Origin of the sequence: Desertimonas flava (assembly GCF_003426815.1) — a bacterium.
Classification (GTDB): Bacteria; Actinomycetota; Acidimicrobiia; order Acidimicrobiales; family Ilumatobacteraceae; genus Desertimonas; species Desertimonas flava.
Window position 1 is genome coordinate 1 of sequence record NZ_QKYK01000027.1, and the last position, 57,003, is coordinate 57,003.

Here is a 57,003-nt window from a genome sequence, read left to right on the forward strand (position 1 = left end):
CGCCGCTGGCTGCGTTGCTCGTCCTCGAAAGACTGGGTGTATTCCTTCGTCCTCGCGCCTTGCCAGCGACGAGCCCAGCGGCGCGATCCACCTCACCAACTCGACGACAGACCACTAGTGTGACTACATGCCGGGGCGATATCGCTACTCCCGTTGGGACGGTTCGCAGCGCGGGTTCGAGTTCGATGCCGACGATCTGCTCGGCGAGCTCACCGACGACCTGATCGAGCACGGCGACGTCTCCGCCGCGATGCGCCGTCTGATGAACGACGGGCTGCGCGATCGCAACGGCGAACAGCTCGCCGGACTCCGGGAGCTGCTCGATCGGCTCCGCAAGGCTCGTCAGGAGCGCCTCGACCGCTACGACCTCGGCGGCGTGTACGACGAGATCGCCCGGGAGCTCGACGACATCGTCGACGAGGAGCGCCACGCCATCGACAACTCGCTGAGCGAGGCGCGGGCAGCCGCCGAGCGCACCGGCGACTCGCGACGGGCCGACATCGCCGCCGACTCGGCCGCCGAGCGCATGCTGCGGCTCGATCTCCTGCCCGAGGACCTGGCCGGGAAGGTGAACGGTCTGCAGCAGTACGACTTCACGTCGCCCCAGGCCGAAGGCCGGTTCGAAGCCTTGATGGACCGGCTCCGCCAGCAGCTCGCCAACCAGATGTTCGAGCAGGTCGCCGGCTCGATGCAGCAGATGACGCCGGAGTCGATCGCCCGCATGAAGGACATGCTGGCCGATCTCAACGAGATGCTCGAGCGGCGCCAGCGCGGGGAGGACCCGGGCTTCGAGGAGTTCATGGCGAAGCACGGCGACTTCTTTCCGGAGAACCCCAAGGACCTCGACGAGCTGCTCGAGACGATGGCCCGGCGGATGGCGGCCATGCAGGCGATGCTCAACTCGATGACGCCCGAGCAACGGGCGCAGCTGCAGCAGCTGTCCGAGCAACTCCTCGGCGACATGGACCTGCAATGGCAGATGGAGCAGCTCGGCTCGAACCTGCGGTCGATGATGCCGCAGATGGGCTGGGGGTCGAGTTACGAGTTCGGCGGCGACGATCCGCTCGGCATGGGCGAGGCCGTCGAGACGATGGCCGAGCTCGGCGACCTCGCCCAGCTCGAGGGCCTGATGCGTGGCGTCACGTCGCCGACGGCGTTGGCCGAGGCCGACATGGACAAGGTGCGCAACCTGCTCGGCGACGACGCCGCCCGGTCGCTCGACAAGCTGTCCAAGCTCAGCCGCCAGCTCGCCGAGGCCGGCCTGATCGAGCAGACCGAGCAGGGCCTGCGGCTCACGCCGCACGGGATGCGGACCATCGGATCGAACGCGTTGCGTGACCTGTTCAGCAACCTCACCAAGGATCAGATCGGCCAGCACCAGGTGCCGCAGACGGGGATGGGGCACGAGCGCAGCGGCGAGTCGAAGCCCTACGAGTACGGCGACCCCTTCCGGCTCGACCTCCAACGCACGATCCGCAACGCGCTGGTCCGCCGGGGTCAGGAAGGCCGAGCGGCCGGGCTGCCGGTTCGCCTCCAGCCCGACGACTTCGAGATCGAGGAGACCGAGCACCTCTCGCGCGCCTCGACGGTGCTGATGCTCGACCTGTCCATGTCGATGCCGATGGAGGGGCGCTTCGTTCCGGCGAAGAAGGTGGCGATGGCGCTGCACTCGCTGATCTCCACGCAGTTCCCGCGCGACTACCTCGGCGTGGTGGTGTTCTCCGAGACGGCGCGGGTGATCCGTCCGCAGCAGATCCCCGAGGCGAGCTGGGACTACGTCTACGGCACCAACATGCACCACGGGTTCACGCTGGCCCGCAACCTGCTCGGGCGCCAGCACGGCACCAAGCAGATCATCATGGTCACCGACGGCGAGCCGACGGCTCACATCACGCCCGACGGCGACGTCTTCTTCCGGTATCCCCCGGTGGCCGAGACCGTCGAGGCAACGCTGCGCGAGGTCGTGCGGTGCACCCGCGCCGGGATCCGCATCAACACGTTCATGCTCGGCACGTCCCAGTCGCTGAAGGGATTCGTGGAGCGCATCACGGAGATCAACCGTGGCCGTGCCTTCTTCACGACCCCGGAGAACCTCGGCGACTACGTGTTGGTCGACTTCATCGCCAACCGCCGGCAGCAGTCGTCGCGGCGTCGCGCCAGCTGACGTCTCGTCCCGATCGGTCGGGACCTGAAACCCCTGCTCACCGCCTCGCGAAATGTCCCCTTGCGCGAACGTGATGTGGTATGCGACAATTACAAGCACGTAATTACGTCGTCGTGACATCGTAGGTGCCTGGTGGGACCTACGCATGTCGCGGGGATTGACACAAGAGGTGGGTTGTCGGTTGGGCTCGGATTCGCTCCGGTCAACAGGCACTCCGCCTCCAACGTTGACGACATCAGCGCCCGATAGCGACCAACAGCAGGACCACAAGCAGGGGGTCCGAATCATGTACGACTTTCTCGAATCCGCCGGAGACCCGGACGACCACGGCTGGCAGGACAGCGCCAACTGTCTCGGCGTCGACCCCGATCTCTTCTTTCCCGAGCGAGGAGCCTCCACCCGTGAGGCCAAGGAGGTATGCCGGGGCTGCGTCGTCCGCGGCGAGTGCCTCGAGTTCGCCTTGCAGAATGGGGAGAAGTTCGGCATCTGGGGCGGCCTGTCGGAGCGTGAGCGCCGACGCATTCGCCGCCAGCGCGCCCAGGCCGCCCGCAGCGTCGTCGGCGCCTGACGCCCGCTCCGACGTCCGACATCCGCGTGTCGGCGCGGTGAACTCACGGAGAATCCTCCGACTCCGGGCCCCCGCCCTGTCGTCGCGACCGCAGCGGGTGTAGCGTGACCACATGATCGGTTTCGACATCGGTGGCCCCGAGGGCATCATCATCCTCGTGGTGGTCCTCGTCCTGTTCGGCGGTTCCCAGATTCCCAAGCTGGCCCGCAACCTCGGACGGGCGCAGAAGGAGTTCAAGGACGGCATCGAGGAAGGCTCGCGATCCGCGGGCGAGTCCTCGTCGTCCGACTCCAGCTCGGATTCCAGCGTCTCCAAGAGCTGACCGAGCTCGGGGCGCCACGGGCGCACTGATCCGGAACGCGCCGAAGGCCGACCCGTGCGGGTCGGCCTTCGGCGCGTCGAGAGTTGGCCCAGCCAATGGCCGGCTCGTTGGGGGTCGACGCCGCTCAGGAGGTGACGGCGAGGCGGCGGCGCTTGAGGATGCGGCGGCGCTCACGCTCGCTGCACCCGCCCCACACACCGTGGTCGATGCGGTGTTCGAGGGCGTAGTCGAGGCAGGGCTCGGTGACGGGGCAGCCGACGCAGATCTTGCGGGCCTTGTCGACGCCGACGCCGTCGCTCGGGAAGAACGTCGCCGGGGGATAGAGGCGGCAGTTGCCCTGCATCATCCAGGCCGTCGCGCTCTCCGTGTCGATCGAGGCTGGGTCGATGGGGGCTGCGGTGTTGTCGTGCATGTCGTCCTCGATTCGTGCGATCGTCAGGTTGGGGCTGCGATGAGGTGGTCGATGTGGAGGTGTGCTCGGCGAGCTGGTCTGAGTTCGGTGCCGTCGTCTGGGTGGTTTGGACGATCCGGACCAGGGAACGGTTCCCGGAATCGGCGAGTCGTACTCACATTGATTCGCTCGCTGTGAAGATGCACGTGTCATGGGACCGTAACATGACCCGCACGATCTTGTCATGAACCGATGGCGGATCGATGGGAAATCGGCCGGAAGTACCAAGCCGGCCGCTTGCCTCCACCGAACGGCCGAGCGAAGCGAGGCCGGCCGGCGGCGCGAGCGCCAGCGAGCCCGGCGGCGATGGGGTGCGGGGGCGCAGCCCCCGTGCAGGGACGGCCGAGCTCCGCTCTCTGAGCGTCTCGAGCGGCCACGGCTCTCGGGAAGCTCTCAGCCGGCCCAGGTCGGCCGCTCAGCGTCGAGTCCTACCGTGGCTGCCACCACCGCACCGGAACCTGCCGGGCGGCCGCTCCCGAACGAACGGAGGATTTCGTGTCTCGCATCTCCCGCCGCCGCACCTACGAGGGACGCTCGCTCCCACGGCCAGACGAGCAGCTCGTCGACCAGGGCCTGGCGTTCGACCTCGGCACCGTCGCCAGCCGCCGGCGTGTCCTCGCCCTGTTCGGTGCCGGAGCCGGCGCCGCCGGCGTCGGCATCCTGATGCGGGGCGCCGGCGCGCTGGCGTCCACCACACCCGGCGACGGAACATCCACCCCCACGGTCGAGATCCCCGAGGAGACGGCGGGGCCGTATCCCGGTGACGGCTCGAACGGGCCAGACATCCTCGAGCAGAGCGGCATCGTTCGCCCCGACATCACGAGGAGCTTCGGGGGAGCGACCGGTGTAGCCGGGGGCGTGCCGTTGACGCTCGAGTTCACCGTCTACGACCTGGCCAACGGCGGCATCCCGTTCGAGGGTGTGGCGGTCTACGCCTGGCACTGCACCCGTGACGGTCTCTACTCGATGTATTCGCAGGGCGCGGAGGACGAGAACTTCCTGCGCGGCGTGCAGATCGCCGACGTCGACGGCAAGGTGCAGTTCGCGACCATCTTCCCGGGGTGCTACGCCGGCCGCTGGCCACACGTGCACTTCGAGGTGTACCCCGACGAGGCGAGCATCGTCGACTCCACCAACGCCATCGCCACGTCGCAGCTGGCGTTCCCCGAGGACGTCTGCCACGTCGTCTACTCCGAGCCCGGCTACGAGACCTCGGTGGCGAACCTGGCCGGCGTCTCCCTCGAGAGCGACGGGATCTTCGCCGACGACTCGGCGCGGACCCAGCTCGCCACCGTGAGCGGCGACGTGGCCACCGGCTACCTCGTCACGCTCGCCGTCGGCGTCGACATCACCACCGCAACCGGCGGCGCTGGGTCGGGCGGCGGCATGCCGGGCGGCGGCAACGCCTGAGGGCAGCGGTAGCCTCGATTGCCATGTCTGACGTCGCCCCTGCCGACCTGCCGCCGCGGGCGCACGCCCGCATCGTCTACCTCGGCCCGGTGTCGCCGCACTGGGAGGTGTACGGCGACTGGGGTGACCGCACCGTGCTCGACGAGTTCCGCGCCCGCGTCCTGGCCCGCCTCGTCCTGCTGCCCCGCGACGATCCCCAGTTCCGCCGCAACCGCGAGCGCATCGTCCGCGACGCCGAGCGCGAGCTCATCTCCCTCGAATGGGACCTCGGCATCCCGGAGGACTGATTCGTCCTCGGCGAGCGTTTCGTCCTCGGCTCGCTTCGTCGCTGCGCTCCTCGCTCGCCTGCGGCGAGTTGAATTGAGCTCGCTGCGCTCGCACTGAAGAATGGAAAGATGCGGCGGCGCAGCAAGCTGCGCTGATCGCCGCATCGAAGGGGGAATCCCCCTTCGAGCATCCCCCTTCGGCGCCCGCGCGTTGGTCGTCCCGCGACCGTTCGGCGCCGGCCCGTTGAGCGGTTCGCACCGGCGCACTTGTCGAGTTGCGGGTCGGGGACATCGGGCATTCAGGGCGCGACATCGGGTGTTCGCCGAACTTGTGGACGCGATGGGAGGTGCGACGGGCGAGAATGGGGTGATGGATCCGCGGTTCATCAATCGGGAATTGAGCTGGATCGACTTCAACGACCGCGTGCTCGCCCTCGCCACGGAGCAAGGGATCCCGCTGCTCGAACGGGCCAAGTTCTGCGCCATCGCCTCGTCCAACCTGGACGAGTTCTTCCAGGTCCGCGTGGCCGCCCTCAAGGACCAGGTGGCGGCGCGGATCGAGGAGCCCACCCCCGACGGGCGGACGGCGGCGATGCAGCTCGGCGCGATCGCCGAGCGGGTCCGCCAGTTCACGTCCACGCAGGAGCGCATCTGGTCCGAGCAGCTCGCCCCCGCGCTCGCCGACGCCGGTCTCGCGATCGTCACGTGGGACGACCTGTCCGCCGTCGACCGCAAGGCTCTCACCGAGATCTACGAGGACCGCATCTTCCCGGTCCTCACGCCGCTCGCCGTCGATCCCAGCCACCCGTTTCCGTACATCTCCGATCTCGCCCTGTCGATCGCCGCGCTCGTCCGCGACCCCGAGACCGGTGACCAACGATTCGCCCGGGTGAAGGTTCCCGACCTGCTCCCGCGCCTGATCCCCATCGACGAGACACGGTTCCTGCCCGCCGAGGAGTTGGTGATCGCCCACCTCGGCTCGCTGTTCGCCGGCATGGTGATCGACGAGTCGGCGGCGTTCCGCGTCACCCGCAACGCCGACCTGACGGTGGAGGAGGAGCAGGCCGACGACCTCCTCGAGGCGGTCGAGATGGAGCTGCGGCGGCGCCGCTTCAACCGCGCCGTGCGGCTCGAGATCGCCGACTCGGTGGGCGACGAGATGCTCGATCTGCTCGTCCGTGAGCTCGACCTGCATCCCAACGACGTGTACCGCCTCCGCGGGCCCCTCGATTTCCGGTTCCTCTGGCAGCTCCACGGGCAGGAGCGTCCCGACCTCAAGGACCGTCTCTGGCCGCCCATCACGCCGGGCCGCATCGCCAGCGGCCTCGAGGCCGAGCGACCCATCGTGTCGGTCATGCGGGACCGGGCGATCATGGTCCATCACCCCTACGAGAGCTTCTCAACGTCGATCGAGGCCTTCATCGAGCAGGCCGCAACCGACCCGCGGGTGCAGTCGATCAAGATGACCCTCTACCGCGCCGGTGGCGACAGCCCGATCATGCGGGCCCTCATCCGCGCGTCCGAACGGGGCGTGCAGGTCGCGGTGCTCGTCGAGCTGAAGGCGCGCTTCGACGAAGCGAACAACGTCAACTGGGCCAAGCAACTGGAGCGCGTGGGTGTCCACGTGATCTACGGCATGGCCGGACTGAAGACCCACTCGAAGTGCGTTCTCGTCGTCCGCGACGACGGCGATCAGCTGCGCCGTTACTGCCACATCGGCACCGGCAACTACAACACCAAGACGGCTCGCATCTACGAGGACCTCGGCATCCTCACGTGTGACGACGACATCGGCGACGACATCGCCAAGCTGTTCAACCACCTCACCGGCTACAGCCGCGACGACACCTACCACACCCTGCTCGTCGCGCCGCGAGACCTGCGCCCGCGGTTGCTCGAGCTGATCGAGCGCGAGATCGCCTTCGGATCCGAGGGCCACATCACCGTCAAGGCCAATGCCATCGCCGACGCCGAGATGACCGAAGCGCTGTACCGGGCGAGCGCGGCCGGGGTACGGGTCGACCTCGTCATCCGCGGCATCTCCTGCCTGCGGGCCGGTGTCCCCGGCCTGTCCGACAACATTCACGTGCGGAGCGTGCTCGGTCGCTATCTCGAGCACAGCCGCATCTACCGCTTCGCCCACGGTGGCGTCGACGGTGAGCCGCACTACCTCATCGGTTCGGCCGATCTGATGCCGCGCAACCTCGACCGCCGCGTCGAGGTGCTGGTGCCGATCGAGCACCCGAAGCACCGCGAATGGCTCGACACGGTGTTCGAGTTCCTGCTCGCCGACGACATCGTGCGCTGGGAGCTGCAATCCGACGACTCGTGGCTGCGGTGCGGCGCGCCGGACGCTTTCGAACCGAACGCTCAGACCCGCCTGTACCAGTGGGTCGTCCACAGGCAGGGCATCAAGTCGTCGCAGTAGACCGACCGAGCGGCTGACACCGGTCCCGACGGCGTCCGTCCGGGGGACGCTGGGCTGCTCGGTTCACCCGGACGGCCTTCGCCGTTTGTCTGGCGTGCGTTCACCTCCTGTTCACCGACGTCGGCTCGGCGCGTCACCTGTGCTCCCTACCGTGCCCGACGAGCGCCTCCCCCGGTCGCGCCCACCAGATGCCCACACGTTCCACCAATCACGAAACGGAGCACCACGCGTGAACATTCTCCAGGCCCCCCGGGGTCGCAAGCTGATGGCAGCCATCGGCGGTTCCCTGGTCCTGGCCGCCGCCAGCAGTGCGGTGGCGTCGGCCACCGTTGCCCCCACCGAGCCCGCCGCCAGCGAGGCCCCGGCCGGGACCGAGGCGGGCGGCGAAGCCCCCGCGTTCGAAGGTGAGCTGGCTGCCGGCGACGTGTTCGTCACCGGATCGTCCACCGTCGAGCCGATCTCCATCCGCGTCGGCGAGCTCGCCCTCGAGCTCTCGGGGGGCGAGCTGGCCACCACGGTCGAAGGTCCGGGCACGGGCGACGGCTTCGCCACGTTCTGCGAGGGTGGCGCCGACATCAGCGACGCCTCCCGTCAGATCAAGGACGAAGAGATCCAGACCTGTGCCGACAACGGCATCAACTTCGTCGAGCTCGAGGTCGCAATCGACGGTCTCACCGTGGCCACCAGCCCGAACAACGACGCCATCACGTGTCTCGATGTTCCCGGTCTCTACGCCCTGCTCGGTCCGGAGTCGGAAGGCCTCGGCAACTGGAGCGATGCCGCCGAGCTGGCCACCGAGGTCGGCTCGGCCTTCGCCGGGGACTTCCCCGAGGCGCCGCTGACGATCGCCGGTCCCGGCGAGGAGAGCGGCACGTACGACACGTTCGTCGAGTTCGCCATCGCCGAGCTCGCCGAGGAGCGTGTCGGTGAGGATTCGGTCTTCACCCGGCCGGACTACGCCGCCAGCCCGAACGACAACCTGATCGTCGAGAGCATCGAGGGCAGCGACACGTCACTCGGTTGGGTCGGCTACGCCTACTACGCCGCCGAGTCCGAGCGCATGAAGGCCATCGAGATCGACGGCGGCGAGGGCTGTGTGGCCCCGACGCCCGAGACGATCGCCGATGGCTCGTACCCGTTCTCGCGGAGCCTGTACATCTACGTGAACGTGGACAAGGCCGAGGAGAACCCGGCGGTCGCCAGCTACGTCGACCTGTACGTGTCCGAGGCCGGCCTGGCGCTCGTCGGCGCCGCCGGCTACGTCGACCTCCCTGCCGAGCGCATCGCTGCCAGCCAGGAGGCATGGGCCGCCCGCGCCAACACGCCGGCCGGCACCGAGGCCGCCCCGGCCACGACGACGGCCTGATCGCCGGACCCCACCGTCCATGACGACGAGCCCTGCTGCTGCGAGACTTCGTGTCCGTGCAGCAGGGCTCGTCCGTCCGCTTCACCGCACCCGTCCCGCCCCGATGTCGCCGGGCCACCGACGAAGGAACCATTGCATCATGAGAACGTCGCACCACGGAGGCGCCGGCGGATGTTGACCGTCGCCGACCTCCAGGGGAGCAGATCGCGCCGGCGCAAGGAGAGCGCGATGCGGACGCTGTTCCGCGGCGCCGCCCTCGCCTCGGTCCTGGTCAGCCTGCTGATCGTGTTCGTCCTGGTCCGGGGCGCGCTCAACTTCCTGTCGGCCATCGACTGGGACTGGGGCATCCTCGTCGACACCGGCTGGTACCCGCGACGCAGCCGGTTCGACCTCCTCACGATCGTGCAGGGCACGTTGGTGATGAGCGTCGTGGCGATGGTCGTAGCCGTGCCGTTCGGCCTCGGCACCGCCGTCTACCTGTCCGAGTACGCGCCGCGCCGAGTCCGCCAGATCGTCAAGCCCGTCGTCGAGGTGCTGGCCGGGATCCCGTCGGTGGTGGTGGGATTCTTCGTCCTCAGCTTCGTCGCCCCGGACATCGTCAACCGCTTCCTCGACCCGACGTCGCCGAAGACGATGCTGGCCGCCGGCATCGGCATCGGCATCCTGGTCATCCCGATCATGGCGTCGGTCTCCGAGGACGCCATCTCGGCCGTTCCCGGCTCCCTCCGCGAAGCGAGCTATGCGGTCGGCGCCCGCAAGGTGACCACCGTCGTCAAGGTCGTGCTTCCCGCAGCGGTCTCCGGTCTCGTCGCCGCCTTCATCATCGCCGTGTCGAGAGCGATCGGTGAGACGCTCGTCGCCACGATGGCCGGCGGCTACGACGGCTCCGGGCCCCGTCCCGGATTCAGCCCGCTCGAGCCGGGGATGAGCATGACCGCGGCGATGACCAGCGCCGCCGGTGGCACCGACCAGGTGCTCGGCGATGCTCCGAAGGAAGTGCTGTTCTTCGTCGGCCTGCTGCTCTTCATGATCACGCTCGGTCTCAACCTGGTCGGTGACCGGTTCGTCCAGCGAGTCAGGCAGAAGTACTGATGTCGCCGACCCCGACCGGCCCCGTCCGCCGTCTCGCGAGGAGAGCAGCCTCATGGCGTTCGTGACAACGCCGGCATCGGCCGCCGCGGCCGCCCGAGAGCTCGTCGCCGCACGCCTGACGACGCGGGACCGCGACGTGAGAGGCCTCGCATTCCTCATCGTCCTCCTCCTCGCCGCCGGGATCACGATGCTGATCCTGTTGACGCTCATCGTCCAGCTCGTCACCGACGCGTGGCCCGTGGTCAGCGACCATCCGGGGGCCTTCATCACCGACACCATCGGCTCCCAGGCCGGCAAGGTCGGCATCTGGCCCGGGTTGTACGGATCTGTGTTCATCGGCCTCGGCGTGCTGATCATCGCGGTGCCGATGGGAGTCGCCGCCGCCATCTACCTCGAGGAGTACGCCAACGCCCGGAACCCGTTCACCCGGGTGATCATGGTCAACATCCGCAACCTCGCCGGCGTGCCGGCGGTCGTGTACGGCGTGCTCGGCTTGATCATCTTCGTCGAGTGGCTCGAACCCGTCACTCAGGGCGAGACGGTGCTCACCGCCGCCCTCACGATGTCGGTGCTGGTGCTGCCGACGGTGATCATCACCACGATGGAGGCGATCCGCTCGGTTCCCCAGGGGCTGCGAGACGCCGGCTTCGGCGTCGGAGCCGCGCGATGGGAGGTCACTCGCGACCACGTGCTGCCGTACGCGGCGCCGGGAATCCTCACGGGCGTCGTCTTGTCGATCGCCCGGGCCCTGGGCGAGGCCGCGCCGCTCATCATCATCGGTGCGATCACCGGCCTGCTGCCACGCACCAGCCTCGACGGCCCGTTCACGGCGATCCCGATGCTGATCTACAACTGGTCGGGCCGCCCCAACGACCCCAACGATCCCATCACCTGGGCCAACTCGGCCGCCGCAGCCGGGCTCTTCCTGCTGATCCTCGTGTTGATCTTCAACGCCGCGGCGATCATGCTGCGCAACAGATTCGAGCGCCGCCGGGTTGGGAACTGAGACGCAGGTACGCACGATGAACGAACACACGGCCAGCGAGACCACGATGGAAACAGGAAACGACCTGATCATGCCGGATTCCTCACCTATACAGCTGGGCCCCGAGGGCTCGACCGCGGTCGACCGGGCGGAGCCCGCCGAGGGCACGACCGTCTTCGACGTCGATGACCTCAGCGTGCTCTACGGCGACTTCCGAGCCGTTCGGGAGGTGACCATCGACATCCTCCAGCACGAGATCACGGCCTTCATCGGACCATCGGGCTGCGGCAAGACCACGGTGCTGCGCTGCTTCAACCGCATGAACGACTTCATCGACGGCGCCAAGGTCGAGGGCAAGCTCACCTACCACGGGGTCGACCTGTACGACCCGGGGGTCAATTCGACCGAGGTGCGTCGCCGCATCGGCATGGTCTTCCAGAAACCGAACCCGTTCCCCAAGAGCATCTACGACAACGTCGCCTACGGCCCCCGCCTCGCCGGGACCCGCAAGCGGTCCGAGCTCGACGACATCGTCGAGAAGTCGCTGAGGGGAGCGGCCCTGTGGGACGAGGTGAAGGATCGGCTGAAGTCGTCGGGTCTCGGACTGTCGGGCGGTCAGCAGCAGCGGCTCTGCATCGCCCGGGCGATCGCCGTCGAGCCCGAGGTGATCCTCATGGACGAGCCGTGCTCGGCGCTCGACCCGATCGCCACGGCCCGCATCGAGGAGCTGATGCAGGAGATCAAGGACGAGTACACGATCGTGATCGTGACCCACAACATGCAGCAGGCGGCCCGCGTCAGCGACCGCACGGCGTTCTTCACGACCGAGATCAACCCCGAGAGCGATCGGCGCACCGGTCGTCTCGTCGAGTTCGACCTGACGCCCAAGATGTTCTCCAACCCGGGCGACGAACGGACCGAGGCCTACGTCACGGGGCGGTTCGGGTGATGGCCGACCCACAGTTCGACAGCTCCGACCTGGGGCCGACCGTCGAGTCCGGTGAGCCGGTGACCAAGACGGAGTTGCGCACCTCCTTCCACAGCCAGCTCGACGACCTGCGCGACCGCATCGCCAGCCTCGCCGCCCTCGTCACCGAGAACATCCCCCGGGCCACCGAGATCCTCCTCAGCCAGGATCTCGAAGGGGCCGAATACGTGATCCGCGCCGACGACGAGATGGACTCGCGGGCCCTGCTGCTCGAGGAGGAGTGCTACGAGGTGCTCGCCCTGCAGTCGCCCGTCGCGTCCGACCTGCGACGGGTCGTCGCCGCCCTGCGGATCATCGCCGACGTCGAACGCTCGGCCGACCTGGCGGTGAACATCTGCAAGGCGGCCCGGCGCATCTACGGCCAGCGCCTCGACCCCCGGCTGCGGGGCATCATCCAGAAGATGGGCGACCAGGCCCAGCAGCTGTTCAAGGAGGCGACCGAGGCCTACCTCAACGACGACGCCATCCGCGCCGCCGCTCTCGCCGACATGGACGGCTATCTCGACCTGCTCCAACGTGAGTTCGTGCAGGCCATCTTCCAGAGCCATTCCGAAAGCACGATCGATCTCCAGGTCGCCGTCCAGCTCGCCGTCGTGGCCCGCTTCTACGAGCGCATCGGCGATCACGCGGTCAACATCGGCGAGCGTGTGCGCTACGTCGTCACGGGATGGGTGCCCGAGAAGGACGGTGCCGCTCGCTACGCCGAGCGCCAGGCCGCGAGTGACCTGGAATGAGGTCGTCGACGTGACGAGCGATCTGACGTGAACGGTCTGGCGGGACCGTGACTTTCGTTCTCGCCTCCCTGGCCGTGGGTGTGGGTGCGCTGGTGGGTGCCGGAGCAATGGCCATGTTCGTGGCGCGCCGCCGCCCTGCACCGGGCGTGGCGCCGGAGACGCAACCCCCGGCGGCTCCTGCGCCCACCCCGAGGGCCCGAGTGGAACGGGACGAGCAGGCATCGGTTCACGGGCCGCGGGCAGCGGTCGACCCGACGCCGGGTACCGGGATCAGCGCGGCGGTCGATGACGGCACGTCGCCGGCGGCCTCCCCGCCCGCGGGGGTTCCGGCTTGGTCCTCGGTGGTCGACAAGCTCGCCCTCGGTGTGGTGGTGATGACCCGCTCCGGTGAGATTCGCTACCGCAACCGGCGGGCCAACTCGATGGCCGGTACCCACACCGGCCTCCTCGTCGACAACGCTGTGAAAGAAGCGCTGCTGCGAGCGCTCCACGGCGAGGACTCCCGGCGCACCCTGGAGTTCTACGGTCCGCCCCAGGTGGCCGTGGTCGTGTCGGCCGAGCCCTTGCCCGAGGGTGCGGCCGTCGCGACGATCGAGGACGTCAGCGACCGGCGGCGCGTCGACGCGGTCCGCACCGACTTCGTCGCCAACATCAGCCACGAGCTCAAGACTCCAGTCGGGGCGCTCGCCGTGCTCGCCGAGGCGCTGGCCGACGAGAACGACGTCGGCGTGATCCACCGGGTCGCCGAGCGCATGGTGGGTGAGGCACATCGCGTCGCCCGCACCATCGACGACCTGCTCGAGCTCTCGCGGATCGAGCTCGGCGAGGAACCCGTGCGGGATCCGGTGTCCGTCCACGACCTCGTGGCCGGGGCGATCGAGCGGGCCAGGGGGCTCGCCGAGGCCAAGGGCACCAACGTGGCAGTCCTCGACGTGCCTGACGAGGTCCGCATCGTCGGCGACCGGCGCCAGCTCGTGTCGGCGCTCGGCAACCTCGTCGAGAACGCCGTGAAGTACTCCGAACCGGGCGCCAGCGTGCAGGTCAGGGTTCTCGTCGAGGGAGCGTTCGCCGAGCTGATGGTGGCCGACCAGGGCATCGGCATCCCGGCCGCCGACCACGGCCGGATCTTCGAACGCTTCTATCGCGTCGACAAGGCTCGGAGCCGGGACACGGGCGGCACCGGGCTCGGCCTGTCGATCGTCCGGCACGTGGCGCACAACCACGGTGGCGAGGTGCTGGTGTCCTCGCAGGAGGGCGAGGGGTCGACGTTCGTCCTCCGCATTCCGCTCCACATCCCGCCCGGTGACGGCGCCGAGGCGCCCGTTCGTGTCGAGGCCCAACGTCCCACGGAGCAGAATCCATGACCACCGCGATTCCTACTGTCCTCGTCGTCGAGGACGAGATCAGCTTCGTCGAGGCGCTGACGATCGGGCTCAAGCGCGAAGGCTTCCGCGTCGAGGTGGCGAGCGACGGGTTCGAGGCCCTCGACCGCTTCGACGCGGTCAAGCCCGATCTCGTGCTCCTCGACGTGATGTTGCCCCGGGTCAGCGGCATCGACGTCTGCCGCCAGCTGCGCAAGCGCAGCCAGGTGCCCATCATCATGGTCACCGCCAAGGGCGCCGAGATCGACACCGTCGTCGGCCTCGAGGTCGGCGCCGACGACTACGTCACCAAGCCGTACCGTCTCCGCGAGCTCGTCGCCCGCATGCGTGCCGTCCTGCGCCGGGCGGCCGGAGACGACGCCGGAGAGCTGGGTCCCGCCGCGATCCAGGTCGGCGACGTCGTACTCGATCCCGAGGAGCACACGGTCAGCGTGGCCGGAGACGCCGTGACGCTGCCGCTCAAGGAGTTCGAGTTGCTCCACGTGCTGCTCGCCAACGCCGGGCGCGTCCTCCCGCGCGAGACGCTGATCGACCGCGTGTGGGGCAACGACTACGTCGGTGACACCAAGACGCTCGACGTCCATGTGAAGCGGCTCCGCGGCAAGATCGAGCCCGATCCCTCCGCCCCGAGCCGCATCGTCACCATCCGCGGCCTCGGCTACAAATACGAACGCAGCTGAGTCGCGCGGCGCGCCGGGCGCGGTCGGCGGCATCCGCCGACGGCGACACGAACGCGGCCTCGAGCCCTAGGCTCCGAACTCGTGAGAGAGGCGCCGACGACGTTCGCGGGCCGCACCATTCCGCTCGAGGACTATTCGCCGTTCCGCCGCCTGGCCATCGTCCACGCGGCGATGATGGGGGCCGACGCGGCCATGGTGGTGGCCCTCGCCGACACCGTGTTCTTCTCCGTCGACCCGCAGGCCGCCCGCGACAAGGTGCTGCTGTTCCTCGTGATCAGCTTCGCACCGTTCCTCGTGCTCGCCCCGCTGATCGGCCCGCTTCTCGATCGCATCGCGGGCGGCCGGCGGGCGATGATCCAGTTCGTCGGCATCTCGCGCGTCGTCCTCTCGATCGTGATGGCGGTCTTCGTCGACGACGTCGTGCTGTTCCCGCTCGTCTTCATCGCCCTGGTCCTGCAGAAGACGTACATCGTGTCGAAGTCGGCGCTCGTCCCGTCGGTGGTCCGCAGCGAGAGCGACCTGATCGAGGCCAACTCGAAGCTCGGCCTGATCAGCGGCATCGTCGGCATGGTCGCCGTCCTGCCCGCCGGCATCATCCGTCTCACCCCACTCGGCAGCAGCGGGATCCTGGTGTACGCCGCGCTGATCTTCCTCGTCGCCCTGGTCGCCGCCACGTGGCTGTCGGCCGATGTCGTGGCCTCCAACGCCGCGGACGATCAGGAGCAACTCCAACTCCACTCCTCGGCCATCCAGCTCGGCTCGCTGGTCATGGTGCTGCTCCGTTCCGTCGTGGGCTTCGTGTTCTTCCTCATCGCCATGGTGCTCAAGGAACAGGGCGCCGATCTGGCCACGTACGGCACGGCCGTGAGTGCCGGAGCGATCGGCACCTTCCTCGGCAACGCGGTCGCTGTGCGGGTGCGCCGGCGACTGAGCGAGCGGCTGATGCTGCTCGGCTCGCTCGGCCTGTCCGGCGTGGCCGGCTTCGCGGCAGCGGTCGTGGGCGGGACCGGCGGCTTGGTCATCCTGTCGTTCTCGGCCAGCCTCGCGGCCGCGATCGGCCGGATGGGCTTCGAGGCGATCCTGCAGAAGGAGGCCCCCGCCGCCAACCGCGGGCGGGCGTTCGCCTCGTTCGAAACGCGATTCCAGTTCGGCTGGGCGATCGCCGGCCTCGTTCCGGTGGTCATCGTCATGTCCGGCTCGGTGGGCGCGCTGCTGGTGGGGCTGCTCTGCGCCGGCGGTCTGCTCTACGCGCTGGTGCTGCCGAAGGTGGCCCCGGGCGTCACGATCACGTCGCTGTCGGGCAAGGCCGCGGGGCGGCTGCGCACGCGTGTCCACGACCGTCGTACCGCCAAGGCCGAGGCCAAGGCCCACCGGGCCGATGCGTCCGATGCCGCCGGCGAGTCGGAACCAGGGGTCGCCCAAGGCGCCTCGATCGACGTGCCGCCGCCGCCGAGCGATCCGGCCTCGGCTCCGGCCCCGCCGCCCGGTACGTGGCCACCCCCGCCGTCGTCACGGTACTGAGCGGGCCTTCGGGATCGACGGTGAACATCGTGGTGTCGCGCGAACGCGCGCCACGACTCGACGCACTAAAGAATGACCGTTATTCTCCTTGTGATGAGCGCGACCACCACGAGCCCCGGGCACCACACCGGCGACCGGACCGCCGACGCGATGATCGACGCCGCCGTGCTCGACGAGGTGCTCCACGCCATCGATCTGCACAGCGACGTGCTGATGACCTGGGACTACGAGCGCAGCCGCCACGCCCTCGTGAAGCTCTACGAGAAGGCCAAGACGTCACAGTGGAACGGCAACGACCTGCCGTGGGACATCGAGGTCGACGCCGAGAAGCTCGCCGCCTCCGGAAGCGCCGCGCAACGCTTCGGCGTGCTGTCGGGTCACCCCGACTCCCCGCTGCGTTCGTGGGGAGCCGCCGACTGGCAGGTGTTCCAGGTCGAGCAGCAGAAGTTCACGCTCTCCCAGTTCCTCCACGGCGAGCAGGGCGCCCTCGTCTGTACCGGACTCATCACGTCCACCACGCCGTGGATCGACGCCAAGTACTACGCGGCGACGCAGGTGATGGATGAGGCCCGCCACGTCGAGGTGTTCGCCCGCTATCTCGACGAGAAGCTCGACGGGGCGTACCCGATCAACGACAACCTCGGGGGCCTGCTCGACACGATCGTCGAGGACGGGCGTTGGGACATCACCTACCTCGGCATGCAGATCATGGTCGAAGGCCTCGCCCTCGCCGCCTTCGGGTTCATGCACATGCTGTCGCAGGAGCCGTTGCTGAAGCAACTGCTCCGGTACGTGATGAGCGACGAAGCCCGTCACGTCGCGTTCGGCGTGCTCTCGTTGAAGGAGCTCTACGACGGGTTGGGCGCGGCCGAGATCCGTGAGCGCCAAGAGTTCGCCTACGAGGCAGCAGTGCGCTTGAAGCGCCGCTTCAGCGGCGGCGAGGTGTTCGCCCGGCTCGGGGCCGACCCGAAGGCGGTGCTGTCGTTCCTCGACGCCAACCAGGATCCCAACCAGCTCGTGTTCCAGCAGATGCTGTTCTCCAAGATCGTGCCCAACTGCAAGAAGCTCGGGCTGCTCGACGCCGGCGACGGCTGGTTGCGTGAGCAGTTCACCGGGCTCGGCATCATCGAGTTCGAGGACGGCATCAACGCCGTGGACGAGTACGAGCTCCTCGACGCCGTCGCCTCGGACGAGGCATCGTGAACGGGACGTCCTGATGGGTCGGCGCGCCGGGCTCGCCCCCGACGAGACCCGCGAGCGGTTGCTCGAGGCCGCCGCCGACGCGTTCTCGCGCCTCGGCTACGACGGCGCCGGCGTCGCCGCGATCGCCCGGGCCGCCGGCCTGAGCACGGGCGCGATCTACGCCAACTACGCGTCGAAGGCGGAGCTGTTCGCCGCCACGCTCGAGGCCTACGGGCGCATCCAGTACAAGGCGCTGATCGGCACCGGCGCGGTGCGGGACGTCACCGAGTTCCTCGAGGTGGCCGGCAGCACGATCGATCGGCGCGAGCGCCGGCAGGCCGAGCTGTTCGTCGAGGCGGTCGTCGCCGCGAAGCATCACCCGGAGGTGGCCGAGCTGGTCGGCCGCCACCTCCTCGAGAGCGAGTCGATGATGGGCGATGCCGTCAAGCGAGGCCTACACACCGGCGCCGTCGACGCCGGCGTTTCCGAGCAGGCGGTGAGCCGCTTCATCACGATGGTCGGCCTCGGCTCGGCCTTGACCGCCGCCCTCAACCTGCCGGCCCCCGACCACGACGACTGGCAGCGCCTGATCGAGCGCCTCACGGCAGCCCTGCGACCCACCGCCTGACGGGATGTGCGTGGCCCATCCCGTCAGGGTGAGCGGTCAGCCTTGGATGCGGGCCAGCCAGAGACCGGGAGCGTCCACCTCGGCCGGCGTCGGCAGGGCGTCGGCCCGCTCGAGCAGGGGGAGTAGACCGGCGTCACCCGCCCGGTCGACGACACCCTGGGCGAAGGCCTTGCCCCGAGCGACCTGCTGGTCGCCGAGGCGGATGCCGAGGAGCTGCTCGACGAACGAGTCGGCCGCCGACGTCTCGACGCGCTGGCGCCGCACGGCCTCGGCGATGCGCAGGGCATTGCCCCCGACGAGGCGCACGGCGACGGCGTCCACCACCCAGTCGGTGTAGCCCACCACCACCGAGACCAGGGCGTCGAGCTCGGGCCGCAGCGCCTGCTGCTCGGCTGAGCTGACCGCGCCGAGCAACAGCTCGGGGTCGTTGAGCGCCTGCTGCAGCGCCGCCATCGGGTTGTCCGCCTCGACGTCGAGGGACGTCAGCTTGTCGGTGATCGCCGACGCGTCGGGCCGGAACCCGCCCACGTGGCGGCGCACCAGCGACGACAGGGCGTCGGTGAGGTGCTGAGCCTGGAACAGCGTGAAGCCGGCGATCTCGTGGGCGAGGACCCACAAGCGCATCTCGTCGAGGGGGATCTCCCACGACGTGGCGAAGCCGTCGATGTTGGCCGGCACCAGCGTGACCTGCTCGGGCCGCCGGGGGATCGGCAGGTCGTGGGTGCCGAACGCCCTCGTGGCCAGGCGGCCGACCATCGAGCCGACCGACATGCCGACCATGGCGGGAGCCATCATGCGCGAGAGCCCGGCCATCATCGACATCATCGGGTCGGCCGCAGCGGTGGCGTCGACGTCGGTGCCCGGATCGTTGGCGGCACCGAGTGCCGTGGCCATCTCGGTGAACAGGTGCCGGTAGGCCTCGAGCGTCTCGGCCGCCCACTGCGTTCGCGTCACGGCCCGGATCTCGCCGATCTCGTGTTCGACGCCGATGACGTCGGCGACGTGCATGCGGGCGATCCGCGACAACGTCTCGTAGGCGATCCGCACGTCGGGACCGACGTTCGGCTCGGCTTCCCCGCCGCTCGCGCCGAGCTGGGCGAACTGCCGGGCGGCGTCCCAGTTCAGCGGTCCCTGGCCGGCCAGCGCCTTGGACAGATCACCGAACAGCGGGAGCCCGGCGAAGGGGTCGAACGGCTGGTCGGGGAGTTCGTCGCCGCTCATCGCGTTCCCCGACACGCGTCGCTGACGTTCGCGAGGCCATGCCGGCAGACGCGCCGCCCACCCGACAAGCCGGCTCGGTCGAAGCCTCGGCACCTCGCGCTCCGGTCGCCTACCCGCTCCAACTCCGGGACGCTCGCTGCGCTCGCTGGAGTGCATCGATCAGCGATCATCACGTCAGGTTAGGGGGATCGCTGCAGCTAGCGTCGGCGGCGTGGCGACCGCGGCCGAACACCTTGCCCCCGAGCCGGTGACCCCCACCACCGTGCGGGTCACCGGCGGCGACGGGGACCTCGGGCGGCGGGTCCTCGCCCAGCTCGCCGCCGACCACGACGTCGTGCTCGCCGGCGCGGCGGGCGCGGAGGGGGCCGGCGACGACGCGGCGTCGGTCGATGTGGTCGTCCACGTCGGCGGCGGCGATCACGATGCCCGCGCCCGCCGGCGCGAGAACATCACCGAAGGGGTGGTCGAATCGCTGGCCGAGGCCATCGAGCGTGACGCCAACCACCTCGTCCTGGTGTCGTCGGCGATGGTGTACGGGGCCTGGCCGAACAACCCTGTCCCGCTCACCGAGGACGCGATCCTGCGGCCCGACGTCGACTTCGTGTTCGCCCGGCAGCTCGCCGCCGCCGAGGCGATGGCCGACCACTGGCGCCGTCAGCGGACCGGTCGAACAGTCACCGTGCTGCGTCCCGTGGTGGCCATGGCGGCCGACGGCTCGTCGCGACTCGCCAGGGCGTTGGCCGCCGGGCTCGGTCAACGGTTCGGCGAGGAGGATCCGCCGGCGCAGTTCCTCCACCTCGACGACCTGGCCGGCGCCGTCGGGATCGCCGTACGGCGACGCCTCGACGGCGTGTACAACGTCGCCCCCGACGGCTGGGTTGCCGGCGAGCGGGTACGGGCTCTCACCGGCGAGCCGCCGAGGATCAAGCTTCCCGACCGCGCCGGCGAGGTGATCGGAGCCCTGCGCTGGCGATTCCAACGAGGCCCGATCCCGCCTGGCCTGCGCAGCTACACCAGGGCGCCGTGGGTGGTCGCCAACGACCGGCTCAAGGCCGAAGGCTGGCAGCCGACGGTGACCAACGAGCAGGCGTACGTCGAGGGCACAGAAGGCAAGTGGTGGACGATGGTGTCCCCGAAGCGCAGGCAGGAGATCGCCCTCGGGGCGATGGTGATCGTCGCCCTCGCCGGCGTCGTCGGCGTGGCCGGAGCGATCCGCCGCTGGCGCCGCCGACGCTGACAGCAGTCGGCATCGCCGGTCAGCGACCGGGCACCGAGCTCGTGGTCGAGCTGGACGTCGACGTGGTGACCGCCGCGCTCGTCGCCACGGAGGTCGACGCGTCCGGTTCGGTCGCCGGCGACGTGGCGCCGGGGGCGGGGTCGACGGCCGGGGGCAACGACGAGACCGCCGGCTCGGAGTCCGGCGCGGCGTCGGTGTCGGGAACGGTGGGCGCCGTGAGCTCCGGGACCTCCCCGACGGGCACCACCTGGATGCCGTCGGGCCCGTACGTGCACAGGCCGACGAGATCGCCGTCCACGTCGATCACGGGGGTGGCTTCGGGGATGACCATCGAGGCGAGCGCCCTCGAGTCGATCGGCATCGTCGTCCCCCCGATGCTCAGGTACAGGGAGCCGGGATCGGAAGCCTCGGGAGCGATCGCCATGCCATCGTCCATCCCTGCGACGGCGACGAACACCACACCATCGGTGGCCGTGATGACGTCGGCGATTACCCGCTCGCCGGTGGGCAGAACGGCGTTGAACGATCCGGCGGCACCACCGAGTGCCGACTCGGTGGTGACGGCGAGGCCGTTGCCGAGCGGCGTCACCACGGCGGCCCCGGCGATGGTGACGGAGATCGACGGCACGAGGCCCGAGCTCGTGGCCTGCCCGGTGCCGAAGCCGACGCTCGGCGCCGGCGTCGTGGCGATGCGGTCGTCCGGCGCGCTGCGTCCGCCAACGACGGCCGGCCCGTCAGTGGCATCCACCGTCGTCTCGTCCACCGGCCCGGTCGCCGTACCGACCGGGCCCGAGTCGGGGGATCCGGCCGCCGGCGCGAACGTGACGAAGTCGGTGACGATCGCCAGACCGGAATCATCGACACCGTCGGCGACGCCGGAGTCGTCCGCCTCGCGGGTGCGCGACGGCGTCATGAGCAGGGCCAGCACGCCGACCAGCAGCAGGCTCACGGTCGCCGTCGAGATGATCAGCACGCGCCCACCGCGGGTGGTGGGTTCCAGTGGCGGCGCCGCCAGTTCCGACGGATGCCGCCACGCGCGCTCGTGCGGGGGGAGCGGTCCACGCCCTCCGGCGCCTCCTGGCTGATCGGTCACGGAACCGCAATCTACCGACGCACTCGAACGCCGTGGCCGCGGGTCGGCCGGGCGGGTGGGTGAGTGATCGTCACGTGGGTGGTGGGTGATCGTCACGTCGTCGGAGAGCCGCGACGGCCCGAATGGACGCGCTCGAGGCGACCGCCGCGCCGGTCCCCGCAGCTACGATGCCGTCGTGCAGCCTCCCGAGACCGGTGATGAGTGGTTCGCAATCAGCGCGCAACCTCTCCCGGTCGGCGCGATCTACGACTGGGCCGTTCGCCCTGATTGTGGTGCGGTCGTGCTCTTCTCGGGCATCGTTCGCGACCACGCCGACGGGCGCGACGGCGTGGAGAGCCTCGAGTACGAGGCCTACGAGTCCGCCGCCCTCGAGCGCTTCGCCGCCATCGCGACCGAGGCCCGTACGAGGTGGCCGGCGATCGGCCGCGTGGCGCTACTTCATCGCATCGGTCGGCTCGAGCTGGGTGAGAGCGCGGTCGTCGCCGCCGTCTCGTCCCCGCACCGGCCAGAGGCGTTCGAGGCGGCTCGTTACGCGATCGACACGTTGAAGGTGGCGGCGCCCATCTGGAAGCACGAGACGTGGAGCGATGGGTCCGGGTGGGGCACGGACGCCGCCGCCATCACCGACGTCGAACGGACGGGCGGCGCAGATTCGGCGATGTCGGCGTCGGGAGCGGATCAGACCTCATGATCTGGATCATCATCGGTGTGGCCGTCGTCGTGGTCGCGCTCGGGCTGCTCGCCATGCGCCGGCGCCGGGCCACCGACGGTGTCTCGACGTTCCAGCGCCAGATCGATGCCCTGTCGCCCGAGGCCCGGCGCACCGTGGTCGACCGCGTCCAGCGTCTCGATCACGAGTCACCCCCCGACGAGCCGGGACGTGTCGATGGCGCGTGACCTCGCCATCGACCTGGGCACTGCCAACACGCTCGTCTACATGAAGGGCCGGGGCATCGTGCTGAACGAGCCCTCGGTCATCGCGCTCAACCGGCAGACCGGCGAAGTGCTCGCAACCGGCCACGAGGCGTGGCAGATGATCGGCCGCACGCCCGGCTACATCGTCGCCGTGCGGCCGTTGCGCGGTGGCGCCATCACCGACTTCGAGATCACCGAGCGCATGATCCGGCTGTTGCTCCAGCGTGTCGGCGTCTCCCGCTTCACGCGCCCGAAGGTCGTCATCTGCGTTCCCTCCGCCATCACCGAGGTCGAGCGTCGCGCCGTCACCGACGCCGCTCGCCGGGCAGGCGCCGCCGACGCCAACCTGATCGAGCAGCCGATGGCTGCGGCCATCGGCGCCGACCTGCCGATCGACGAACCGGTCGGCAACATGGTCATCGACATCGGCGGCGGCACGAGCGAGACCGCCGTCATCTCCCTCGGCGGCATCGTCGCCCTCGAGGCCGTGCGTGTGGGCTCGTTCGACATCGACAACGCGATCCAGAACTACGTCCGCCGCGAGCACGGCATCGCCATCGGCGAGCGCACCGCGGAGGAGATCAAGAAGGAGATCGGCTCGGCCGATCCCACCGGCGACGACCGCCAGGCCGAGGTGCGTGGTCGCGACATGATGACCGGGCTGCCCAAGACGATCGTCCTCAGCCCGGAGGAGATCCGCTTCGCCATCGAGGACGTCGTGTCGTCCCTCGTCGCCTCGGTGATCCGCTGCCTCGCCAAGGCCCCGCCCGAGCTGTCGCAGGACTTCCTCGTCCGGGGCATGTACCTCGTCGGCGGCGGCGGCCTGCTGAAGGGGCTACGCGAGCGCATCGAGCGCGAGACGAAGGTCCCCGTTCGGGCGTCGACTCAACCCCTCGAAGCCGTCGTGCTCGGCGCCGGCCACGTCATCGAGCACTACGACGCCCTCAAGGGCATGTTCATGGGCGCCAGACGCTAGCTAGTCGTCCTCGGCTCGCATCGCTTCGCTCGCTCGCCTGCGGCGAGTTCTGTTCTGCAGCCCCCGGCGCCCGGCAAAGCCCGGGCGCCGGGGGCGCTGAAGAGTTGCTGGGACGTCATCTCGACTCTCGGCTCTCTCGGGGCGTTCCATCCCCACTGCCCGCGAGTTCGTCCTCGGCTCGCGTCGCTTCGCTCGCTCGCCTGCGGCGAGTTTGGTTTGCGGCCCCCGGCGCCCGGCAAAGCCCGGGCGCCGGGGGCGCTGAAGAGTTGCTGGGACGTCATCTCGACTCTCGGCTCTCTCGGGGCGTTCCATCCCCACTGCCTTCCTCGACTGCGCGTTGGTCGCTCGTCTCCGGGTTCGTGTCCGCGCGTTGGGCGGGTGCGGATGGCGGGTACGGTCGGGCGGCATGGTTGTGCGGTTGCGAGGGGCGGGCGCGTCCGACCTGTTGACGGACGAGCTGGCCGATCTCCGTGACGAGTTCGGCGTCCCCGGAGACTTCCCGCCGGACGTGCTGGCCGCGGCCGACGAGGCGGCCCGCCGCGATCCCACCGCGTCGCACGTCGACCGCACCGATGTCGAGTTCCGCACGCTCGACCCGGCGTCGTCCACCGACCTCGACCAGGCGTTCGCCATCGAGGTGGCCGGCGGCGACATCGTCCTGCGCTACGCCATCGCCGACGTCGGGTTCTTCGTCGATCACGATGACCCTGTCGACGTCGAGGCCTGGAAACGGGGAATGACGGTGTACCTGCCCGACGGTCGGGCGCCGCTCTACCCGACGGTGCTGTGCGAGTCGGCGGCGAGCCTCCTCCCCGGGGGCCCGCGACCCGCCGTCGTGTTCATCGTGCGCATCGACGGCGACGGCAACCCGTCGCTCGACGGGGTGGAGCGGGCCGTGATCAGGAGCCGGGCGAAGCTCGCCTACACGGACGTGAGCGCGGACGACCTGCCCGACGGATTCGCTGAGCTGTCGCGTCGCATCGTCGCCGCCGAGGACCGTCGTGAGGCGCCTCGGGTGGAGTTTCCGGAGCAGGACCTGGTGCGTACCGACGACGGGTGGACGCTGACGTTCGAGCCGAGGCTCGAGAGCGAGGATCAGAACGCCGGCATGTCGCTCGCGTGCAACCTCGCCGTCGCCGACGCCCTGATGACCGCCCGAACCGGCCTGTTCCGGGTCATGCCAGAGGTGGACGATCGGGCAACGCGCCGGCTCCGGTACACCGCGAGGGCGTTCGGCCTCGACTGGCCCAAGGGTCAGTCGCTCGCCCACTTCCAGCGCAGCCTGCCTCACGGGGATCCCCGAACGGCCGCCTTCCTCCTCGCCGTTCGCCGGGCCGCAGGTCGGGCGTCCTACGAGCCGTTCCGCGAGGGCGTCACGCCGTGGCACTCGGCGATGGCGGCCACCTACGTCCACGCCACCGCGCCGCTCCGGCGTCTCGCCGACCGCTATGTGATCGAAGGGGCGCTCGCCGTCGCCAACGGTCGCCCGGTTCCCGATGCCGTGGAGGAGGCCTACGGCAAGCTGCCCGAGGTGATGGAAGCGGCCGACAGCCTCGCCGGACGGCTCGATGCCGCCGTCTTCGACCTCGCCGAAGCGGTCCTGCTCTCCGGCCACGAAGGGCAGGTCTTCGACGGCATCGTCGTCGACGAGGACGATCGAGGCGTCAAGGTGCAGATCGCCGAGCCTGGCGTGCTCGTGCGGGTCAAGGCCTCACGCGTCGACCCCGGCGACGAGGTGCGCGTCAAACTCGTCGCGGTCGACGTCGACGCCCGGCGCGTCGAGTTCGAACGCGTCGGCTGACTCGCCCCGTTACTGCGGGGTGAGGGCCAAGACACCCTCACCGCTCAGCACGTAGACCGTTCCATCGGGCCCCGAGACGACGGCCGTCACCGAGCTGCTCGTCGCCAGGTCGACCGTTCGTCCGGCCGTGATCGCCGGTCCCTCGCCGAGGATCTCCAGCGCCGTGACGACCCCGGAGCAGTAGTCGGCGAACACGTACCAACCGACCAGCGAGCCGGCACCGTCGCCGCGGGCCCGGACCCCGCCGCTGATCGAACAGCCGCCGGTGGCGTGGTCGTAGGTGTGGATGGGCCCGTGATGGTCCTCGACGACGATGCCGTCATCGAAGACGGCATCGCCCTCGTAGGCGTTCCAACCGAAGTTGAGCCCACGGCCGGCGTCGAGACCGTCGGTGGCCGGGGCGACGTCGATCTCCTCGATCGAGCCTTGGCCGACGTCGGCGATCCACAGGTCGCCGGTCTCGGGATCGAACGACACCCGCCACGGGTTGCGCAGGCCGAACGACCAGATCTCGGGTCTCGTCCCCTCGACACCGACGAAGGGGTTGTCGTCGGGGACCGTGTAGCCGAGCTCACCGGACGGCGTCGGGTCGATGCGCAGCAGCTTGCCGAGCAGTTCGGCCGGGTTCTGCGCCCGGCCCTCGGGGTCGCCGCCGGATCCGCCGTCACCGGTCGGGATGTACAGCATGCCGTCGGGTCCGAACAGCAGATCGCCGCCGTTGTGGTTCCCGTAGGGCTGCTCGATCTGCAGCACGGTGCGCATGTTGTCGCGGTCGAACGCCGTGCCGTCCTCGCTCACGGTGAGTTCGGCGACGACGGTGTTGCCCTCGACGTCGGTGAAGTTGATGTAGGCGTGGTCACCGGCCGGCGAGAACGCCAGACCGAGCAGGCCCTGCTCGCCGCCACGCGAGATCAGGTCGGAGATGTCGAGCACCGGCGTCGGCGCGCCACCGACGAGCTGCTGGATGACGCCGTCCTGCTGCACGACGTACAGCGCCGGGTCCCCGTCCCGCCACGCCAGGTCGACTGGTGAGGAGACGTCGGCGAACGGGGTGAGGGTCGCAGCCGCGGGCGGCCCGGACCCGGCCGACGACGCCGGATCGGTGGGCGGTGTCGACGCCGACACGGCGACTCCTGCTCCGAGGACGACGAGAGATGCCACGGCGACGGCGGCGGCGCAGGGACGGATCATGAGAAGGCCTCCAGTGCGCGGCCTGTCCATTCAGCCGACGCGGATCAACCCCTCTTGTACCACGCTCACGGCGAGGCGACCGTCGCGGGTGAAGATCGAACCGCCGGCGAGCCCGCGCGCCGACGTCACCGAGATCGGCCGCTGGCTGTACAGCAGCCACTCGTCGGCCCGGAACGGACGATGGAACCACATCGCGTGGTCGAGGCTGGCCATGCGGATGCCGGGCGAGTCCCAGGCCAGGCCGAACGGGAGGATCGCGGTGTCGAGCAACGTCATGTCGCTCGCGTAGGTGACGATGCACGCGTGGAGCACCGGGTCGTCGGGCAGCGGCCCGTCGGCGCGCAGCCACACCTCCTGCGACTCCGCCGTCGTTCCCCGCCGGCTCATCGGGTCGGGGCCGACGTAGCGCAGGTCGATCGGTCGGGGCCGGTCGAACATGTCGCCGAGCTGCTCGCGGTACGGCTGGAGGCGCTCGTGCCAGTCGGGCAGCGATTCTGGGTCGGGGAGGCCGGACGGCATCGTGGGCTGGTAGTCGGGGCCGTCCTCGGCGCCGTGGAAGCTGGCCTGCAGGTTGAAGATCGCCGCCCCGTGTTGGATCGCCACGACGCGGCGCGTCGTGAAGCTGCGGCCGTCGCGCAGGCGGTCGACCTCGTAGAGGATCGGCGCCGCCGGGTCGCCCGGGCGGAGGAAGTAGGCGTGGAGGGAGTGGACGTGGCGGTTGATGTCGTCGACCGTGCGAGCGGCGGCCACCAGCGCCTGGCCCGCCACCTGGCCCCCGAACACCCGGAGGCGGTTCTCGTCGGACGAGCGCCCGCGGAAGATGTTGACCTCGATCGGCTCGAGATCGAGGAGGTCGATCAGATGGTCGACGGCGGAACGATCGGCAGACACGCTCAGATCATGCCGTGTTTCACGCCTCGATCCTGATTCTCAGCCGTCTCCGGTCGCGATGCCGCGACGCCGGGAGCACACGAACTGCGTGACCCGCGGCGGCGCCTATCGGGCCGCGGCGAGCCGGGCGCCGTCCGCCGCTGCGCGAAGGAGCGCGGCCGTGGCCGCGTCGGCCGGGAAGAACGTCTCGATGGCGATCTCGTCGAGCGTCACGTCGCGTGGCGCCCCGAACACGGTGACCGTGTAGAGGAATGTCAGCTCACCGCCGTCGGTGCGCAACCGGAGGGGGATCACGAGGTCCTCGCCGACGTCGTCGATGTCGACACGATGCCCGTCCCGTTGCGGGTACGACTCGATCTCGTCGGCCAGTTCGCTGAGCGCCGGATCGGCCGTTCGTGCGGCGTGACGCCGGATCCGCCGTACGACGTGGGCTCGCCATTGCTCGTAGTTGACCACCCGGGGTGCCAAGGCGTCGGGATGCAACGTGCCCCGCATGACGTTGAAGGGCTCGTCGAGGGGCGGCCCGTCGGCAAGCCCGAGGATCGAGAGCGCCGCGTCGTTGGCGGCCAACAGCTCCCACCGCGCGTTCACGGCGAGCGCCGGGTTGGGTTCGTGCCCGGTGAGCACCGCCTCGACGGCCGCTCGCGCCGATCCGAGGTCGGCGAGCGGCCGTTCCGGATGCATTGGCGCGAACCCCGCAGCCAGGTACAGGCGGTTGCGCTCGCGCAGGGGGACGTCGAGCTCGTCGCAGAGCCGGGCGATCATCGTCCGGCTGGGCAACGAACGGCCCGTCTCGACGAAGCTCAGATGGCGCGCCGAGATGTCGGCGCCGATCGCCACGTCGAGCTGCGACCGGCGGCGTCGCTGTCGCCAGGTCCGCACCAGGTGTCCGACAGGTTCGGTCGCCACGGTCATGGCTCCAGCGTGCCGACCGCGTCGGGGCCGGCCAACTACGTCCGAGGTAATCGACACGCCGACGCGCCGGTGCGCATCGTGGACACCATGACCCCCACGACCAACCCCCAAGCCGCCGCGATCGAGCGCTACCTGGCCTTCTGGAACCATGCCCCCGGCGACGATCGACGCCGCCTCGGCCGCCAGACGTTCGCGCCCGACGTCCGCTACCGCGCACCGCTCGCCGATCGATCCGGTCTCGACGACCTGGTCGAGTTGGCCGGCGAGTTCTCGCTCGAGCTCGGTGCGATCACCATGACCTCCCGTGGCGAGCCTGACCTGCACAACGACTGCGCCCGATTGCGGTGGGAGCTGCACCGCGACGGCGAGTCGTTCGCGGAGGGAACCGACGTGTTGACGTTCGATCCCGACGGACTCGTGGCGACGGTGACCACGTTCATCGACCGGCCACCGGCGGGCTTCGATCCGCATGCTCACGGCCGCGCGGCCTGACCGGGCGAGGGCCCTCGGCGACCCCTAACGTGGCGGGGTGACCTCTGAGACCGCCCGCACCCTCCACGTGGGCGCCGGGATCGCGATGTCGTACGCCGACCCGGCGAGCGATCTCCGGGCGACCGCCGCTCACGTGGAGGCCCTCGGGTTCGACAGCGTGTGGCTGTCGGACAGCAACCTCGGACATCCCGGCAGCCTCGAGCCGCTCACGATGCTCGGCTACCTCGCGGCGACGACCGAACGGCTGCGGCTCGGGGTGTCGGTGCTGGTCGTCCCGTCCAAGGTGCCGGTCCAGCTGGCCCAGATGTTGGCCACGATCGATCAGCTGTCGGGCGGCCGGTTGATCGCCGGAATCGGCCTCGGGCAGCCGGACCATCTCTCCGCTTACGGGGTGACGCGTGCGGGGCGTGCCCGTCGGTTCGACGAGGCGGTCGAGCTGATGCGGGCGGTGTGGCAGCCGGGGCCGACGACGCTCGACGGCCCGACCTGGCAACTCGACGGCGTCGACGTGAACCCCCGACCCGTGCAGCAGCCCGGTGTGCCGCTGTGGTTCGGTGGCGGCAGCGACGGGGCCATCGATCGGGCGGCGCGCTACGGCGACGGATGGACGAATGCCGGGATGTCGAAGTTCGCCGACGCGGGGGCGCTGGCCGACCGGATGCGCGCCGCGCTCGAGCGTCACGAGCGGGACCCGTCGGCGTTCACCATCGGGAAGCGGGTGTACGTCGTGGTCGACAACGACGAGCAGCGGGCACTCGGCCGCATCGAGCGCGAGTTCCACACGATCTACGGGCGGCCCGGGCTGGGCGAGGGGATCGCCGTGCACGGATCGAGCGACCAGGTCACCGAGCAGGTGCTCGGCCTCGCCGCCCACGGCTACTCGTTCGTCATGCTGCACCCGATCGACGACCAGCACGAGCAACTGGCGCTCCTGGCCGACTCCGTCCTGCCCGCCCTGCGCGCGGCGTGGGGCTCGTGATGTCGGCGGACTGGCGCCGGCACGCCATCGCCGCCAAGGGATTCATGCCACCAGACGAAGGGGACGCGCTCTACGAGGCGGCCCTCGCCGCGGCCGTCGCCGTTCCCGGCGCACCGTTCGTGGAGGTCGGCTCGTACTGCGGACGTTCGACGATCTGGCTCGCCGCGGCCGCACGGGAGGCGGGAACGGTGGTCTTCGCCGTCGACCATCACCGCGGGTCGGAGGAGAATCAGAGCGGTTGGGAGCACCACGACCCGTCGGTGGTCGACCCGCGGACGGGACGGATGGACACGCTGCCGTTCTTCCGCCGGGCGCTCGAGGACGCCGGCCTGGAGCAGTACGCGATCGCCGTGGTCGGTCAGTCGCCGACCGTGGCGATGCACTGGCGGGCGGCGGACGCTGCGCTGGTGTTCATCGACGGTGGCCACGGTGTGGAGCCCGCGACCGCGGACTATCTCGGCTGGACGCCCAAGGTAGCGATGGGTGGCACGTTGGCCATCCACGACGTGTTCCCCGACCCCGCCGACGGTGGGCGGCCGCCGTACGAGAACATCTACCTCCCGGCGCTCGAGAGCGGACGCTTCCGCCTCGCCTCCACCGCCGGCTCGCTGCGGATCCTCACCCGCGTCGACTGATCCTTCTGGGCGCGGATCGTGCCATTTCTCCTTCTGGGCGCGATCCGTGACGCTCACCGTCACGGATCGCGCCCAGAAGCGTGATGGTGGCGGGCCACCGCCGCCGTCTACCGTGACCTCCATGCGCCCTCCCCGTCGCCCGCTGGTCGGCCTCGTCGCCGTCGCTGTCACCGCCACCCTCGCCGCACCCGTGGGAGTGCTCGCCGGATCCGACCCGCCGTCCGACCCGCCCTCCTCGTCGGACCCGGCCGACGCATCCGGCTCCGACCCGGCGGCGTCCGACCCGACCGGCGCCGCAGACAGCTCCGACGGCGCCGGCGATGCCGATCTGGCCGCAGCGCGCGCCGGCCTCGCCACGTGGTTGCAGGCCAACAGGCCGGCGTCGCCGAGCACCAGCACCGACCTTCCCGGCTGCCCGGCGATCGAGCTCGAGACCTTCGAGGCGGCGATGGCCGATGCCGGTGTCTCCGCCGAGCTCGGGGGCTGGGGCACCGAGATCGAGTGGTCCGAGTACGCCGGCATCGACCCCGACCTGATGGGGATCGTGTGTGCTGGTGACACCGACGGCGACGCCAACGACTCCGACGCCGAGCTCGCCGCCGGTCTGTTCGCCGTCGACGCCGGAACCGACGAGCGGGCGGTCCGCATCGTCACCGGGTTCAGCCTCGGGGCCCTCGATGTGATCGACGCGGACATCCCCGGCATCTCCGGCGGCACCCTGACCACCGGCTGCCTCCTCGACGGCGGACTCAGCGCCTGCCTCACGTTCTGGGATCTCGACGGGCTGATCGTCGGGACGAGCCTGATGTCGGACGTCAGGGAGCTTCCCGACGGGTCGTCGCAAGCCGTGCTCGAGGCGGTTCTGCCGCAGGTCCTCGCCACCCTGACAACGCATGGCGGCGCCGTTCCAACGCCCCCGCCGTCCGAGCCGGCGATCGCCAGCGACGGCACGTCCGTCGGCGACGCCCGAGCCGGGCTGATCCGCGTCCTCAGCGGCGCCGACACGCCCCTCGATGCGCCGCTGGAGCCGTGTGTCCTCGCCGATGTCGCCGCCGTCGACGCCGCGCTCGAGACGTCGGGTGCCGACACCCCGCTGAGCGACTGGGGCCAGTGGATCGGCCCGCTGACACCGCTCGACGAGTGGCCCCAACGTGGCATCGTGTGCACGGGCAGCTACGTCGGCGCGGCCGGCGACGCATCGTTCCCCGAGTTGAACCTGGCCCTCGCCGTGGCCGACTTCGGTGACGACGCGACGCTCGGCACGTACTTCTCCGACCACCTCGGGATCAGCCCCGACGAGGAGCCGATCGCCGCGCCCGCCGCCGGTGGCGAGACGATCGGGAGGTGCGTCCAGCGGGACCGCGTCTACGACTGCTACGAGGCGTGGACCGACGGCAGCGGCTTCGTCGTGGCGGTCCACATCGAGGATCAGACGTTCTTCGACCGCCAGTCGGCGTCGGTCGTCGTCGACGAGCTCGTGCCGTCGGTGTTGGACGCGCTGGGCAGCGGGGCGACGCAGGTGGGCGACGAGCTCGCCGGCATCGACGGCAGCCAGGTCGACGACGCCGAGGCCGCCCTCCTGTCGTTCGTCGAGTCGGCGGGAGCAACGAGCGGATTGGACTGCCCGGTGGCCACGGCCGATGAAGTCGCCGGCGCCTTGGACCTTGTCGGCATCGATCACGATGTCGACGACTGGCGCGCCCACATCCAGGAACTCGAGACCACGAACGGCACCGAACTGGGGACCGGACTGGTGTGTACCGACGGGTCGCTCCTCACCGTCGAAGGCGTCTCCTTCAGACTCGAAGCCATCTCCTTCTTGGATGTGGTGGAGGCCGAGGAGATGGTGGCAGCGGCGAGTCTCACCGCGGGTGGCACCCCCGAAGATGTCGCGCCCGGCACGATCGCCGGATCCTGCACATCGGTGTCGGGGCAGGAGTACTGCAACGCCTGGTGGCGCGACGGCACGTTCGTGGTCGGCGTGACGCTGTTGGCCGACGCCGACGCCGACGAGATCACCCGCAACGACGCCGGCGAGGTGCTCACCACTCTGGTGCCGACGGTCCTGTCGTCGCTCGCGACCATCGCCGGCTGAGCTGCGCCGTTCCCCATCCGAGTACTGAAGCGCGCCCGAGTACGGAGGGTCCCCCTGCGGGTCCCTCCGTACTCGGATGAACCGTCGTTGTCAGGCGGGGTGTCCGAGCTTGGCGACGACGGCGGCGATCTCGGCGGGCGAGACGCCAGCGCCCGCGAGATAGTCCGCCGCATCGAGGCCGCTCGTGAAGGCGCGCAGGGCGGCGACCTTGTCGGCGATGCTCGTCTCCAGCTCCTCGCCGTCCAGGTGACGTTCGATCGGCTCGGGATGAGGATGGATGCGGTGACGGTCGTTGATCCCCCGGATCCCCGCCGCGTAGTGGGCGTCGACGGTCGCGCCATCGGTGCCGGCGAGGGCCAGCAGCAGCGTCACGATCAGCCCGGTCCGATCACGGCCGGCGGAACAGTGCACCACCACGCCAGCCGGTGCGGCCGCCACCGCACGTACGACGGTGGCGACGTGGTCGGGAAAGAGGCGCAGCACGTCGGGGTAGTGCCGGGGGTGGTTCAGCCACGGAACGCACAGCTCGGCGAACTCGGCGTTGCGCGGATCCTCCGTCGGCGCGCTGACGATGTCGATGCCGGCCCACGATCGCTCCGACACCTCAGGGTCGGCGGGACGCCGGCCCCACTCGTCCTCGTTGCGGAGGTCGATCACCGTCGTGACCCCGGCCGCACGGAGCTCCGCCCATCCCCGGTCGGTCAACCACTCGCGGCGTCCCATCCGGAACAGCGACTCGCCGACCCGCCAGGCGTTGACGGCACCGTCCCAGCCGACCGGCTCGACGTGGGCGGTCACGGCGCGTCGGCCGTGGTCCCCGCCGCTGGGGCGCCGGACGTCCCGGTGACGTCGGCGAGCTTGGCGGCGATCAACGCACGCACCTGCTCACGCAGCTGCTTGACGTCGCCGCGTTCGAGCCCGGCGGTGTCGACGGGATCGAGCACGTAGACGTCGGCCTCGGACACGCCGAGTCGCCAATCGTGCTTGCGCAGCGCCGAACGCGTGCCGTGCACCACGAGGGGCACGATGGGCACCTGCTTCTCGATGGCGAGCCGGAACGCGCCGTCCTTGAACTCACCGAGCTCGCCGCTCGCCGACCGGGTGCCCTCGGGGAAGATCATCACCGACACCTTCTTGTCGAGGCGGTCGCCGCACTCCTTCATCGCCTGGACGATGCTCTTGGCGTCGGTGCGGACGAGCGGGATGTCGCCGGCGAGCTGCATCAACCAGCCGACGAACGGGATCTTGAAGAACTCCGACTTGGACAGCCACTTCATCTCCCACGGCAGGTGCGAGATCAGCAGGATGTCGACGAAGCTCTCGTGGTTGGAGACCACGACGTAGGGCCGCCGCGGGTCGGGCGGGAGCGTGCCGTGCGTGCGGAACTTCCACAGCGGGTTGAGCACCTGGTGCACCACCGTGAGCTTGCGGAACAGCCAGCCGGCGGCGTAGCGGCCCGGGTCGAACGGCGCGGTGACCAGGCGGACGATCGCGACCAGCGGCAGCCACACGACGATCACGACGGCCAACACGAGCCAGCTCCACGCACTGAAGACGGTGCGGGCGACGGGGTTGTCGAGCAGACGGCGACGCATGGCCGACAGTCTGGCGCTTGGCCGGCGTGGATCGGCACCGGTGACGGAGGCGTGGGACTCGGTGGCCGCGTCGGATCTACAGTGCGCGCATGGGGATCGAGGACGAGAAGTACGTGCGGTTCACCACGTTCAAGCGCGACGGCACGCCGGTGTCGACCGCCACGTGGATCGTCCCGCTCGACGGCGGCCGGATGGGATTCTGGACGGCGTCGACGACCGGGAAGGTCAAGCGCCTGGCCCACACGGCGAGAGTCGAGGTGCAGCCGAGCGACAACCGCGGCCGCGCGAAGCCGGGGACGGACGCAATCGGGGCGACGGCGCAGGTCGTCAGCGACGGCGACGACTTCGCCGCCGTCAAGCGCCGCATCGTGGCCAAGTACGGCGCGATGACGACGCTGACCCGCTTCCTGGCGCGCATCGGCGCGTTCGTCCGTCGGCGGCCGTTCGTCTACGCCGACCGCGTCGTCGTGATCACGCCGAACTGAATCGTTCGTCGCCGCCCGGACCGTCCCGCGGCGGCGCAGGCGCGACCGGCGGCGCCCCCGGTTCACTCGGCGCGGTCGAGGTCCCCGACGTGGTCGGCCACGTGCACAACGTCTCGTAGCGGGGACCTTCGGGGCGCAGCCGGCTCTCGACGAGGGCGATCTCGGCGACGGGGAACTCGGCACTGACGAGGTCTCCGAGACAGCGCGGCATCGGCACGTGGGCTTTCACGCGGGCGATCGTGACGTGGCCGACGAACCGCTTGCGCGGCGGCTCGCCGAGACGGCGTGTCTGCTCGGTCACCACAGCGGCGAGGTCGTCCACGCCGGCGACGGGGACGACGAGGGCCCGTTCCGACATCACGTCGACCGCTGGGCCGAGGCGGGCGGTCGTGGCGCCGAAGGTGCCGCCGTCGAGGGCCGCGGCCACCGCCTCGGGGGAGGCCTCGCCGAGGAAGCGGAGCGTGACGTGCCAGTTCTCAGGCGGAACGAAGCGCACGCCGCGCTGGTTCTTGCGGTGGATCGCCGCCAGCGCCTCGACCACCTCGTCCGTCGGCCACACCGCCACGAACAGTCTCGCCATCCCCTCAGTCAATCGCCCGAGCGTCGCCGCGGGAGAGTGCCTGGGCGGTGAGCGGAAAGGGCGTGCGAGGCGGAGGGCCGACCGCTGGTCGCCGTCCCAACCGGAGGGTAAATACCGGACGCTTCGGTGGGGTATTTACCCTCCCGTTCGTACGTAGGGGTGACGAACCACCCGGTCCGCCCGACCGGAGGGTAGATACCGGACGGGACGACGATCGTGATCCCGATCTCGACCGGTGCCGGAGGCGACCCCGCCCCGCTCGTCGTCGGCCACATCGTCGAGGAGTGACAGGACGATCGGTGTCCGCGCAGCGTCAGGTTGCACGGCGGAACGCGATCGATCGTGGGAGCGCCGATCGGAGACACTGTCGTGATGGACAGGACCGCCCACACCGACGATCTCGCAGGGCGCGTTGCGCTCGTCACCGGCGCCAACAGCGGGATCGGCGCGGCGACGGCGATCGCGCTGGCGGCACATGGGGCGTCTGTCCTGGTCACGTTCCTCCGGCTCGACGTCGGGGCGTCGCCCGGCACGCCGGATGCCTACGGCCTGCTGCGGGCACGCGGCGCCGACGCCGTGATCCACACGATCCGCACTGCCGGCGGCACGGCCGCCGCCGTCGAGGCGGATCTCGCCGACCCCGCGATGCCGGCGTCATTGCTCGACACCGCCGAACGGGAGTTGGGCCCTGTCGACATCCTCGTCAACAACGCCAGCGGCTGGCGCCAGGACAGCTTCGCCGCCGGACCGGGAGGGGGCAGCGACGGCCTCGGACGATCCACGGAGGCGGTGACCGCCGCGTCGTTCGACGCGAACTTCGCGGTCGACGCCAGGGCATCGGCCCTGCTGATCGCCGAGTTCGGCCGTCGGCTGGCGTCACGCGAGGGGACGTGGGGCCGGATCGTCGGGCTCACGTCGGGCACGCCGCGCGGCTTCCCCGGTGAGGCCAGCTACGGGGCGGCGAAGGCGGCGCTGGAGAACTACACGATGACCGCGTCGATCGAGCTGGCCCCGCTCGGCGTGACCGCGAACGTCGTGCACCCGCCGGTCACCGACACCGGCTGGGTGACCGACGCCGTGCGAGAGTTCGTCGCCGCCAGCCACGATCACCATCACGTCGCCGACCCGGCCGACGTCGCCGAGGTCATCGCCTGGCTGTGCTCCCCGGCTTCGTGGCTGGTGACCGGCAACATCATCCGTCTCCGCTGAGCGCGGCGGGCGTCAGGCCGGGGCCGGGATCGGGTCGGTGCGGCGGAACAGCACGGCGGCGGCGAGGGCGAGCACGGCGAGGCCACCGATGCCGCCGGCGACGAACACCGGCCGTGGTCCGAGCAGGCCGACGGCCCCGCCGCCGATCGCCAGAGCAGCCAGCGAGAACACCTTGGCGACGGCGTTGAGCGTGGCCTGCACCTTGCCCCGGTCGGCGTCCGCCGTGCGGGTCATGATCACCGCACCGAGGCAGGCGTTGCCGAGGCCGCTGCCGATCGCCAGCACCACCAGCACGACCACGTACGTCCAGAAGTGCTGCATGAAGCCGTTGGTGAGGATCGACGCACAGGCGATGGCGAAGCCGGCGAGCGTGCCCCGCACCCAGAACCGATCGCCACCACGGCGGGCGGCGAGGTAGGAGCCGATCACGGCGCCGGCGCCGGCGAAGACGTCGGTCAACCCGTACTGCCACGGGCTGGCCCCGAGCTCGTCGCGGGCCAGGAAGATCTCGGCCGGGTTGATGCCCTCGACGAGCAGCACCATCGGCATCAGGGCGACGAACAGTGGCCACACCACCAGATCGGCGCGCACCACGGCGAGCCCGACGTTCCACTTCGGCGGGCGAGGGGCGTCGGCACCGTGACGGGCCACGTGCTCGCGCTCGGCGGGCCCGTTGCGGCGCGTGTGCAGGAGCAGCCCGGCGACGAGGAGGGCGGCGAACGTGGCCGCATCGATGACGAACACCCAGCCGATGTCGCCGAGGCCGACGAGGAAGCCGCCGAGGGCCATGCCCGTCGGTGCGGCGACCGAGTTGAGACCCTGCTGCCACGCCACCGCCTTGCCGATGAGCCCTTCGCCGCTCGCCCGCGGCACCAGCGCCGACCAGGTCGGGCCGGCGAAGGCGCCGGCCGTCTGCATCACGATCATCAGCGGGTAGACCACCCACAACCGCTGGCTGCCGACGAGGGCGACGCAGCAGAGCGTCTGGACGATCGCGGTGAGGGCGAGCACATTGCGTGAGTCCCGCTCGTCGGCGACACGGCCGGCCAAACCGATCACGCAGATCGTCGGCACCGCCGTGCACGCCATCATGGCGGCGATCGCCAGCCCGCCGGCACCCGAGTCGTGGAGGTGCAGCAGCAGCGCCACCGTCGTCATCGCGCTGCCGGCCGTGCTGATCGCCCGGGCGGGGAGGATGATCCGCATGTCGCGCCGGGCCCAGATCGACGGCGGGGCAGACGGGACTGCGTCCATGTCGGCGTCGGGAGAGACGTGAAGTGTTTCTTTCACAATATGTGAAGGTATTCCTTCACACTTCGGATGTCAACCGCTACGCTCCACGTCGTGCCGAAGAACGGGCCCGCTGCCAGCGCGACGGCTGCCGACGCGGCGGCCGCTGACGCCGATCGCGACATGGTCACGCTGTCCGAACCAGAAGCGTTCAAGGCCATCGCCCATCCGGCTCGATTCCGGATCATCGAGGAGCTGTACTCCGGGCGGGAGTTGACCGCCACCGAGGCGGCCGAGGTCGTCGGTCTCACACCGTCGGCGATGAGTTACCACCTGCGGGCACTCGAGCGCTTCGGGCTCGTCGAGCGGGGGCAATCCGACGACGGTCGCGAGCGCCCGTGGCGCCGGGTCGCCGAGCATCTTGGCTTCGCCAACCAGGTGGGCGGCGTGTCGCCGGCCGTCGCCCAGGCCGTGGTGGCCAACATGTCGACGTCGATCGACCGGCTGTTGCGCCGGCCGCACGCCGCCGGCAAGCCGTTCGGTGCCACCGTCACCAAGGGCCTGCTGCGGCTCACCGACGAGCAGGCCGCCGAGCTCGACCGCCGCGTCGGCGCGGTCATCGAAGAGTTCGAGGCCGACGAGCCGCCCGCCGGACCCGATGCCCCGCCGGCACGCGAGTTCTACTGGATCCGCGGCGACGCCGAGCGGGCCTGACGCCGGCGGCCACCACCGAACCGGCGGCGATCGGTGAGCCCACAGCGCGGATACCTGCCTTCGTGGCTCACACTTCGGCGTCGACCGGCGGAAGGGCGGCCGAGCGGCGTCAGAGGTCGTCGGGAGCGGTGAAGATGCGCGAGCCGGGGGTGGCGCCGGTGATCGCATCGGAGGCGAGGATGATCGCCGCCGCCGTGTAGGACGTGTGCTCCTCGAACGGGAATCGGACGCCCTGGCTGATGGCGTCAGCGGCCGGCACGCCCTCGGGATAGACGATGCCGGTCCAGTACGAGCCGTCGTCGCGCCGGTGGGTGCGTGTCCAACGCAGGAGGTCGGTGGCCGTGTCGACGTCGCCGATCACGGCGAAGGCCAGGGCACATTCGGCCGTCTCGGAGGCGGTGACCCACGGCTCGTCGCTCACGCAGCGCACGCCGAGGCCCTCCATCACGAACGTCGACCAGCCGTCGGCGAGCCGTGCCTTGCCGGCGCTCACGCCGAGCGCTCCGCTGAGCACCGGGTAATACCAGTCCATCGCCCAGCGTTCCTTGGGCTCGAAGGCATCGGGGCGGTCGACGATCGCCGCGTCGATCTCGGCCGCGGCGCGCAACCAGCTGCGCATGCGATGGCCGAGCACGGCGCCGAGGCGGGCGCCGCACTCGAGCGCGTGGGCGATGCTTGACGATCCGGTGAGCAGCGCGTAGTCCCACGTACGGGTGTCGTCGGCCTCGACCGCCCACAGCACCAGGCCGTCGTCGCGACGGTGCGACAGTACCCACGTGAGGGCTCGCTCGACCGTCGGCCACAGCTCGGCGGCGTCGGCCCGGGACTGCGTGGCCAGCCAGTGGTGCCACGCGCCGGTGGCGATGTACGCGCAGACGTTGGTGTCGAGCTTGGCCTCCTCGACGCTGCCGTCGGCGGCGTAGTAGTTGTGCCACGCGCCGCTCGGCATCTGGATGTCGACGAGCCAGCGGTACGCCGCCATGGCCTCCTCGTGCAGGCCGGCCACGTCGAGGGCCATCGCCGACTCGACGTGGTTCCACGGGTCGCAATGACCACCGGGGAACCACGGGATCATCCCGCTCGGCACCTGCAGGCCGGCGAGGTGGCGGGCCGTGGCTAGCAGCTCGCCGGCGTCGAGCACGCCGGGGAGGTCGGGGACCTCCGGCTCGGTCATGCCGTGGCGCTCACTTCGTCTCCGGTGCGAGCGAGCGAGCGAGCGCCGGTGAGTGAGCGGCTCGGCGCGGCCTGCGTGGCCGGGGAATGCGGTGGTGGTCGTTTGACGGCGTAGAGCACGAGGCTCTTGCCGAGGACGGGGGACAGCACCCGCTCGGCCAGCTTCGTCGAACGGGGCTGGGTGATGATGTCCCACTCGAGGAACTTGCGATAGCGGCGCACGAGGGGATGATCCTCGTCGTTCACGCCGACGGCGCACTTCAGCCACCAGTACGGCGAGTGGAGGGCGTGGGCGTGATGCGATCCGGCGACCCCGAACCCGGCGGCACGGAGCTTGGCCTTGAGCTCGGTCGCCGAGTAGATGCGAACGTGGCCACCGACCGCGGCCGGTGCGTGGTAGTCGTCCGACAGCATCCAGTTGATCTTCTCGGGCAGCCACGACGGCACGGTGGCGGCGAGGACGCCGCCGGGGCGCAGCACCCGATACAGCTCGGCGAGGGCTCCGGTGTCGTTCGGGATGTGCTCGAGCACCTCGGACGTGACGATGGCGTCGAACGTGGCGTCGGCGAACGGCAGGGCCGTGGCGTCGCCGCGCAGCACACCGACGTATCGCTCGGCGGGGATCTCACCGGCCTCGGCCATGGCGGCGAACGTGTCGCGGGTGCCCTCCACCTCGTCGGCGGCGTAGTCGAGGGCGACGACGCGGTGACCGCGACGGGCCAGTTCGAAGGCGTGACGCCCGAATCCGGCGCCGGCGTCGAGCACCAACGACCCGGGCGCGATCCCCAGATCGCCGAGCCGGTCGAACCTCACGGTCAACATGGCGTCACCGTTCGGGTGGTAACAGATGGTGCCAGGCACCATCTGTTACGCGATCGGCGGAGGCCGGGCATCGTCATGCCTTCAGGGTGACCGGGGTCGACGCCGGGCTGATGGGCGCCTCGAACGGCGTGCGGCCGTTGCGGCGCAGCTTCTCGACGTTGGCCGGCATCGCCAGGACCTCGCGGTACTGGTCGACGGTGAGCTCGGCGCAACGTCGCCACGTCCACCGCTCGACCACCCGCTGGCGACCGGCCTCGCCCACGCGGGCCCGCAGGCCGGGGTCGTCGAGACCGCGGCGGATGGCCGCGGCGAGCGCATCGGCGTCGCCGGCCTTGCACGACAGCACCGTGTCGCCGTCGGTGCCGGTGACCTCGGGGAGGGCGCCGCCATCGGTGGCGACGAGCGCCGTTCCGGTGGCCATCGCCTCGATCGCCGGGAGGCTGAAGCCCTCGTACAGGCTCGGCACCACGGCCAGCTCGGCCTCGGCGTAGAGCTCGACGATGCGCTCGTCGGTCACGCCGGACACGAAGTCGACGCACGAGCGGAGACCGAGTGACTCGATGAGGTCCATGCTCTTGCCCGGCTTGGGCTTGCCGATGATGGTGAGCGACACGTCGCGCTCGGTGCGCAGCTTGGCCAGCGCCTCGAGCAGGTAGCTGAGCCCCTTGAGGGCGACATCGGCCGAGGCCGTGGTGATCAGCCGGCCGGGCACCCGCGCCACGTCGGGCAGCGGGCGGAACAGCTCGGGATCGACGCCCACCGGCACGAGCCGCATGCGGTCGACGTCGACGCCCATGTCGGTGTGGATGTCGTTGATGGAGTTCTCGCTCACGACGACGATGCGCGGCATCCGCGATGCCACCTTGCCCTGCATCTTGACGAACGAGTACCAGCGGCCGATCGACCAGCGCTTGAAGCGGTTCGGCGCCTTCTCCATCTCGAGCATGCGGTCGCGCGTGATGGGGTGGTGCAGCGTGACGATGGTGGGGATCTGCTGCTCGATACCCAGGATCCCGTAACCGAGGCACTGGTTGTCGTGGACGAGGTCGAAGTCGCCGGCCCGCTTGGCGAGCTCGCGCTTGGCCCGGTAGCTGAACGCCAGCGGCTCGGGGAACACGCCGAGTGAGAACTGGGCGACCTCGAGGAAGTCCTCACGGCGCTTCAGCTCCCAGTACGCCGGGAAGCGGCCGGGGTAGTGGTCGTTGAACAGGTCGAGGCTGGGCAACTGGTGCAGCTCGACCTCGTCGGTGAGCACCGGATAGGGCTGACCGCTGTACACCTCGACGTGATGTCCGAGGTCGACCAGTGCTTTGGTGAGATGGCGGGTGTAGATGCCCTGGCCGCCGACGTGGGGCTTGCCGCGATACGTCAGGTACGCGATGCGCAGGGGAGCGTCGGCGGAGCGAGTCGGCACCGGGTCGAGGTTATCCGCCTCGGGGCCGCGTGTTACCGCTGGGTAACACAGCGCCATCACGCCGCTCTGGGCGGCGCGCGAGGATCGGCGGATGCGGGCATTGGTGCAGCGGGTGAGCTCGGCGGGTGTGACGGTGGCCGGCGAGACCGTCGGAGCGATCGGGCGTGGCCTGTGCGTGCTGGTGGGAGTCACGCACGACGACACCGTCGACACGGCGGCCAAGGTCGCCGACAAGATCTGGAACCTGCGGGTGTTCGACGACGACGCCGGCGTGATGAACCGCTCGGCCGCCGCTGTCGGCGCCGAGATCCTGGTCGTTTCGCAGTTCACGCTGTATGGCGACACCTCCGGAGGGCGACGTCCGAGCTGGATCGCCGCCGCCCCACCCGAGCACGCCGAACCGCTCGTGGATCACGTCGTGGCCTCGTTGCGGGCAGCGGGGGCCGTCGTGGCGACCGGTCGGTTCCGCACCGAGATGCAGGTGTCACTCGTGAACGACGGCCCGGTCACCGTGATGATCGAGCGCTGAGGAACCCGATGGACGCGACCGGTCGCGCCAGGACAGGGCTCGGACGGCACCGAAGGCGGCGAGCAGGACGACGATGAACGGCCAGTCGCCGAGGGCGACGTACCAGGTGCGGCCGCTGCGCACCTCGACCTCGTGGCGGATGATCGCCCGTTCGCTGACGGCGGTACGGTCGATCACGTCGCCGCCGGGCGACACGAAGGCCGAGAACCCCGTCGGCGCCGCCTGGACCACCCAGCGCCCGGTCTCCACCGCCCGCAACCGGCTCGACGCCACCTGCTGCGTCTGCACGATCGTGCCGGTGTAGCTGGCTCCGTTCGTCGGGTTGATCACGAAGCCGCCGCCGGCCTTGACGCCCTCGCGGACCCGGCCGCCGAAGAACACCTCCCACGAGATGACGACGGCGACGCGCAGCGGCTCGCCGCGAGCGAGGGGGATGTCGAGCACGGCCACGTCCGTGCCGGCCAGGGCGTCGCGGCCGATCTGGTCGACCGGCGCACCCAGTGCCTCGAGGAGACCGCGCAGGGGGACGTACTCCCCGAACGGGACCCGGCGCACCTTGTCGTAGCGGCTGACGATGTCGCCGGCGGGCGTGACGACGATCTGGGCGTTGGTGAATCGATCGGGTCGGTCGGCGATGTCCTCGGTGACGCCGAGGGCGATCGGCACGCCCAACCGCGCTGCCTGGTCGGCGACCGCGACGAAGGCCTCGCTCGTCGCGAAGTCGGCGACGTCGACCACGTTCTCCGGCCACAGCACGAGGTCGAGCTCGTCGTCGGGTTCGATCGACGCGGTGGCCTCGAGGTGGCGCTCGGTGACGAGGCGGCTCGGCACCTCCTCGGCGCTCGTGCCCTGCTCACCACCGCCCTGCACCGCGGCGACATCGACGAACGTGCCGGTGCCGTGCCCTCTTGGCGCCACGAGCGAGACGACGAAGACGACGAGAGTCAGCGCGACAGCCGCGAGTGAGGGAACGGGCACGGCACGCCATCGGTCATGGACGGGGTCCGCCGTGCGCCACGACCCGGCCGCAGCTCCACCGGCGGCTCCCGCTGCGATGCCGACCTGGAAGACGAACCACGTGATGAGGATCACGCCGCCGACGCGGGCCAGAGTGAGGAACGGGCCGCCCGCCTGGGCGATGCCGAACGTGGCGAGCGGGACGCCGCCGAACGGGAACGACAGGCGCAGCGCCTCGACGAGTGTGTGGGCGAGCGGCCGGCCGACGAGTCGCCATCGTCCCGCCGGCGCCGCCAACGCGGCGACACCGTGGTAGAGGCCGAACACAGCGTTGGCGACGACGTAGCCAGGCGCCGTGAGCTGCCACATCCAGGCCGTGCCGATGACGAGCCACACGAACCCGAACGTGAAACCGGCGCCGAAGCGGGCGCGGCGGTGCGGGGTGGGCCCGAGGCCGACCTCCAGGAGGGCGACGCCGACGAACGACAGTGGCCACCAGCCCCACGGGGGGAGTGAGAGCGCGGCCGCCAGGCCGCCGAGCGCGGCCAGGGCATACCGCGTGACAGCGGGGAACCGGGAGCCGGCGCGCCCGGCCTCGGTGAGGACCGGTGCCCGGACCGGGTCGATCAACCGGGGGCGGCGGTGGTGGTCGTCGGCCGCGGGACGTCGTTCGCCACGTCGGCCGGCTCGCCGTTCACCGACACGAGGTCGAGGTGGGCGACGATGCGCTCAGCCGTGGAGCCCGGCGGGTGGCAGGCGAACAGCGTCGCTTCGTGCCGGTAGTCCTGCGTGACGATCCACATCGCGTCGGGCCCGACGATCTCGACGTAGGCGACCTTGTAGACGTAGACGCCCGAGTACGGGTCGGGGTCGACGACGGTCGCCGTGGGAATGCCGTCGGAGTTGTCGAGGTCGAAGATCACCTCGTCGCCGGGCACGAGCTCGTCGAGGCGGCGGAAGTCGGCGTTGTGACTCGTGCGGTGCCCGGCCACGACGACGTTGCCCATCTCGCCCGGCATCGCGGTGCCCGGCCAGTGCCCGGGGCCGTAGTCGAGCGTGGAGAGGCGGATGCCGTCGATGAACGGCGAGTCGACCTCGATCGCCGGGATCTGGATGCGACCGAAGTACTGCTGCGGCTCGGCCTCGTTGTCCGCCGGCGGGGCGACGGGCGTGGGCAGCGGCGGCAGGGTCGGCGGCGTGGGGGTGGCCGTGGTGGCGGGCGCGTTCGGATCGGCGGTTCCCTGGTCGGTCGGAGGCAGGGTCGCCGGGTCGGCGACCGCTCCGGCGATGCCTGCGGTGGCGCCTGCCGTGATGCCGACACTGACGAGACACGCCATGAGCGCACGTCGGCGGTTGAGCGAGATCATGCGCAGCAGGGTACTTGCTGGCCCTCCGCGAAGGCCCCGATTTGCGCCCCGTCGGAGGCCCGGACCGACGCGTCTCCGGTGGGCTTCAGACCGTTCGGTCGGCCGGCCGGCTGAGCACGTAGGAGACAGCGGCGCCTGCGGCGCGCTCGGCGTCGGCGATGCACGCGGGCACTCCGATGCCGCGGTAGCTCGCTCCCGCGACGAACAGCCCCGTCGGCGTGGCGGCGTCGACGGCGGCCAGCCAGCGCTCGTGACCCGGTCGGTACTGGGGGAAGGCGGCCGGCCACCGTGTGATCCGCACCTCGTTGGGCGCCACGTCGAGGTCGAGGTGGCGGTTCAGTTCATCGACGGAGGTCGAGACGAGGTCATCGTCGGTCCAGCCCGTCACGTCGTTGCCGTCGCGCCCGAGCGAGACGCGCAGCACCTCGCCGGGCCCGGCCCAGTGCGCCCACTTCTGCGAGCCGAACGACACCGCCGTCACCGTGCGCTGATCCGGCTTGGGCACGAGGTATCCGCTCCGGCCTCGGAGGCGTTCGGGCCAGTCGTCCACCGTCATCGTGACGATGACCACCCCTGCGTGGTGCATGGCCGACATCGCCGCGGCCAGGTCCGGGGCGACACCGGTGACCAACGGTGCCGTCGCCGCGGCCGGGGTGGCCAGCACGACGGCGTCGGCCGTGCGATCGTCGACCCGCCAGCGGGTGCCGTCGCGCTCGACGCGCGCCACGGTTGCGCCACGGGTGATGGTGACGCCCTGCCGGATCGCCTCGGCCGCGACGGCGTCGGCGAGGGCGCCCATGCCGCTCGCGGGTGCGGCGAACACCGGTCCCGCCGCCGGAGGGGCGGCGGCGCGGATGGCGCGGGCCGAGAGCAGCAGGCTGCGGCCCTTGCCGGCGAGGGCGGCGAGCTGCGGCACCATGGCGAGGCTGAAGTGGTCGGTGTCGGCCGCGTAGATGCTGCCGACCAGTGCGTCGACCAGGCGATCGTGCACTTCGTCGCCGAACCGCGCCCGCACCAGCCGCCCGATCGAGTCGTGTGCGTCGGTCCGCGGCAGGAGGGGTTCGAGCGCGGCTCGGGCCTTGCCGCGCCAGCTGAGCAGCCCGCTGCCGGCGAGGCGGATCATGTCCGCCGGGACACCGAGGAGCAGACCCTCGGGGATCGGGTGCAGCCGCTCGTGCCACACGGCAGCGGTGGCCGCGGTCGGTGAGGTCAGGTCGTCGGCGAGCCCGACGCGTGTCGCCAGCGTCAGGCCGTGGGGGACCCGGCGGAGGAACGCGTCGGCCCCCTCGTCGACCGCCGGGCGCCCGCCGAATGGCGTGGACCGCAGCTTGCCGCCGATCCGTTGGTCGCCCTCGAGCACCTCCACCTCGACCACACCTGGCGCGGCCTCGGCGATGGCCAGCGCCGCGGTGAGCCCGCTGATCCCCCCACCGACGACGAGGACGCGGCTCATGACGTGGCGCGGACCAGCCCGGCGAGCGAGCGCATCACCGTGGCGTCGTCGTTGACCACCGCCGTGCGGGCGAACGGCAGGCCCCGATCGGCCGCCCGGTGTGACGCTTCGATGTCGAGGTCGTACAGCACCTCGAGGTGATCGGACACGAACCCGCACGGGCACACGACGAGACCGGGCGTGCCGTCCTCGGCGAGGCGGTCGATCTCCTCGAGCACGTCGGGGCCCAGCCACGGCTCCGGGGTGCGGCCGGCCGACTGCCACCCGACCGACCACGTCCCGTCGGTGAGCTCGGCTTCGTCGGCGACGGACGAGGCCGTGGCCCCGACCTCGGTGGGGTAGGGGTCGCCGTCGGCGATCACTCGTTGCGGAAGGGAATGGGCGGTGAACAGGACGTGCGAGCCGTCGGGCATCGTCTCCAGCGAGGCCCGAACGGCGTTGGCGAGGAACGCCACGTAGGCGGCGTCGGCCGCCCAGCTGTCGATGGCGCTGTACACCACGCCTGCCGCCTCGGCGGCCACCCGGGCCCGACCGTGGTAGGCGGCCACCGACATCGAGGAGAAGTGCGGCGCCAGCACGAGGCCGGTGATCCGCTCGGCGCCGGCGGCGACGACATCGGCCACGGCGGTCTCGATCGACGGATCGGCGTGCCGCAGCCCGGTGGCAACCGTCCAGTCGGCGCCGAGCTCGGTGGCGATCGCCGTCCGCTGGGCCTCGGTGCGTTCGGCCAGCGGGCTCAGCCCGCCGATGGCGTCGTAGCGGCGGACGAGATCGGCCAGCTGCTCGGGCGTCGGCGGTCGACCTCGGCGGATGTCGGTGTAGTACGCCTCGATCTCCTCGGGCCGGCGCGGCGTGCCGTACGCCATCACGACGAGCCCGTTCATCGGGCTCGTCCCGAGGTGCCGGCGTCGACCGGTGGGCGTCCGCAGCGTCGGGGATTCATCGCGCGGTGCGTTCGTGCACGAGGTCGACCACGGCCTTCAACACGCCTGGATCACTGGCGGGATTGACGCCGTGACCGAGGTTGAAGATGTGGCCGTCGTGGCCGTCGTTGTCGGCGAGGACCCGCTCGGTGCCGGCGAGGGCGACGTCGGCGCCGGCGAGCACCAGGGCCGGATCGAGGTTGCCCTGGAACGCCACACCGTCTCCGAGCCGCTTGCGGGCCGCGGAGATCGGCGTCCGCCAGTCGAGGCCGACCACGCTGGGCCCGGCGGCGGTCATCGACTCGAGCAGATGGTCGCACCCGATGCCGAAGTGGATGCCGGGGACCCCCGGGTGCCGTTCGGCGAGCTCGGCGAACACCCGGCGCGAGTGGGGCAACACGTAGCGCTCGTAATCGGCGGCCGACAGCGTCCCGGCCCACGAGTCGAAGAGCTGGAATCCACGCGCTCCGGCCGACAGCTGGACGTCGATGAACGTGATCGCCTGCTCGGCGAGCCGGCTGCAGACGTCGTGCCACAGCGCCTCGTCGGTGGCGATCATCGCCTTGGTGTGCTCGTAGGTGCGGCTCGGCCGCCCCTCGATCAGGTAGCTGGCCACCGTGAACGGCGCGCCGGCGAAGGCGAGCACCGGAACCGTGGATGGGAGCTGGGCGCAGACCAGGCGGACGGCGTCGGCCACGTAGTCGATGTCGTCGAGCTCGAGCGGGCGGAGCCGAGCGAGGTCGGATCGGGCCCGCAGCGGCTCGTCGGCCACCGGACCGGTACCCGGGCTGACGTCGATGCCGAATCCGATGGCGTTGGCCGGTACGACGATGTCGGAGTAGAGCACCGCGGCGTCCACGCCGTAGCGCCGGACGGGCTGGAGCGTGATCTCGGCGGCCACGTCGGCGCGGCGGACGGCGTCGAGGATCGACCCGTCCCCCCGCACGGCGCGGTACTCGGGGAGGCTGCGGCCGGCCTGGCGCATGAACCACACCGGCGTGTGCGGGACCGGCCGGCGCTGCGCGGCGAGCAGGAACGGGGCGTCCACGGACGGCGAGCTCATCGCCCCCGGACGCTACCGAGGCGGCCCGCGGAGTACGCCGAGGGGGCGCCCGGTAGAGTATTCAGACCCCGATTTCGGGTTTTCAGCAATGACGCAACAACACCCAGAACTCGAATCCGAACAGGCGTACGTCGATCATGCGTACGAGTGCCTGGAGTCGACCAGGACGTCGGCGTGGCGGCTCCGTGACCTCAACGAGGCCAGCATGGGCGGCACGATGCAGGCCCGCTTCGAGCGCAACGCGTTCGACGAGCAGCTCGTCAAGCGCCTCAACGACCTCGATCTCGGCGACGCTGCGCTCGTGTTCGGGCGCATCGACCGCCTGGTCGAGAGCCCCGGCGACCCCGACCGCAACGGGGACGGCCTCGACGGCACCGAGAGCTTCCACATCGGTCGCCTCGCCGTCGCCGACGAGAACTCTGAGCCGGTCGTGGTCGACTGGCGCGCCCCGGTGGCGGAACCGTTCTACCGCGCCACCGGCCGCGACGCGATGGGCCTCGTGCGTCGCCGTCATTTCGCCGTCGAGGGCCGCACGGTGCTCGGCATCGAGGACGAGCTGTTCGGCGCCGGGCATCTCGGGGTCGGCCACGACGAGGGGCTCGACGGCGCCTCGGGCGGGGACGGCCGCCCGGCCATCCGCGGCTACTCCACCCTTCTCGCCGCCCTTGAGCGCGGCCGTACCGGCACCCTCGGCGACATCGTCGCCACCATCCAGGCCGAGCAGGACGAGATCATCCGCTCCAGCCCGGCCGGGGTCCTGGTCGTCCAGGGCGGTCCCGGCACCGGCAAGACCGTCGTCGCCCTGCACCGCGCCGCGTACCTGCTCTACACGCACCGCTTCCCGCTCGAGGATCAAGGGGTCCTCGTCATCGGGCCCAACCGTGTGTTCCTGCGCTACATCGAGCGCGTCCTGCCGTCGCTCGGCGAGGCCGGCGTCGAGCAGGTGGTCCTCGCCGATCTCGTGCCCGACGTCGAGTTCGCCCGGGCCGGAAGCGGCGCCGTCGAGTCGGCCGAGACGCGCCGGATCAAGGGCGATGCCCGCATGTCCGACGTGCTCGACAAGGCCGTCAGCGACCGTCAACGAGCGCTCAGCTCCGAGCTCGTCGTCCCCTTCCGCACCGGCTACCTCCGCCTGTCGGTCGAGGAGTCGGCCCGCATCGTCAAGTCGGTGTCCCGGCGGGTCCGCCGGCACAACGCCGGTCGCCGGCTCGTCGAGCAGGAGTTCTACGGGGCCCTCGCCGCCTCTGCCCGCGGCACCGAGGTGTCCGTGTCGGAGGTCCGTCAGGAGCTGCGCTCGGTGCCCGACGTCCGGGCTGCGCTCGAGCGCATGTGGCCGACGCTCACGCCGGCTCAGCTGCTCCACGACCTGTTCGGCTCGCGGGCGCTGCTCCGCCTCGCCGGGCGCAACGTGCTCACCGACGCCGAGATCGATGCCCTGTTCCGGCCGCGCTCCGAGGATGTCGGCGCCGTCCGGTGGACGGCGTCCGACGTGGCGCTGCTCGACGATGCCCGCGAGATCCTCGGGCCCGTGCCAGGCAAGGGCGGTCGGATCGACGAGTCCGACGAGATCCGCACGTACGGCCACATCGTCGTCGACGAGGTGCAGGACCTGTCGCCGATGCAGCTCAAGATGGTCACACGTCGCTCGCTCAACGGGTCGATCACCGTCGTCGGCGACCTCGCCCAGGCCACGGGACCCTGGGCCCCCGACACCTGGGACGACGTCACGGCCCATCTGCCCACCAAGCGACCGAGCCGTGTCGTCGGCCTGTCGGTCGGCTATCGCATCCCGGCGCAGATCATGCAGCTCGCCGATCGCGTCATGATGGCCGCGACTCCCGATCTTCGGCCTCCGCAGGCGATCCGTCAGGGTGACGTGCTGCCCGAGGTCGTCGACGCTCGCGTCGGCGCCAACGGCGACGGCCCCGACGTCGCGGCGGCGGCCGTCGCCGCGACGGCCCGCATGATCGAGGACGCGCCGTCGATGAGCGTCGCGGTCATCGTGCCCGACTCGCTCGCCGAGACGGTGTCGGACGCCCTGGCCGCCGCCGGGATCGCCCACGGCCGGGCCGCCACCAGCGGCCTCGACGATCAGGTCACCGTGGTCCCGATCAGCGTGGCCAAGGGCCTGGAGATCGACGGCGTGGTCGTGGTCGAGCCGGGACGCATCGTGCAGTCCGAACTGCAGGGAATGCGGGCGCTCTACGTGGCGCTCACCCGACCCACGCAGCGGCTCACGATCGTCCACGGGGACGCGTTGCCCGAACCCCTCGCGCACGCCGTGGCCGACCTGCCGCGCCGCTCCGAGTGGGTCAGCGCCGGCTGAGTCGCCCACTCGTCCCGAGCGCCCTGTCTAGGGTGGTGGGGCGTGAGCACTGCATCCGATGGGCTCCGGACCCTGCTCGCCGCCCTGTTCGCGGGCGGGCCGCCGATCCGGATCGAACTGTGGGACGGAAGCACCATCGAACCGGCCCGTCGCGCCGACGAGGCCGATGAGCCGCCGTCGACGCTCATCGTCCGCTCGCCGGATGCCCTGCGTCGCATCCTCTGGGCACCGAGCGAGCTCGGCCTCGGCCGCGCGTACGTGGCCGGCGACCTCGACGTGCCGGCCGGCGCCGACATCGTCGCGACGCTCGAGGCGCTGAGCCAAGCGCTCGGCCGTCGCGCCCGGTCCCAGCGCTTCGGCCTGCGGTCGGCGAAGGAGGCGGCAGTCGCCGCCTTCCGCATCGGGGCCGTCGGGCGCCCGCTGCCCCCGCCCCGCCAGGAGGCCCACCTCCGCGGCTGGCGTCACTCGTTGCGCCGCGACGCCAGCGCGATCCACCACCACTACGACACGGGCAACGACTTCTACCGTGTCGTCCTCGGCCCGTCGATGACCTACTCGTGCGCCCGCTTCGTCGACGACACCGTCACGCTCGACGAGGCCCAGGAGGCCAAACACGACCTCGTCGCGCGCAAGCTCGGGCTGCACGCGCGGGCGACGACGCCCGGCTCGGAGGCGCCGTCGCCGGCCCGCTTGCTCGACGTCGGCTGCGGCTGGGGCTCGATGGCCATCCACGCCGCCTCACGGTACGGCGTCAGCGTCGTCGGGATCACGATCAGCCAGGAGCAGGCCAAGCTCGCCCGCGAGCGTGTCGAGGCCGCCGGCGTCGGCCACCTCGTCGACATCCGCCTGCAGGACTACCGCGAGCTCGGCGACGAGCAGTTCGACGCGATCAGCTCGATCGGTATGTCCGAGCACGTCGGGTCGGCCAAGGTCGACACGTACTTCGCCGCGCTCCGTCGTGCCCTCCGACCCCACGGCCGCCTCCTCAATCACGCCATCACCACCGTCGGCGGATCGAAGCTCGGTCGCGCGTCGTTCGTCGGGCGGTATGTCTTCCCCGACGGCGAGCTGATCGACGTCGGCGACCTCGTGCTGGCGATGGAGCGCGCCGGGTTCGAGGTCCGCGACGTCGAGTCGCTCCGCGAGCACTACGCCCGCACGTTGCGCGCCTGGGTCGCCAACCTGGAGGACGGCTGGGACGATGCCGTGGCCGCCGCCGATCGGGACGGCGAACCGGGCGACGGGCTCGCCAAGGCCCGCATCTGGCGTCTCTACATGGCCGCGTCGGCCGTCGGCTTCACCGACGGTGGGATCGCCATCCACCAGATCCTCGGCGTCGTCCCCGACGACCGCGGCGGCGTGGCGATGCCGCCGACGCGCCGCGAGTGGGGGTAACGCCGGACGGGTTTACCGGAGGGCCGCTCAGCCGTCGAACGCGGCGATCAGTGTGCGGAGATTGATGGTCGCCTTGTCGGCATCGGCCGGCCGCCGGCGCTGAACGCCGGTGTGCATCATCGCCACCGCTCGATCGATGTCGCGGGCGAGCGACTCGTCCTGCTCGGCGACCTGCGGCTCGGCCGCGGCCCAGTAGGCGTCGACGCGAGCGAGGATCTCGTTGTCGCCCTCGTTCTCGATGATCGCCTCGCTCAGCGTGGTCGCCTCGTCGAGCAGGCCGGCCAGCAGCTCGGCGGGGGTCCCGGTAGGCAGGAAGGGATCGGTGGCCACCGGTGCCGACCCGTCGTCGACCGGGTCAGCGGTGACGTCCGGGTCCATCGTGTTGGCGCACGCTCCGAGACACAGCGCAGCGACCACGCCGAGGGTGGCGCGGCGGAGAGTGGTGGAGCGACGCGTGATCACGCACTGACCAGGATGCGGGAGCTGGCGAAGGCGCCGACTCCGACATGGTGGCCACCGATCTCGAGCGTGAGGGTGCCATCGGGCGAGATGGCCGTGACCGTTCCGTTGGTGCCGGGCACGAGCGCCGACTCCTCGAGGAACTCCAGCAGCCCCGGCGTGAACTCGAGCTCTTCCGGGATGCGCGAGATGACGAACTTGGCGCCGACGTCGACGCTGGAGAGCGGCGAGGCGTCGGGCTCGATGTAGTCGGAGCCGGGGATCGGGTTGCCGTGCGGGCAGGTGGTGGGACTGCCGAGCAACCGGTCCATGGCGGCCTCGACCGACTCGCTCATCACGTGCTCCCAACGGCCCGCCTCGTGGTGGGCCTCGGCCCACGACAGCTGCAGGACATCGGTGAGGAAGCGCTCGGCGAGGCGGTGACGGCGCACGACGCGCTCGGCGAGGTCCTGACCGGCCCTGGTGAGGCGGATGCCTCCGTCGGTGGTGATGAGCCCCTCGCTCTCGAGCCGGCGCATCATCTCGCTCACGGCCGGGCGGCTCACCTGGAGGCGCTCGGCGATGCGGGCCTGGATGACGTCGACGTCATCCTCCTTGAGTTCGAAGATGCACTCGCAGTATTCCTCGAAGGCGGGATGGTGCTCTCCTGCGGCGGGCATGCACCCGAGTGTACCCCCCACCTCCGAACCGGCACGGCACGGATTGTAAAGGTTCCCTAACGTCCGGTTCAGGGTCGTCCCTGGGCAGATCGCGAGGCCAGGCGATCGGTGCCGGTCGGTGCCGGAAACCGTGTCGCTCATCGGCGTGCCCCGGTGCACACTGGAGTCATGCCGACCGCCGCACCCCTCGTCGCCCGCGCCGTCACGGCGAAGCGCGGGGCGGCGACGATCCTCGACGCCGTCGATCTCACCGTGGCCATGGGCGATGTCGTCGGTCTCGTCGGACCCAACGGCGTGGGCAAGTCCACGCTGCTCGCCGTGCTCGGCGGCGACCTCCAGCCCGAGTCCGGACGTGTCGAGCGGACGCCGCCGACGGCGACCGTCGGCCTGCTGCCCCAGGAGCCGCATCGCGACGACGGCGAACTCGTCGTCGCCTTCGTGTCCCGCCGCACAGGTGTCGCAGCCGCCACCGTCGAGCTCGAGGCGGCCACCGCGGCGCTGGCCGCTGGAGCACCAGGCTCCGACACGCGCTACGACGAGGCCCTGCAGCGTTGGCTGTCGCTCGGCGCGGCCGATCTCGACGCACGCATCGGCGAGGTGTGGGCCGAGCTCGGGTTGAGTCCCGACGTGCTCGCCCAGCCGACCGCCACCTTGTCCGGCGGCGAGGCGGCGCGCGTCGGGCTGGCGGCGCTGCTCCTGTCTCGTTTCGACGCCTACCTCCTCGACGAGCCGACCAACGACCTCGACCTCGACGGGCTCGCCCGCCTCGAGCGGTGGGTCACCGAGCAGCCGGCCGGCATCGTCCTCGTCAGCCACGACCGCACGTTCCTGTCCCGCACGGTCAACGCCGTGGTGGAGATCGACGAGTTCACGCACCGGGCCACCCGCTACGACGGCGGCTGGGACGCCTACCTCGAGGAACGGGCGACCGCCGCTCGGCATGCCTGGGAACGGTTCGAGGACTACGACGCCAAGCGGACCGGGCTCGCCGAGCGGGCCCAGCGAGAGCGCGAGTGGGCGTCACAGGGTCTGTCCAAGGTGCGCAACTCCGACGAGAAGGACAAGAACATCCGCGCCTTCCGCAAGAACCAGACCGAGCAGCTGGCCGGGCGGGCGGCGCGGACGGACCGGGCGATCGACCGGCTCGAGGTGGTCGACAAGCCCCGCACGCCCTGGGAGCTGCGCTTCGTGATCGGCACCGCCGGTCGCAGTGGCGACGTGGTGAGCCGTCTCAACGGTGCGGTCGTCCGCCGCGGTGCGAGCCCCGCCGGGACCGGCGCCGGTGCCGGTGCCGCCGCGTCGCCGTTCGTCCTGGGACCGATCGACCTGATCATCGCGGCCGGCGAGCGCGTCGCCATCCTCGGGGCCAACGGCAGCGGGAAGTCGACGTTGCTCGACCTCATCCTCGGTCGCATCGAGCCCGACGAGGGCTCGTCACAGCTCGGTGCCAGCATCGTGGTCGGCGAGGTGGAGCAGGTCCGCCGCCAGCTCACCGGCTCGTCGACGCTGCTGCGCGCGTTCCAGGACGAGACCGGCTACGACGCGTCCGACGCCCGCACGCTGCTGGCGAAGTTCGGGCTCGTCGCCGACCACGTGCTGCGACCCACCGAATCGCTGTCGCCGGGGGAGCGGACGCGGGCCTCGCTCGCGTTGCTCATGGCCCGCCAGGTCAACCTGCTCGTGCTCGACGAGCCGACGAACCACCTCGACCTGCCGGCGATCGACAGCCTCGAGCAGGCGCTCGACACGTTCCCCGGCACGGTGCTGCTGGTCACCCACGACCGGTCGCTGCTCGAACACGTCCGTCTCACCCGCACGATCCGCCTCGACGCCGGCCGCGTCGTCAGCGACACGATCGCCCAGCCCGTATGACCCGATCACGCGATTCTCAGGCGTCTCCGGTCGCGAAATCGCGACCGGAGACGCCTGAGAATCGTGTTTCTGGCCGGACGCGGCCGGCGGGCGAGTTGTCGGGCTGGGTGGCCGGTGTGCTCGCCTCGATCCGCGACGACGCGCCCGCCGACGTGCCGTGCGACGGGTGCACGGCGTGCTGCCGCTCGTCGCAGTTCATCCACGTCACGCCGGACGACGCCGACGCCGTGGCCCACATCCCGTCGGCCCTCCTCTTCCCGGCTCCGGGGCTGCCGGCCGGTCACTACGTCCTCGGCTACGACGAGCGCGGCCACTGCCCGATGCTGGTCGACGACCGGTGCTCCATCTACGAGCACCGACCGAACACGTGCCGCACGTACGACTGCCGGGTCTTCGCCGCCACGGGCATCGACGTCACCGACGAGAAGCCGCTGGTCGCCGCGCGCGTGCGGGAGTGGCGCTTCGACGAGTCGGGTCCGGCCGCCCGCCGGACCGCCTCGGCGCTCGAGGCCGCCGCCCGCTACCTCGCCGAGCGGAGCGGCGACCTGCCGGCGGGGACGGTGCCGGTCGATCCGACACAGCGAGCGGTCCTCGCCATCGACGTCCACGACATGTTCGTCACGTCGCCGGAGCCGAGCCCCGAGACCGTTGCCGTGGCCATCACGCAGCGGCGCGCCGGGGGCTACGGTCGCGACGATGCCGACGCTGGAGCTTGACGCCACGACCATCCGGTACGAAGTGACGGGCGAGGGGCCACCGATCCTGATGCTCGCACCGGGTGGCTTGCGGGCGTCGAGGATCGAGACGTGGGGCAACGCCCCGTGGAACCCGATCGACGCTCTCTCCGACCGCTACCAGATCGTCGCCATGGACCAGCGCAACACGGGCACGTCGTTCGGCCCGATCGCCGCGACCGACGGCTGGGACACCTACGCCGCCGACCAGCTGGCGCTGATGGATCACCTCGGCATCGAGCGCTTCGCGGTGTGCGGCATGTGCATCGGCGGGGCGTTCATTCTCCGCCTCGTCACCACCGTGCCCGAGCGGGTGACGGCGGCCGTCGCCATGCAGCCGATCGGGCAGGACGGCAACGCCGAGGAGTTCCGGGCGATCTTCGACGACTGGCGGGCGTCGATCGGCGGCGAGCACCCCGAGGCAGGCGACGACGACTGGGAGGGATGCTTCGCCAACCTGTTCGGCAGCGAGCGACGGTTCTGGAGCGTCGACGACGACGTCATCGGGTCGATCACGACGCCGCTGCTGGTGCTGCGCGGCAACGACGTGTACCACCCGTCGTCGGCGTCCGAGCACCTGGCGGCCACGGCTCCCCGGGCGACCCTGGTCGAGCGGTGGAAGGACGCCGACGACCAGCCCGCCGCGCGCGCTGCGGTCGACCGCTTCCTCGCCGACCACACCTGACCCCCCCACCGTTCCCCATCCGAGTACTGAACGTCGCCCGAGTACCGAAGGTCCCGATTCGGGCCCTTCAGTACTCGGATGAGAGACCCCGGGCGGGCACGGCAGGATGGAACCGATGGGACCGCCCCGTGTCGCCCACGTCCTCCACGTCGACCTCGACCAGTTCCTGGCCGCCGTCGAGGTGCTGCGACGGCCCGAGTTGGCCGGGCGCCCGGTGGTCGTCGGAGGCGACGGGAACCCGAAGCGCCCTCGCCAGGTCGTCGCCACCGCGTCGTACGAGGCTCGGGCGTTCGGCATCCACTCCGGCATGCCGTTGATGGCGGCGTACCGCAAGTGCCCCGACGCCGTGTTCCTGCCCTCCGACCATCCCGCGTACGACGCGGCGTCGGCCGTCGTGATGGCCACCCTGCGATCGTTGCGCGGCGACGACGGCGAGCCGGTGGTGGTGGAGGTGTGGGGTTGGGACGAGGCGTTCGTCGGCGTCGTCACCGACGAACCCGAGGTGTTCGCCCACCGCCTGCGCGCCGAGGTGCTGGCAGCGACGCGGCTGTCGTGCGCCGTCGGCATCGGCGAGACCAGGCTGCAGGCGAAGACCGCCACCGGCATCGCCAAGCAGGAGCGTCTGTCGGCCCCCGCAGGTCAGGCTTCCGGCGTGGCCCGGTTGACGAGGGCGCAATGGATCCCGTCCATGGGCGACAAGCCGGTCACGGCGATCTGGGGGATCGGCGACCGCACCGCCGCCCGGCTCGCC

55 protein-coding genes (1 of these 55 only partly in view) are annotated in these 57,003 nt (G+C 70.7%); 35 read left to right on the forward strand and 20 right to left on the reverse strand.

Going from position 1 to position 57,003, the window contains the following annotated elements; genetic code table 11:
- Nucleotides 1-127: 127 nt before the first annotated feature.
- From DN771_RS22570 to tatA, 3 genes are all read left to right on the forward strand, one after another.
- Nucleotides 128-2,164, forward strand: coding sequence for a VWA domain-containing protein (locus tag DN771_RS22570; RefSeq protein WP_116999833.1), 2,037 nt, complete (start codon nt 128-130; stop codon nt 2,162-2,164).
- Nucleotides 2,165-2,450: 286 nt separating this feature from the next.
- Nucleotides 2,451-2,732: a WhiB family transcriptional regulator gene (locus DN771_RS22575; RefSeq protein WP_193615403.1), complete on the forward strand. Its 282-nt coding sequence runs from the start codon at nt 2,451-2,453 to the stop codon at nt 2,730-2,732.
- A 112-nt stretch (nt 2,733-2,844) separates the two neighbouring features.
- The gene (gene tatA / locus DN771_RS22580; protein WP_116999835.1) at nt 2,845-3,054 is read left to right on the forward strand and encodes a twin-arginine translocase TatA/TatE family subunit; all 210 of its coding nucleotides are present in this window, start codon (nt 2,845-2,847) and stop codon (nt 3,052-3,054) included.
- A gap of 124 nt (nt 3,055-3,178) precedes the next feature.
- Here tatA and DN771_RS22585 read toward each other — a convergent pair whose 3' ends face one another.
- On the reverse strand, nt 3,179-3,466 hold the full coding sequence (locus DN771_RS22585; RefSeq protein WP_227462450.1) for a WhiB family transcriptional regulator: 288 nt from the start codon (nt 3,464-3,466) through the stop codon (nt 3,179-3,181).
- Nucleotides 3,467-4,000: 534 nt separating this feature from the next.
- Between DN771_RS22585 and DN771_RS22595 the strand changes: the two genes are divergently transcribed.
- The 13 genes from DN771_RS22595 (at nt 4,001) to DN771_RS22655 (ending at nt 18,167) form a co-directional block, all read left to right on the forward strand.
- Complete coding sequence (locus DN771_RS22595) at nt 4,001-4,915, forward strand: dioxygenase family protein (RefSeq protein WP_116999837.1); 915 nt, start codon at nt 4,001-4,003, stop codon at nt 4,913-4,915.
- A 23-nt stretch (nt 4,916-4,938) separates the two neighbouring features.
- Nucleotides 4,939-5,202: a hypothetical protein gene (locus DN771_RS22600; RefSeq protein WP_116999838.1), complete on the forward strand. Its 264-nt coding sequence runs from the start codon at nt 4,939-4,941 to the stop codon at nt 5,200-5,202.
- Nucleotides 5,203-5,551: 349 nt separating this feature from the next.
- Entirely contained in the window at nt 5,552-7,609 is a 2,058-nt protein-coding gene (gene ppk1 / locus DN771_RS22605) for a polyphosphate kinase 1 (protein ID WP_227462451.1), read from the forward strand.
- 229 nt (nt 7,610-7,838) lie between these two features.
- On the forward strand, nt 7,839-8,975 hold the full coding sequence (locus tag DN771_RS22610; RefSeq protein WP_116999839.1) for a substrate-binding domain-containing protein: 1,137 nt from the start codon (nt 7,839-7,841) through the stop codon (nt 8,973-8,975).
- 171 nt (nt 8,976-9,146) lie between these two features.
- Nucleotides 9,147-10,067, forward strand: coding sequence for a phosphate ABC transporter permease subunit PstC (gene pstC, locus DN771_RS22615; RefSeq protein ID WP_116999840.1), 921 nt, complete (start codon nt 9,147-9,149; stop codon nt 10,065-10,067).
- Nucleotides 10,068-10,119: 52 nt separating this feature from the next.
- Nucleotides 10,120-11,073 carry a phosphate ABC transporter permease PstA gene (gene pstA / locus DN771_RS22620; protein ID WP_116999841.1) on the forward strand — a complete coding sequence of 318 codons (954 nt, stop codon included), beginning with the start codon at nt 10,120-10,122 and terminating at the stop codon, nt 11,071-11,073.
- Between the two features lie 46 nt (nt 11,074-11,119).
- Complete coding sequence (gene pstB / locus DN771_RS22625) at nt 11,120-12,001, forward strand: phosphate ABC transporter ATP-binding protein PstB (protein ID WP_116999901.1); 882 nt, start codon at nt 11,120-11,122, stop codon at nt 11,999-12,001.
- On the forward strand, nt 12,001-12,774 hold the full coding sequence (phoU, locus tag DN771_RS22630) for a phosphate signaling complex protein PhoU (RefSeq protein WP_116999842.1): 774 nt from the start codon (nt 12,001-12,003) through the stop codon (nt 12,772-12,774). Before pstB ends, phoU begins: the two co-directional genes overlap by 1 nt.
- Before the next feature lie 47 nt (nt 12,775-12,821).
- Nucleotides 12,822-14,138, forward strand: coding sequence for a sensor histidine kinase (locus tag DN771_RS22635; protein ID WP_191912170.1), 1,317 nt, complete (start codon nt 12,822-12,824; stop codon nt 14,136-14,138).
- Nucleotides 14,139-14,146: 8 nt separating this feature from the next.
- Complete coding sequence (locus tag DN771_RS22640) at nt 14,147-14,836, forward strand: response regulator (protein ID WP_116999902.1); 690 nt, start codon at nt 14,147-14,149, stop codon at nt 14,834-14,836.
- Between the two features lie 81 nt (nt 14,837-14,917).
- On the forward strand, nt 14,918-16,357 hold the full coding sequence (locus tag DN771_RS22645; protein ID WP_116999844.1) for an MFS transporter: 1,440 nt from the start codon (nt 14,918-14,920) through the stop codon (nt 16,355-16,357).
- Nucleotides 16,358-16,450: 93 nt separating this feature from the next.
- The gene (locus tag DN771_RS22650; RefSeq protein WP_116999845.1) at nt 16,451-17,560 is read left to right on the forward strand and encodes a ferritin-like domain-containing protein; all 1,110 of its coding nucleotides are present in this window, start codon (nt 16,451-16,453) and stop codon (nt 17,558-17,560) included.
- A 13-nt stretch (nt 17,561-17,573) separates the two neighbouring features.
- Nucleotides 17,574-18,167 (forward strand): TetR/AcrR family transcriptional regulator, encoded by a 594-nt coding sequence (locus DN771_RS22655; protein WP_116999846.1) that lies wholly within the window; start codon nt 17,574-17,576, stop codon nt 18,165-18,167.
- A 36-nt stretch (nt 18,168-18,203) separates the two neighbouring features.
- On the opposite strand, the gene DN771_RS22660 is transcribed toward DN771_RS22655, so the two are convergent.
- Nucleotides 18,204-19,388, reverse strand: a complete 1,185-nt coding sequence (locus DN771_RS22660; RefSeq protein WP_162942287.1) for a zinc-dependent metalloprotease — start codon at nt 19,386-19,388, stop codon at nt 18,204-18,206.
- 211 nt (nt 19,389-19,599) lie between these two features.
- On the opposite strand from DN771_RS22660, the gene DN771_RS22665 reads away from it, so the two are divergent.
- Complete coding sequence (locus DN771_RS22665) at nt 19,600-20,625, forward strand: NAD-dependent epimerase/dehydratase family protein (protein ID WP_162942288.1); 1,026 nt, start codon at nt 19,600-19,602, stop codon at nt 20,623-20,625.
- A gap of 19 nt (nt 20,626-20,644) precedes the next feature.
- On the opposite strand, the gene DN771_RS22670 is transcribed toward DN771_RS22665, so the two are convergent.
- Entirely contained in the window at nt 20,645-21,718 is a 1,074-nt protein-coding gene (locus DN771_RS22670; protein ID WP_162942289.1) for a hypothetical protein, read from the reverse strand.
- Nucleotides 21,719-21,893: 175 nt separating this feature from the next.
- Between DN771_RS22670 and DN771_RS22675 the strand changes: the two genes are divergently transcribed.
- The 4 genes from DN771_RS22675 (at nt 21,894) to DN771_RS22690 (ending at nt 25,410) form a co-directional block, all read left to right on the forward strand.
- Nucleotides 21,894-22,409, forward strand: a complete 516-nt coding sequence (locus DN771_RS22675; protein WP_116999903.1) for a molybdenum cofactor biosynthesis protein MoaE — start codon at nt 21,894-21,896, stop codon at nt 22,407-22,409.
- Nucleotides 22,406-22,615 (forward strand): hypothetical protein, encoded by a 210-nt coding sequence (locus DN771_RS22680; RefSeq protein ID WP_116999850.1) that lies wholly within the window; start codon nt 22,406-22,408, stop codon nt 22,613-22,615. Before DN771_RS22675 ends, DN771_RS22680 begins: the two co-directional genes overlap by 4 nt.
- Nucleotides 22,605-23,609, forward strand: a complete 1,005-nt coding sequence (mreB, locus tag DN771_RS22685; protein WP_116999851.1) for a rod shape-determining protein — start codon at nt 22,605-22,607, stop codon at nt 23,607-23,609. Before DN771_RS22680 ends, mreB begins: the two co-directional genes overlap by 11 nt.
- A 406-nt stretch (nt 23,610-24,015) precedes the next feature.
- Complete coding sequence (locus tag DN771_RS22690; protein ID WP_116999852.1) at nt 24,016-25,410, forward strand: RNB domain-containing ribonuclease; 1,395 nt, start codon at nt 24,016-24,018, stop codon at nt 25,408-25,410.
- Nucleotides 25,411-25,419: 9 nt separating this feature from the next.
- Here the strand turns inward: DN771_RS22690 and DN771_RS22695 are convergent, their stop codons facing one another.
- From DN771_RS22695 to DN771_RS22705, 3 genes are all read right to left on the reverse strand, one after another.
- Nucleotides 25,420-26,601, reverse strand: coding sequence for a PQQ-dependent sugar dehydrogenase (locus DN771_RS22695; protein WP_162942290.1), 1,182 nt, complete (start codon nt 26,599-26,601; stop codon nt 25,420-25,422).
- Nucleotides 26,602-26,631: 30 nt separating this feature from the next.
- Nucleotides 26,632-27,492 carry an acyl-CoA thioesterase gene (locus DN771_RS22700; protein ID WP_205528731.1) on the reverse strand — a complete coding sequence of 287 codons (861 nt, stop codon included), beginning with the start codon at nt 27,490-27,492 and terminating at the stop codon, nt 26,632-26,634.
- 105 nt (nt 27,493-27,597) lie between these two features.
- The gene (locus DN771_RS22705) at nt 27,598-28,407 is read right to left on the reverse strand and encodes a helix-turn-helix domain-containing protein (protein WP_116999855.1); all 810 of its coding nucleotides are present in this window, start codon (nt 28,405-28,407) and stop codon (nt 27,598-27,600) included.
- An 87-nt stretch (nt 28,408-28,494) separates the two neighbouring features.
- Here DN771_RS22705 and DN771_RS22710 point away from each other — a divergent pair, with 87 nt between their 5' ends.
- From DN771_RS22710 to DN771_RS22725, 4 genes are all read left to right on the forward strand, one after another.
- Entirely contained in the window at nt 28,495-28,899 is a 405-nt protein-coding gene (locus tag DN771_RS22710; protein WP_162942291.1) for an isomerase, read from the forward strand.
- Between the two features lie 37 nt (nt 28,900-28,936).
- Nucleotides 28,937-29,878, forward strand: a complete 942-nt coding sequence (locus DN771_RS22715; protein ID WP_116999857.1) for an LLM class flavin-dependent oxidoreductase — start codon at nt 28,937-28,939, stop codon at nt 29,876-29,878.
- Entirely contained in the window at nt 29,878-30,513 is a 636-nt protein-coding gene (locus DN771_RS22720) for a class I SAM-dependent methyltransferase (RefSeq protein WP_116999904.1), read from the forward strand. Before DN771_RS22715 ends, DN771_RS22720 begins: the two co-directional genes overlap by 1 nt.
- 121 nt (nt 30,514-30,634) lie before the next feature.
- Entirely contained in the window at nt 30,635-32,608 is a 1,974-nt protein-coding gene (locus DN771_RS22725) for a hypothetical protein (RefSeq protein ID WP_116999858.1), read from the forward strand.
- A 90-nt stretch (nt 32,609-32,698) separates the two neighbouring features.
- Here DN771_RS22725 and DN771_RS22730 read toward each other — a convergent pair whose 3' ends face one another.
- Nucleotides 32,699-33,406, reverse strand: a complete 708-nt coding sequence (locus DN771_RS22730; protein WP_205528732.1) for a tyrosine-protein phosphatase — start codon at nt 33,404-33,406, stop codon at nt 32,699-32,701.
- Entirely contained in the window at nt 33,403-34,203 is an 801-nt protein-coding gene (locus DN771_RS22735; protein ID WP_116999859.1) for a lysophospholipid acyltransferase family protein, read from the reverse strand. The genes DN771_RS22730 and DN771_RS22735 overlap by 4 nt, the downstream gene beginning before the upstream one ends.
- A gap of 89 nt (nt 34,204-34,292) precedes the next feature.
- On the opposite strand from DN771_RS22735, the gene DN771_RS22740 reads away from it, so the two are divergent.
- The gene (locus DN771_RS22740) at nt 34,293-34,688 is read left to right on the forward strand and encodes a PPOX class F420-dependent oxidoreductase (protein ID WP_116999860.1); all 396 of its coding nucleotides are present in this window, start codon (nt 34,293-34,295) and stop codon (nt 34,686-34,688) included.
- Here DN771_RS22740 and thpR read toward each other — a convergent pair.
- Entirely contained in the window at nt 34,675-35,268 is a 594-nt protein-coding gene (gene thpR, locus DN771_RS22745) for an RNA 2',3'-cyclic phosphodiesterase (protein WP_116999861.1), read from the reverse strand. The two genes, DN771_RS22740 and thpR, sit on opposite strands and share 14 nt — an antisense overlap.
- Nucleotides 35,269-35,640: 372 nt before the next feature.
- Between thpR and DN771_RS22750 the strand changes: the two genes are divergently transcribed.
- Complete coding sequence (locus tag DN771_RS22750; RefSeq protein ID WP_116999862.1) at nt 35,641-36,477, forward strand: SDR family NAD(P)-dependent oxidoreductase; 837 nt, start codon at nt 35,641-35,643, stop codon at nt 36,475-36,477.
- Nucleotides 36,478-36,489: 12 nt separating this feature from the next.
- On the opposite strand, the gene DN771_RS22755 is transcribed toward DN771_RS22750, so the two are convergent.
- Nucleotides 36,490-37,767 carry an MFS transporter gene (locus DN771_RS22755; protein ID WP_162942292.1) on the reverse strand — a complete coding sequence of 426 codons (1,278 nt, stop codon included), beginning with the start codon at nt 37,765-37,767 and terminating at the stop codon, nt 36,490-36,492.
- 54 nt (nt 37,768-37,821) lie between these two features.
- On the opposite strand from DN771_RS22755, the gene DN771_RS22760 reads away from it, so the two are divergent.
- The gene (locus DN771_RS22760) at nt 37,822-38,421 is read left to right on the forward strand and encodes an ArsR/SmtB family transcription factor (RefSeq protein ID WP_162942293.1); all 600 of its coding nucleotides are present in this window, start codon (nt 37,822-37,824) and stop codon (nt 38,419-38,421) included.
- Between the two features lie 109 nt (nt 38,422-38,530).
- Here DN771_RS22760 and DN771_RS22765 read toward each other — a convergent pair whose 3' ends face one another.
- From DN771_RS22765 to DN771_RS22775, 3 genes are all read right to left on the reverse strand, one after another.
- A complete protein-coding gene (locus DN771_RS22765) occupies nt 38,531-39,595 on the reverse strand; it encodes a prenyltransferase/squalene oxidase repeat-containing protein (RefSeq protein ID WP_116999865.1) in 1,065 nt (354 codons plus the stop codon).
- Nucleotides 39,592-40,416, reverse strand: a complete 825-nt coding sequence (locus tag DN771_RS22770) for a class I SAM-dependent methyltransferase (RefSeq protein WP_116999906.1) — start codon at nt 40,414-40,416, stop codon at nt 39,592-39,594. The genes DN771_RS22765 and DN771_RS22770 overlap by 4 nt, the downstream gene beginning before the upstream one ends.
- Nucleotides 40,417-40,489: 73 nt before the next feature.
- Nucleotides 40,490-41,830 carry a glycosyltransferase family 4 protein gene (locus DN771_RS22775; RefSeq protein ID WP_227462453.1) on the reverse strand — a complete coding sequence of 447 codons (1,341 nt, stop codon included), beginning with the start codon at nt 41,828-41,830 and terminating at the stop codon, nt 40,490-40,492.
- Between the two features lie 91 nt (nt 41,831-41,921).
- Between DN771_RS22775 and dtd the strand changes: the two genes are divergently transcribed.
- Nucleotides 41,922-42,359 (forward strand): D-aminoacyl-tRNA deacylase, encoded by a 438-nt coding sequence (dtd, locus tag DN771_RS22780; RefSeq protein WP_116999867.1) that lies wholly within the window; start codon nt 41,922-41,924, stop codon nt 42,357-42,359.
- On the opposite strand, the gene lnt is transcribed toward dtd, so the two are convergent.
- The 5 genes from lnt to hemE form a co-directional block, all read right to left on the reverse strand.
- Nucleotides 42,315-43,946 (reverse strand): apolipoprotein N-acyltransferase, encoded by a 1,632-nt coding sequence (lnt, locus tag DN771_RS22785; RefSeq protein ID WP_116999868.1) that lies wholly within the window; start codon nt 43,944-43,946, stop codon nt 42,315-42,317. The two genes, dtd and lnt, sit on opposite strands and share 45 nt — an antisense overlap.
- A complete protein-coding gene (locus tag DN771_RS22790) occupies nt 43,943-44,683 on the reverse strand; it encodes a sortase (RefSeq protein ID WP_116999869.1) in 741 nt (246 codons plus the stop codon). Before DN771_RS22790 ends, lnt begins: the two co-directional genes overlap by 4 nt.
- 85 nt (nt 44,684-44,768) lie before the next feature.
- A complete protein-coding gene (gene hemG, locus DN771_RS22795) occupies nt 44,769-46,136 on the reverse strand; it encodes a protoporphyrinogen oxidase (RefSeq protein ID WP_116999870.1) in 1,368 nt (455 codons plus the stop codon).
- Nucleotides 46,133-47,020, reverse strand: coding sequence for a ferrochelatase (hemH, locus tag DN771_RS22800; RefSeq protein ID WP_116999871.1), 888 nt, complete (start codon nt 47,018-47,020; stop codon nt 46,133-46,135). Before hemH ends, hemG begins: the two co-directional genes overlap by 4 nt.
- A 55-nt stretch (nt 47,021-47,075) precedes the next feature.
- Nucleotides 47,076-48,122: a uroporphyrinogen decarboxylase gene (hemE, locus tag DN771_RS22805; RefSeq protein ID WP_116999872.1), complete on the reverse strand. Its 1,047-nt coding sequence runs from the start codon at nt 48,120-48,122 to the stop codon at nt 47,076-47,078.
- A gap of 88 nt (nt 48,123-48,210) precedes the next feature.
- Between hemE and DN771_RS22810 the strand changes: the two genes are divergently transcribed.
- Both DN771_RS22810 and DN771_RS22815 read left to right on the forward strand, forming a co-directional pair.
- On the forward strand, nt 48,211-50,448 hold the full coding sequence (locus DN771_RS22810; RefSeq protein ID WP_116999873.1) for a HelD family protein: 2,238 nt from the start codon (nt 48,211-48,213) through the stop codon (nt 50,446-50,448).
- Nucleotides 50,449-50,490: 42 nt separating this feature from the next.
- Complete coding sequence (locus tag DN771_RS22815; protein WP_116999874.1) at nt 50,491-51,843, forward strand: SAM-dependent methyltransferase; 1,353 nt, start codon at nt 50,491-50,493, stop codon at nt 51,841-51,843.
- Nucleotides 51,844-51,870: 27 nt separating this feature from the next.
- On the opposite strand, the gene DN771_RS22820 is transcribed toward DN771_RS22815, so the two are convergent.
- Together DN771_RS22820 and DN771_RS22825 are read right to left on the reverse strand one after the other, a co-directional pair.
- On the reverse strand, nt 51,871-52,305 hold the full coding sequence (locus tag DN771_RS22820) for a hypothetical protein (protein ID WP_116999875.1): 435 nt from the start codon (nt 52,303-52,305) through the stop codon (nt 51,871-51,873).
- Entirely contained in the window at nt 52,302-52,961 is a 660-nt protein-coding gene (locus DN771_RS22825; RefSeq protein ID WP_116999876.1) for a metal-dependent transcriptional regulator, read from the reverse strand. The genes DN771_RS22820 and DN771_RS22825 overlap by 4 nt, the downstream gene beginning before the upstream one ends.
- 168 nt (nt 52,962-53,129) lie before the next feature.
- Here DN771_RS22825 and DN771_RS22830 point away from each other — a divergent pair, with 168 nt between their 5' ends.
- The 4 genes from DN771_RS22830 to DN771_RS22845 form a co-directional block, all read left to right on the forward strand.
- Nucleotides 53,130-54,833 carry an ABC-F family ATP-binding cassette domain-containing protein gene (locus DN771_RS22830; RefSeq protein ID WP_116999877.1) on the forward strand — a complete coding sequence of 568 codons (1,704 nt, stop codon included), beginning with the start codon at nt 53,130-53,132 and terminating at the stop codon, nt 54,831-54,833.
- Nucleotides 54,834-54,949: 116 nt separating this feature from the next.
- Nucleotides 54,950-55,549: a YkgJ family cysteine cluster protein gene (locus DN771_RS22835; RefSeq protein ID WP_162942294.1), complete on the forward strand. Its 600-nt coding sequence runs from the start codon at nt 54,950-54,952 to the stop codon at nt 55,547-55,549.
- On the forward strand, nt 55,530-56,252 hold the full coding sequence (locus DN771_RS22840) for an alpha/beta fold hydrolase (RefSeq protein ID WP_116999879.1): 723 nt from the start codon (nt 55,530-55,532) through the stop codon (nt 56,250-56,252). The genes DN771_RS22835 and DN771_RS22840 overlap by 20 nt, the downstream gene beginning before the upstream one ends.
- Before the next feature lie 115 nt (nt 56,253-56,367).
- Nucleotides 56,368-57,003, forward strand: partial view of a DNA polymerase IV gene (locus DN771_RS22845; protein WP_116999907.1) — the 5' portion only. 483 nt of this gene lie beyond the right edge of the window; 636 of the gene's 1,119 nt are visible here — the first part of the coding sequence; the start codon lies at nt 56,368-56,370; the stop codon falls past the right edge of the window.

Bases quoted from the DNA above. Each gene is read 5' to 3' on its own strand.
- DN771_RS22690 (WP_116999852.1), top strand. From the start codon at position 24,016: ATGGTTGTGCGGTTGCGAGGGGCGGGCGCGTCCGACCTGTTGACGGAC.
- DN771_RS22655 (WP_116999846.1), top strand. From the start codon at position 17,574: ATGGGTCGGCGCGCCGGGCTCGCCCCCGACGAGACCCGCGAGCGGTTG.
- thpR (WP_116999861.1), bottom strand. From the start codon at position 35,268: ATGGCGAGACTGTTCGTGGCGGTGTGGCCGACGGACGAGGTGGTCGAG.
- DN771_RS22735 (WP_116999859.1), bottom strand. From the start codon at position 34,203: ATGCGTCGCCGTCTGCTCGACAACCCCGTCGCCCGCACCGTCTTCAGT.
- DN771_RS22660 (WP_162942287.1), bottom strand. From the start codon at position 19,388: ATGAGCGGCGACGAACTCCCCGACCAGCCGTTCGACCCCTTCGCCGGG.
- mreB (WP_116999851.1), top strand. From the start codon at position 22,605: ATGGCGCGTGACCTCGCCATCGACCTGGGCACTGCCAACACGCTCGTC.
- DN771_RS22705 (WP_116999855.1), bottom strand. From the start codon at position 28,407: ATGACCGTGGCGACCGAACCTGTCGGACACCTGGTGCGGACCTGGCGA.
- pstB (WP_116999901.1), top strand. From the start codon at position 11,120: ATGGAAACAGGAAACGACCTGATCATGCCGGATTCCTCACCTATACAG.
- DN771_RS22830 (WP_116999877.1), top strand. From the start codon at position 53,130: ATGCCGACCGCCGCACCCCTCGTCGCCCGCGCCGTCACGGCGAAGCGC.
- DN771_RS22790 (WP_116999869.1), bottom strand. From the start codon at position 44,683: ATGATCTCGCTCAACCGCCGACGTGCGCTCATGGCGTGTCTCGTCAGT.
- pstA (WP_116999841.1), top strand. From the start codon at position 10,120: ATGGCGTTCGTGACAACGCCGGCATCGGCCGCCGCGGCCGCCCGAGAG.
- DN771_RS22710 (WP_162942291.1), top strand. From the start codon at position 28,495: ATGACCCCCACGACCAACCCCCAAGCCGCCGCGATCGAGCGCTACCTG.
- DN771_RS22720 (WP_116999904.1), top strand. From the start codon at position 29,878: ATGTCGGCGGACTGGCGCCGGCACGCCATCGCCGCCAAGGGATTCATG.
- DN771_RS22575 (WP_193615403.1), top strand. From the start codon at position 2,451: ATGTACGACTTTCTCGAATCCGCCGGAGACCCGGACGACCACGGCTGG.
- DN771_RS22695 (WP_162942290.1), bottom strand. From the start codon at position 26,601: ATGATCCGTCCCTGCGCCGCCGCCGTCGCCGTGGCATCTCTCGTCGTC.
- hemG (WP_116999870.1), bottom strand. From the start codon at position 46,136: ATGAGCCGCGTCCTCGTCGTCGGTGGGGGGATCAGCGGGCTCACCGCG.
- DN771_RS22765 (WP_116999865.1), bottom strand. From the start codon at position 39,595: ATGACCGAGCCGGAGGTCCCCGACCTCCCCGGCGTGCTCGACGCCGGC.
- DN771_RS22570 (WP_116999833.1), top strand. From the start codon at position 128: ATGCCGGGGCGATATCGCTACTCCCGTTGGGACGGTTCGCAGCGCGGG.
- DN771_RS22810 (WP_116999873.1), top strand. From the start codon at position 48,211: ATGACGCAACAACACCCAGAACTCGAATCCGAACAGGCGTACGTCGAT.
- DN771_RS22650 (WP_116999845.1), top strand. From the start codon at position 16,451: ATGAGCGCGACCACCACGAGCCCCGGGCACCACACCGGCGACCGGACC.
- DN771_RS22585 (WP_227462450.1), bottom strand. From the start codon at position 3,466: ATGCACGACAACACCGCAGCCCCCATCGACCCAGCCTCGATCGACACG.
- DN771_RS22680 (WP_116999850.1), top strand. From the start codon at position 22,406: ATGATCTGGATCATCATCGGTGTGGCCGTCGTCGTGGTCGCGCTCGGG.
- ppk1 (WP_227462451.1), top strand. From the start codon at position 5,552: ATGGATCCGCGGTTCATCAATCGGGAATTGAGCTGGATCGACTTCAAC.
- phoU (WP_116999842.1), top strand. From the start codon at position 12,001: ATGGCCGACCCACAGTTCGACAGCTCCGACCTGGGGCCGACCGTCGAG.
- hemH (WP_116999871.1), bottom strand. From the start codon at position 47,020: ATGAACGGGCTCGTCGTGATGGCGTACGGCACGCCGCGCCGGCCCGAG.
- DN771_RS22725 (WP_116999858.1), top strand. From the start codon at position 30,635: ATGCGCCCTCCCCGTCGCCCGCTGGTCGGCCTCGTCGCCGTCGCTGTC.
- pstC (WP_116999840.1), top strand. From the start codon at position 9,147: ATGTTGACCGTCGCCGACCTCCAGGGGAGCAGATCGCGCCGGCGCAAG.
- DN771_RS22770 (WP_116999906.1), bottom strand. From the start codon at position 40,416: ATGTTGACCGTGAGGTTCGACCGGCTCGGCGATCTGGGGATCGCGCCC.
- hemE (WP_116999872.1), bottom strand. From the start codon at position 48,122: ATGAGCTCGCCGTCCGTGGACGCCCCGTTCCTGCTCGCCGCGCAGCGC.
- DN771_RS22840 (WP_116999879.1), top strand. From the start codon at position 55,530: ATGCCGACGCTGGAGCTTGACGCCACGACCATCCGGTACGAAGTGACG.
- dtd (WP_116999867.1), top strand. From the start codon at position 41,922: ATGCGGGCATTGGTGCAGCGGGTGAGCTCGGCGGGTGTGACGGTGGCC.
- DN771_RS22740 (WP_116999860.1), top strand. From the start codon at position 34,293: ATGGGGATCGAGGACGAGAAGTACGTGCGGTTCACCACGTTCAAGCGC.
- DN771_RS22600 (WP_116999838.1), top strand. From the start codon at position 4,939: ATGTCTGACGTCGCCCCTGCCGACCTGCCGCCGCGGGCGCACGCCCGC.
- DN771_RS22750 (WP_116999862.1), top strand. From the start codon at position 35,641: ATGGACAGGACCGCCCACACCGACGATCTCGCAGGGCGCGTTGCGCTC.
- tatA (WP_116999835.1), top strand. From the start codon at position 2,845: ATGATCGGTTTCGACATCGGTGGCCCCGAGGGCATCATCATCCTCGTG.
- DN771_RS22825 (WP_116999876.1), bottom strand. From the start codon at position 52,961: ATGCCCGCCGCAGGAGAGCACCATCCCGCCTTCGAGGAATACTGCGAG.